The 57671-nt window shown below is 64.7% G+C and carries 53 protein-coding genes (2 of these 53 cut by a window edge); 30 read left to right on the top strand and 23 right to left on the bottom strand.

The annotated features are described in order from the left end of the window. Nucleotides 1-91: the 5' end (the start) of an iron-containing redox enzyme family protein gene (locus tag RY1_RS21020; protein ID WP_072805968.1), read on the bottom strand. The gene continues 905 nt to the left of window position 1, outside the view; only the first 91 of its 996 coding nucleotides appear in the window; its start codon is at nt 89-91; its stop codon lies beyond the left edge, outside the window. A 38-nt stretch (nt 92-129) separates the two neighbouring features. Continuing rightward, a complete protein-coding gene (locus RY1_RS21015) occupies nt 130-624 on the bottom strand; it encodes a MarR family transcriptional regulator (RefSeq protein WP_072805967.1) in 495 nt (164 codons plus the stop codon). A 188-nt stretch (nt 625-812) separates the two neighbouring features. On the opposite strand from RY1_RS21015, the gene RY1_RS21010 reads away from it, so the two are divergent. Both RY1_RS21010 and RY1_RS21005 read left to right on the top strand, forming a co-directional pair. After that, nucleotides 813-2792 carry an MMPL family transporter gene (locus tag RY1_RS21010; RefSeq protein WP_174565440.1) on the top strand — a complete coding sequence of 660 codons (1980 nt, stop codon included), beginning with the start codon at nt 813-815 and terminating at the stop codon, nt 2790-2792. Then, the gene (locus RY1_RS21005) at nt 2789-3409 is read left to right on the top strand and encodes a lipocalin family protein (RefSeq protein WP_072805966.1); all 621 of its coding nucleotides are present in this window, start codon (nt 2789-2791) and stop codon (nt 3407-3409) included. The genes RY1_RS21010 and RY1_RS21005 overlap by 4 nt, the downstream gene beginning before the upstream one ends. 38 nt (nt 3410-3447) lie before the next feature. On the opposite strand, the gene RY1_RS21000 is transcribed toward RY1_RS21005, so the two are convergent. After that, nucleotides 3448-3948, bottom strand: a complete 501-nt coding sequence (locus tag RY1_RS21000) for a MarR family winged helix-turn-helix transcriptional regulator (RefSeq protein WP_072805965.1) — start codon at nt 3946-3948, stop codon at nt 3448-3450. 55 nt (nt 3949-4003) lie between these two features. Between RY1_RS21000 and RY1_RS20995 the strand changes: the two genes are divergently transcribed. Beyond that, nucleotides 4004-5377, top strand: coding sequence for an FUSC family protein (locus RY1_RS20995; RefSeq protein WP_072805964.1), 1374 nt, complete (start codon nt 4004-4006; stop codon nt 5375-5377). A gap of 23 nt (nt 5378-5400) precedes the next feature. Here the strand turns inward: RY1_RS20995 and RY1_RS20990 are convergent, their stop codons facing one another. Next, a complete protein-coding gene (locus RY1_RS20990; protein WP_072805963.1) occupies nt 5401-6246 on the bottom strand; it encodes an SDR family oxidoreductase in 846 nt (281 codons plus the stop codon). Nucleotides 6247-6357: 111 nt separating this feature from the next. Here RY1_RS20990 and RY1_RS20985 point away from each other — a divergent pair, with 111 nt between their 5' ends. From RY1_RS20985 to RY1_RS20970, 4 genes are read left to right on the top strand one after another with little or no spacing between them, the layout of a single operon-like run. After that, nucleotides 6358-6735 (top strand): winged helix-turn-helix transcriptional regulator, encoded by a 378-nt coding sequence (locus RY1_RS20985; protein WP_072805962.1) that lies wholly within the window; start codon nt 6358-6360, stop codon nt 6733-6735. A gap of 41 nt (nt 6736-6776) precedes the next feature. Further along, nucleotides 6777-8792 carry a neutral/alkaline non-lysosomal ceramidase N-terminal domain-containing protein gene (locus tag RY1_RS20980; protein ID WP_281249995.1) on the top strand — a complete coding sequence of 672 codons (2016 nt, stop codon included), beginning with the start codon at nt 6777-6779 and terminating at the stop codon, nt 8790-8792. Beyond that, nucleotides 8782-9450 carry a DUF1275 family protein gene (locus RY1_RS20975; RefSeq protein WP_072805961.1) on the top strand — a complete coding sequence of 223 codons (669 nt, stop codon included), beginning with the start codon at nt 8782-8784 and terminating at the stop codon, nt 9448-9450. Before RY1_RS20980 ends, RY1_RS20975 begins: the two co-directional genes overlap by 11 nt. A 58-nt stretch (nt 9451-9508) precedes the next feature. Then, nucleotides 9509-10453: an ABC transporter substrate-binding protein gene (locus tag RY1_RS20970; RefSeq protein ID WP_245819816.1), complete on the top strand. Its 945-nt coding sequence runs from the start codon at nt 9509-9511 to the stop codon at nt 10451-10453. A 1-nt stretch (nt 10454) separates the two neighbouring features. Here the strand turns inward: RY1_RS20970 and RY1_RS20965 are convergent, their stop codons facing one another. The 3 genes from RY1_RS20965 to RY1_RS20955 are packed head-to-tail and all read right to left on the bottom strand — an operon-like array spanning nt 10455 to nt 13627. Continuing rightward, entirely contained in the window at nt 10455-11045 is a 591-nt protein-coding gene (locus tag RY1_RS20965) for a TetR/AcrR family transcriptional regulator (protein ID WP_245819815.1), read from the bottom strand. Beyond that, on the bottom strand, nt 11008-12510 hold the full coding sequence (locus tag RY1_RS20960) for an MFS transporter (RefSeq protein WP_245819814.1): 1503 nt from the start codon (nt 12508-12510) through the stop codon (nt 11008-11010). The genes RY1_RS20965 and RY1_RS20960 overlap by 38 nt, the downstream gene beginning before the upstream one ends. Beyond that, nucleotides 12497-13627 carry an AbrB family transcriptional regulator gene (locus tag RY1_RS20955; RefSeq protein ID WP_072805958.1) on the bottom strand — a complete coding sequence of 377 codons (1131 nt, stop codon included), beginning with the start codon at nt 13625-13627 and terminating at the stop codon, nt 12497-12499. The genes RY1_RS20960 and RY1_RS20955 overlap by 14 nt, the downstream gene beginning before the upstream one ends. A gap of 97 nt (nt 13628-13724) precedes the next feature. On the opposite strand from RY1_RS20955, the gene RY1_RS20950 reads away from it, so the two are divergent. Next, nucleotides 13725-14186, top strand: coding sequence for a MarR family winged helix-turn-helix transcriptional regulator (locus RY1_RS20950; protein WP_072805957.1), 462 nt, complete (start codon nt 13725-13727; stop codon nt 14184-14186). Between the two features lie 156 nt (nt 14187-14342). Here RY1_RS20950 and RY1_RS20945 read toward each other — a convergent pair whose 3' ends face one another. From RY1_RS20945 to RY1_RS20935, 3 genes are all read right to left on the bottom strand, one after another. Beyond that, the gene (locus tag RY1_RS20945) at nt 14343-15341 is read right to left on the bottom strand and encodes a hemolysin family protein (protein ID WP_072805956.1); all 999 of its coding nucleotides are present in this window, start codon (nt 15339-15341) and stop codon (nt 14343-14345) included. Then, nucleotides 15338-16750, bottom strand: coding sequence for a hemolysin family protein (locus RY1_RS20940; protein ID WP_072805955.1), 1413 nt, complete (start codon nt 16748-16750; stop codon nt 15338-15340). The genes RY1_RS20945 and RY1_RS20940 overlap by 4 nt, the downstream gene beginning before the upstream one ends. A gap of 130 nt (nt 16751-16880) precedes the next feature. Next, complete coding sequence (locus RY1_RS20935) at nt 16881-17294, bottom strand: universal stress protein (RefSeq protein WP_072805954.1); 414 nt, start codon at nt 17292-17294, stop codon at nt 16881-16883. A 111-nt stretch (nt 17295-17405) separates the two neighbouring features. Between RY1_RS20935 and RY1_RS20930 the strand changes: the two genes are divergently transcribed. Genes RY1_RS20930 through RY1_RS20920 form a run of 3 tightly spaced genes read left to right on the top strand, consistent with a single transcriptional unit; the run spans nt 17406 to nt 20436 of the window. After that, the gene (locus RY1_RS20930; protein ID WP_072805953.1) at nt 17406-18413 is read left to right on the top strand and encodes a Bug family tripartite tricarboxylate transporter substrate binding protein; all 1008 of its coding nucleotides are present in this window, start codon (nt 17406-17408) and stop codon (nt 18411-18413) included. Continuing rightward, a complete protein-coding gene (locus RY1_RS20925) occupies nt 18410-18931 on the top strand; it encodes a tripartite tricarboxylate transporter TctB family protein (protein WP_072805952.1) in 522 nt (173 codons plus the stop codon). The genes RY1_RS20930 and RY1_RS20925 overlap by 4 nt, the downstream gene beginning before the upstream one ends. Continuing rightward, on the top strand, nt 18931-20436 hold the full coding sequence (locus tag RY1_RS20920) for a tripartite tricarboxylate transporter permease (RefSeq protein ID WP_072805951.1): 1506 nt from the start codon (nt 18931-18933) through the stop codon (nt 20434-20436). Before RY1_RS20925 ends, RY1_RS20920 begins: the two co-directional genes overlap by 1 nt. A gap of 41 nt (nt 20437-20477) precedes the next feature. On the opposite strand, the gene RY1_RS20915 is transcribed toward RY1_RS20920, so the two are convergent. Beyond that, entirely contained in the window at nt 20478-22655 is a 2178-nt protein-coding gene (locus RY1_RS20915) for a glutamine synthetase III family protein (RefSeq protein WP_072805950.1), read from the bottom strand. Nucleotides 22656-22845: 190 nt separating this feature from the next. Between RY1_RS20915 and RY1_RS20910 the strand changes: the two genes are divergently transcribed. From RY1_RS20910 to RY1_RS20890, 5 genes are all read left to right on the top strand, one after another. Next, nucleotides 22846-24027: an ROK family transcriptional regulator gene (locus RY1_RS20910; RefSeq protein ID WP_072806012.1), complete on the top strand. Its 1182-nt coding sequence runs from the start codon at nt 22846-22848 to the stop codon at nt 24025-24027. Between the two features lie 304 nt (nt 24028-24331). Next, nucleotides 24332-25402: an ABC transporter substrate-binding protein gene (locus RY1_RS20905; protein WP_072806011.1), complete on the top strand. Its 1071-nt coding sequence runs from the start codon at nt 24332-24334 to the stop codon at nt 25400-25402. 2 nt (nt 25403-25404) lie between these two features. Next, nucleotides 25405-26307: an ABC transporter permease gene (locus tag RY1_RS30715; RefSeq protein WP_072805949.1), complete on the top strand. Its 903-nt coding sequence runs from the start codon at nt 25405-25407 to the stop codon at nt 26305-26307. Then, nucleotides 26283-27017 carry an ABC transporter ATP-binding protein gene (locus tag RY1_RS20895; RefSeq protein WP_072805948.1) on the top strand — a complete coding sequence of 245 codons (735 nt, stop codon included), beginning with the start codon at nt 26283-26285 and terminating at the stop codon, nt 27015-27017. The genes RY1_RS30715 and RY1_RS20895 overlap by 25 nt, the downstream gene beginning before the upstream one ends. Then, nucleotides 27014-28351, top strand: coding sequence for an LLM class flavin-dependent oxidoreductase (locus tag RY1_RS20890; RefSeq protein WP_072805947.1), 1338 nt, complete (start codon nt 27014-27016; stop codon nt 28349-28351). The genes RY1_RS20895 and RY1_RS20890 overlap by 4 nt, the downstream gene beginning before the upstream one ends. A 19-nt stretch (nt 28352-28370) precedes the next feature. Here RY1_RS20890 and RY1_RS20885 read toward each other — a convergent pair whose 3' ends face one another. Beyond that, a complete protein-coding gene (locus tag RY1_RS20885; protein ID WP_072805946.1) occupies nt 28371-29297 on the bottom strand; it encodes a dihydrodipicolinate synthase family protein in 927 nt (308 codons plus the stop codon). A gap of 2 nt (nt 29298-29299) precedes the next feature. After that, nucleotides 29300-30466 carry a mandelate racemase/muconate lactonizing enzyme family protein gene (locus RY1_RS20880; RefSeq protein WP_072805945.1) on the bottom strand — a complete coding sequence of 389 codons (1167 nt, stop codon included), beginning with the start codon at nt 30464-30466 and terminating at the stop codon, nt 29300-29302. Between the two features lie 112 nt (nt 30467-30578). On the opposite strand from RY1_RS20880, the gene RY1_RS20875 reads away from it, so the two are divergent. The 10 genes from RY1_RS20875 to RY1_RS20830 all read left to right on the top strand — a co-directional run bounded on the left by RY1_RS20875 (nt 30579) and on the right by RY1_RS20830 (nt 38418). Further along, complete coding sequence (locus tag RY1_RS20875; protein WP_072805944.1) at nt 30579-31379, top strand: IclR family transcriptional regulator; 801 nt, start codon at nt 30579-30581, stop codon at nt 31377-31379. A gap of 252 nt (nt 31380-31631) precedes the next feature. After that, a complete protein-coding gene (locus RY1_RS20870) occupies nt 31632-32975 on the top strand; it encodes an MFS transporter (protein WP_072806010.1) in 1344 nt (447 codons plus the stop codon). Between the two features lie 31 nt (nt 32976-33006). Continuing rightward, entirely contained in the window at nt 33007-33714 is a 708-nt protein-coding gene (locus RY1_RS20865; protein ID WP_084727639.1) for a bifunctional 4-hydroxy-2-oxoglutarate aldolase/2-dehydro-3-deoxy-phosphogluconate aldolase, read from the top strand. Continuing rightward, nucleotides 33711-34673 (top strand): sugar kinase, encoded by a 963-nt coding sequence (locus RY1_RS20860; protein WP_072805943.1) that lies wholly within the window; start codon nt 33711-33713, stop codon nt 34671-34673. Before RY1_RS20865 ends, RY1_RS20860 begins: the two co-directional genes overlap by 4 nt. A 43-nt stretch (nt 34674-34716) precedes the next feature. Next, nucleotides 34717-35541, top strand: coding sequence for a fumarylacetoacetate hydrolase family protein (locus RY1_RS20855; protein WP_072805942.1), 825 nt, complete (start codon nt 34717-34719; stop codon nt 35539-35541). Between the two features lie 238 nt (nt 35542-35779). After that, the gene (locus RY1_RS20850) at nt 35780-36937 is read left to right on the top strand and encodes an alkane 1-monooxygenase (RefSeq protein ID WP_245819826.1); all 1158 of its coding nucleotides are present in this window, start codon (nt 35780-35782) and stop codon (nt 36935-36937) included. Beyond that, nucleotides 36937-37107 (top strand): rubredoxin, encoded by a 171-nt coding sequence (locus RY1_RS20845; protein WP_072805940.1) that lies wholly within the window; start codon nt 36937-36939, stop codon nt 37105-37107. The genes RY1_RS20850 and RY1_RS20845 overlap by 1 nt, the downstream gene beginning before the upstream one ends. A 2-nt stretch (nt 37108-37109) precedes the next feature. Next, a complete protein-coding gene (locus RY1_RS20840) occupies nt 37110-37295 on the top strand; it encodes a rubredoxin (RefSeq protein WP_072805939.1) in 186 nt (61 codons plus the stop codon). After that, complete coding sequence (locus tag RY1_RS20835; RefSeq protein ID WP_072805938.1) at nt 37292-37939, top strand: TetR/AcrR family transcriptional regulator; 648 nt, start codon at nt 37292-37294, stop codon at nt 37937-37939. The genes RY1_RS20840 and RY1_RS20835 overlap by 4 nt, the downstream gene beginning before the upstream one ends. Before the next feature lie 53 nt (nt 37940-37992). Beyond that, on the top strand, nt 37993-38418 hold the full coding sequence (locus tag RY1_RS20830) for a GNAT family N-acetyltransferase (protein WP_084727657.1): 426 nt from the start codon (nt 37993-37995) through the stop codon (nt 38416-38418). Between the two features lie 14 nt (nt 38419-38432). Here the strand turns inward: RY1_RS20830 and RY1_RS20825 are convergent, their stop codons facing one another. The 3 genes from RY1_RS20825 to RY1_RS20815 form a co-directional block, all read right to left on the bottom strand. Further along, nucleotides 38433-40574: a thiamine pyrophosphate-dependent enzyme gene (locus RY1_RS20825; protein WP_072805937.1), complete on the bottom strand. Its 2142-nt coding sequence runs from the start codon at nt 40572-40574 to the stop codon at nt 38433-38435. A 49-nt stretch (nt 40575-40623) separates the two neighbouring features. Next, nucleotides 40624-42186 (bottom strand): MFS transporter, encoded by a 1563-nt coding sequence (locus RY1_RS20820; RefSeq protein WP_072805936.1) that lies wholly within the window; start codon nt 42184-42186, stop codon nt 40624-40626. Between the two features lie 83 nt (nt 42187-42269). Further along, nucleotides 42270-42851: a TetR/AcrR family transcriptional regulator gene (locus RY1_RS20815; protein ID WP_245819812.1), complete on the bottom strand. Its 582-nt coding sequence runs from the start codon at nt 42849-42851 to the stop codon at nt 42270-42272. A 170-nt stretch (nt 42852-43021) separates the two neighbouring features. Between RY1_RS20815 and RY1_RS20810 the strand changes: the two genes are divergently transcribed. Continuing rightward, nucleotides 43022-44731, top strand: a complete 1710-nt coding sequence (locus tag RY1_RS20810) for a nitroreductase family deazaflavin-dependent oxidoreductase (RefSeq protein WP_072805934.1) — start codon at nt 43022-43024, stop codon at nt 44729-44731. Here RY1_RS20810 and RY1_RS20805 read toward each other — a convergent pair. Beyond that, complete coding sequence (locus tag RY1_RS20805) at nt 44688-45536, bottom strand: NmrA/HSCARG family protein (protein WP_072806007.1); 849 nt, start codon at nt 45534-45536, stop codon at nt 44688-44690. The two genes, RY1_RS20810 and RY1_RS20805, sit on opposite strands and share 44 nt — an antisense overlap. A 114-nt stretch (nt 45537-45650) precedes the next feature. Here RY1_RS20805 and RY1_RS20800 point away from each other — a divergent pair, with 114 nt between their 5' ends. Further along, nucleotides 45651-46529 carry an alpha/beta hydrolase gene (locus RY1_RS20800; protein ID WP_072805933.1) on the top strand — a complete coding sequence of 293 codons (879 nt, stop codon included), beginning with the start codon at nt 45651-45653 and terminating at the stop codon, nt 46527-46529. Here the strand turns inward: RY1_RS20800 and RY1_RS20795 are convergent. Then, a complete protein-coding gene (locus RY1_RS20795; RefSeq protein WP_072805932.1) occupies nt 46483-49299 on the bottom strand; it encodes an AAA family ATPase in 2817 nt (938 codons plus the stop codon). The genes RY1_RS20800 and RY1_RS20795 overlap by 47 nt on opposite strands. 169 nt (nt 49300-49468) lie before the next feature. On the opposite strand from RY1_RS20795, the gene RY1_RS20790 reads away from it, so the two are divergent. Then, entirely contained in the window at nt 49469-50446 is a 978-nt protein-coding gene (locus tag RY1_RS20790) for an alpha/beta hydrolase (protein ID WP_245819811.1), read from the top strand. A 109-nt stretch (nt 50447-50555) separates the two neighbouring features. Continuing rightward, nucleotides 50556-52949, top strand: coding sequence for an HNH endonuclease signature motif containing protein (locus RY1_RS30710; RefSeq protein WP_245819809.1), 2394 nt, complete (start codon nt 50556-50558; stop codon nt 52947-52949). 48 nt (nt 52950-52997) lie between these two features. On the opposite strand, the gene RY1_RS20780 is transcribed toward RY1_RS30710, so the two are convergent. The 5 genes in view from RY1_RS20780 to RY1_RS20760 are tightly spaced (at most 7 nt apart) and all read right to left on the bottom strand, a layout consistent with a single transcriptional unit that may run on beyond the window. Next, nucleotides 52998-53822, bottom strand: coding sequence for an HpcH/HpaI aldolase/citrate lyase family protein (locus RY1_RS20780; protein ID WP_072805931.1), 825 nt, complete (start codon nt 53820-53822; stop codon nt 52998-53000). Beyond that, the gene (locus tag RY1_RS20775) at nt 53822-54301 is read right to left on the bottom strand and encodes a MaoC family dehydratase (RefSeq protein WP_371829492.1); all 480 of its coding nucleotides are present in this window, start codon (nt 54299-54301) and stop codon (nt 53822-53824) included. Before RY1_RS20775 ends, RY1_RS20780 begins: the two co-directional genes overlap by 1 nt. Further along, nucleotides 54298-55464 carry an acyl-CoA dehydrogenase family protein gene (locus RY1_RS20770; protein WP_072805930.1) on the bottom strand — a complete coding sequence of 389 codons (1167 nt, stop codon included), beginning with the start codon at nt 55462-55464 and terminating at the stop codon, nt 54298-54300. Before RY1_RS20770 ends, RY1_RS20775 begins: the two co-directional genes overlap by 4 nt. Further along, complete coding sequence (locus tag RY1_RS20765) at nt 55461-57620, bottom strand: acetyl/propionyl/methylcrotonyl-CoA carboxylase subunit alpha (protein WP_072805929.1); 2160 nt, start codon at nt 57618-57620, stop codon at nt 55461-55463. The genes RY1_RS20770 and RY1_RS20765 overlap by 4 nt, the downstream gene beginning before the upstream one ends. A 7-nt stretch (nt 57621-57627) precedes the next feature. Beyond that, on the bottom strand, nt 57628-57671 hold the final stretch of the coding sequence (locus RY1_RS20760) for a carboxyl transferase domain-containing protein (RefSeq protein ID WP_072805928.1). Its footprint extends 1534 nt past the window's final position; only the last 44 of its 1578 coding nucleotides appear in the window; its start codon lies beyond the right edge, outside the window; it ends in the stop codon at nt 57628-57630.

Genomic DNA, 57671 nt, shown 5'->3' with positions numbered 1-57671 from the left:
TCACCGCGGCAGATACTGGCCCGCAGGAGGCGGGAAGCCTGCCGGGCCTTCCCGAATCGACCGATTCGGCAACGGAGGCTGAGGAAGTCATGGCAGGCAGTTACCCGCGCGCCGAGCCTTCGAAACCGGTCAGTCGCTGCGCGCGTTCTTCTTCAGCTGCGGAAGGAGCTCGCTGTGATGAGCACGCATCGCGTCGATCAGCACCGAGAACACACGATGTGCCGCAGCAAGATCCGAGTCGGGGACCGCGGACAACGCAGAATGCGTACGCGCCCCGAGCGGCCCGAAGAACCCACGCGCGACCTCCATGCCGTGCGTGTCGTATCGCAGAATCACCTTGCGACGATCGCGCTCGTCCTTCTCACGCCTGATGTGACCCGACTCGATCATGCGCTCGACGAGATACGTCATCGCCGCCGACGTGAGACCGAGCTGTGTTCCGAGTTCGCCCGCGGTCAGGGGCGTACCGTCGACGTCGGCGACCATGATGAGCAACAGAGCTCTGAAATCGTTACGCCTGAGCTCGTGCAGAGAGCCGAACGCGCGACCGATCTCCTCGGAGACGGCCGAAAGCGCACGGACATCCGAGGAGATGTGGGATTCGAGCTCGTTGCGGTCGGGCACGGAGGACCTTTCATCGTGGGGCCGCGTCAGACTATCGCGACTCCCCTCCGACAGTTCTCTCAGTTGCTTAAACATTAAGTTGATGAGATTGTTTGTGCGTGAACTTCTGGTCCCGATTCGCCCGAATTGTCAGCTCTCGCCGCTCGTGGGCTCTGTCGCTCGCCGTGATCATCGCCTCGTTCGGCTTCATGGCCCTCGTCGGAGAGAACGAGTCAGCAGGTCAAGCCCCTTCGTCGGTACCGACCGAGGCGGACTCGGCGCAGGTCACCGAACTACTGACACAGTTCCCCGGCTCCGACACCGCACCGGTCATCCTCGTGGTCAGCAGGGACGACGGAGACGCACTGACCCCGGTGGACCTCGCCGCAGGTCAGCAGTCCCTGGATCGACTGTCCGATGCCGGGACCCCGCTCGTCCCGGCTCCCGACGGCCAGGCCGCCCTCGGAATCGTCCAGGTCGAGAAGTCACTGTCCGGTTTCTCGCTGAACGACACCGTCACCACGCTTCGTGCCGCGGCCGTCGACGGCCTACCCGACGGACTGACGGCCCAACTCACCGGCGGACCCGCCTTCGGCGCGGACATCGCCGACTCGTTCTCGGGCGCCAATGTCACGCTGCTCGCGGTCACCGCCCTCGTCGTCGCGATCCTGCTCATCATCACGTATCGGTCCCCGATTCTGTGGCTGGTGCCGCTCGTCGTCATCGGCCTCGGCGATCGCGTCGCCACCTCGGTCGGTACGGCGCTGGCCGAACTGACGGGACTGTCGTTCGACGGTTCGACGTCGGGCATCACCAGCGTCCTCGTGTTCGGCGCAGGCACCAACTACGCCCTGCTTCTGATCTCTCGCTACCGCGAGGAGCTGCGGCAGGACTCCGACCATCGCAGCGCACTCGAACGTGCCGTGCGGCACGCAGGCCCCGCCATTCTCGCGAGCAACGCGACGGTGGTACTGGCATTGCTGACGCTGCTGCTCGCCATTCTGCCCAGCACGCGCAGTCTCGGTGCTCTCGCCGCCGCCGGACTCGTGGTCGCAGCGTTGTTCGTCCTCGTCGTACTACCGCCCTTGCTCGCGCTGTGCGGCCCGAAGTTGTTCTGGCCGTTCGTTCCACGCCCCAGCGACGCGGACACCGCAACATCCGGCGTCTGGCACTCCGTGGCTGCCGCGGTCGCCCGGCATCCAGCCCGGACGGCGTCGATAACGATCGCCGCATTGATCGCCTGTGCCGCAGCACTTCTCGGTACCGGGATCGGCCTGTCTCAGACCGAGCAGTTCCGCGTCGCCGCCGAGTCGGTGGAAGGATTCGAGACGTTGTCCGAGCACTTTCCGGCCGGGATCGCCGACCCGACGACCGTCGTCGCGCCGACAGCGTCCGCCGCCGATGTCGAGGCTGCACTGGATTCGGCAGCGGGCGTCGGCTCGTTCACCAGGGAATCCGACTCGGGTACCGGCCTGACGCAGTGGTCGGTGGTCACCGACTCCGCGCCTGCGTCCGACGGCGCTTTCACCGCAGTCGAATCCATGCGCGCCGGCCTCGGCGACATCCAAGGCGCGCTCGTCGGCGGCAGCGACGCGCAGGCGCTCGACATCTCCGACGCGGCCGCCCGCGACCGACTCGTCGTCGTCCCGGCGATTCTGGTCGTCGTACTCGCGGTGTTGATGGTTCTGCTGCGCGCGCTGGTCGCCCCACTGGTACTCGTGGGCACGACCGTCCTCAGCGCACTCGCCGCGCTCGGCGTCGGGAGCTGGGTCAGCCTGCACGTCTTCGGGTTTCCCGCGCTCGATGACAACGTTCCGCTCTACGCCTTCCTGTTCCTCGTCGCTCTCGGCGTCGACTACACGATCTTTCTCGTGACTCGCACCAAGGAGGAGACCCCGGCGCACGGCACGCGCAGCGCCGTCGTCCGTGCCGTCGGCGCGACGGGCGGGGTCATCACCAGCGCAGGAATCGTGCTCGCCGCGGTATTCTGCGTGTTGGGCATCCTGCCACTGATCACGTTGACGCAGCTCGGAATCATTGTCGGCCTTGGCATTCTGCTCGACACGTTCGTCGTCCGTACGCTGGTGGTTCCAGCCCTGTTCACCCTCGTCGGCCCGGGGATATGGTGGCCGAACCGTTTCGATTCCAGCAGTTCCGAAGTGACGGAACAGAAGGAGAGTGTGGCATGAAGATTCGTTCGACAATCACAGGAACACTCGTTGCCGCAGCATGTTCGATGATGCTCGGCGCAGGGCTCGCCCAGGCGGCACCGGCGCCGTCGGGATCGGCGGGATGGGAACCGCTCGCACCGATTCCATCGCTCGACGTCGAGCGGTATCTCGGAACATGGAACCAGATCGCCGCGGTCCCGCAACCGTTCAACCTCGAGTGCGCCCGCGATACCCAGGCCAACTATCAGTTGATCGATCCGGCGAACATTCGCGTCGAGAACACGTGCACCACCTGGACCGGCGAGACCAACCGCATCGTCGGCAACGCGCGAGTCAACGACACCGTGACCAATGCTCAACTGCACGTGAGCTTTCCGGGCGTTCCCACCCAGGAGAATCCGGAGGGACCGACCAATTACATCGTCGCGTACATCGCCGACGACTACTCGTGGGCACTCGTGGGAGATCCACTGCGGACGTCGGGCTTCATCCTGTCGAGGTCCCCGGAAGTGAGCCCGGAGAGGTTCCGCGAGATCCGGGCCGTCGTGGAGTCGAAGGGGTACAACTCGGCATTCATCCTGACTTCCCCCACGCCGGGCGGCGCGACGGATATCAGGCCACTCGCCGCGGTCTGATCGACTACACGGTGTAACCAACTACACGGTGTAACCAACTACTCGACGTTGAGTGCGACTTTTCGGAGCAGACCGGACAGTGTGCGCAGTTCGTCGGGGTCCAGGCCGTCGAGCAGTTCCCGGTCGCGTTCGAGCCGGACCGGGAACACTCGGTCGACGAGTTCTCGGCCCGTGTCGGTCAGCTCGAGCAGAACCACTCGGGCATCTCGTTCGAATCGCAGGCGCTCGATCAGACCCTCTTTCACGAGCCGCTCGGAGATCTTGGTCGTCGATGCGCCACTGAGCAGTGTCACCGACGTCACCTCGCTGGCGCGAAGTGCTCGACCCGCTCGTCGCAGCGCGCTGAGCACATCGAACTCGGCACGCGAGACCCCCATCGGGACGAGCGTCGCGTCGAGCAGGTGGTTCGCTTTCGACGAGATTCGCACGATGCGGGCCAGCACCTCTATCGGCGAGGTATCGACGTCGGGGAACGTCGCGGACCACTCACGCCGTACCTTGTCGACGAAGTCCCCACCCGAGTGCTGCGCCGGAATCATGACCGCAACCCTACGACTTCTACATTTAGTTTACTAGTGAAACATATGTAAACTAGTGCCGGTGACCGCAACGATCGACCGACTCCACCACTCACGCTCCGCACTCGCCCACGCCGTATCGGGCCGGACATGGCGTCAGGCGTTCACACTCGGGCGCTCGGATTCGAGTGTGGCTCCTGCCGTCCGAGTCGGCATCGTCGTCGCCGTCGTTCTGATCGGCGGAGGACTACTCGGCCGTGCGGATCTCGCAGGCTTCGCCGCACTCGGCGCACTCTGTTCGACCTTCGCCCGGTACGAGCCGTATCCGCGTCGCGCCGGCAAACTCGCGATGGTCGGCGGCCTGACCGTGGTGTACGCGACACTCGGCGCGGTACTCGGCACGGTGACGACGTCGTCGGCGATCCATATCCTCGCGATAGCCGTCGCCGCCGGGATCGGCGCTCTGATACTCGCTGCCTTTGCGATCACCGGCCCCGGCGCGGTCATTCTGATCTTCGCCGCGAGCGCCGCAGTTGCCTTCGCGCACTCGGCCCCGGACGTGCTGACCGTCTTCACCACGGTGACGATAGGAGCCGTCATCGGGTGGACGCTGTCGATGCTGCCCGCGTTGCTGCACCCCGTCGGGCCATCCCAACTCGCGGTTGCCCGCGCTCTCGCCGCCGTCGACACCCGGCAGCAGGCGCCTGCGCGAGCGGCGATCGAGCGAGCCCGAACCGTCATCGCGCTGGGCGGGCGCCGACCGAGCGCGCACAGCCTCGGTCTCGTGACGCTTCTCGACGACGCAGAAGCGCTGCTCGACGCCTGGGCCGAGGGCAAGGACCCGTCGCACGCGCAGGACGTGTTGACGCATGAACGCGCACTTCGAAAGATGCGTAGGTACGACGCCTTGCCGGTGCGGGCGAGGGAACTGCACGCTCGGCCGAGGAACTTTCTCGCGGACGGGCTCGCACAGCTGACCTCGCGGTCACTGGTGGTGAATGCGGTGCGCATCGCCGCGGCCGCGGCTCTTGCCGCGTGGTGCGCCACCGCGGTCGGATTCGAGCACCCATTGTGGGCGACGATGGGCGCGATGGCTGCGATGCAGGGACTGGCGTTTCACTCCACCGTTCAACGCGGTATCCAACGTCTGTTGGGCAATGTCGGCGGCGCGGTGATCGCGGCGGGACTTCTGGCGGCGTCTCTCGGTTACTGGGAGACCGTCGCGGCGATCGTGGTGCTGCAGATCGCCGCCGAGCTGCTCGTGATGACGAACTACGGCTTGACCTCGCTGGCCGTCACCCCGATGGCATTGCTGCTCACCGGCCTGGCCGGCCACCTCGATCCTGCTGTTGCGCTCAGCCGAGTCGCCGACACCCTGATCGGAGTCGTGATCGGAATTGTCGTCGCAGCAGTGACGATCGAGGCGGCCGACCGCCTACATATGCGCTGACCTGAATCAACGCTCACCTTGATCTAACGCAGCACCTCGGCGGCGGGAGTGGACTTCCGCCCGATCAGCTTCTGGAGGTCACCCGAGTCGGTGTCGAGCTCACCGCGGGAGATGCCTGCATCGGCACTGGCGAGCATGTCGGCAACGAATTCCGGCAGACCCGCGCCCAGCAGGATCTGCTTGTACTCCGCGGGCGGTACGTCCGTGTACTCGACGGGCTTACCGGTGACCTGGGCGATGACGGCGGCGACGTCGCTGTAGGTGAGGTGCTCGTCACCACCGAGCTCGTAGATCTTTCCGCCATGGCCCTCGGTCACGAGTACCTCGACGGCCGCAGCCGCGAAATCGACGCGCGACGCCGCCGCGATCGCACCGCTACCACCTGCGCCGAGGAGCGTCCCGCTCTCGACTGCCTGCGGCACCGAGCTCTGGTAGTTCTCCCAGTACCACCCGTTACGCAGCAGCACTGCGGCCACCGGGGACTCGGTCAGCCTCACCTCGGTCGCGAGATGCTCGGCGGCCAGGCTCACTCCCGAGGTGTCGGCCTTCAGAATGCTCGTGTACGCGATGAGGGACACACCCGCAGCCTCGGCCGCCTCGATGACGTTGGAGTGCTGGGCGACCCGCTGCCCCAGGTCGGACCCGGACACGAGGAGCAGTTTGTCCACGCCGGCGAGCGCCGTCGTCAGCGCAGCTGTATCCGTGTAGTTCGCCACCCGAACCTGCACACCGCGATCCGCCAAGGAGCGAGCCTTCTCCGCATCGCGAACGATGGCGACAACGTCGTTCGCCGCGACTCCCCGGGCTAGAAGTCCGTCGACGACGAGTGCGCCGAGGTGTCCGGTTGCGCCGGTAACTGCTGTGGTCATGCCAACTCCTAAGTTGTGACTTCAAGTTCTCCACCACTATGCACTTACTATTCGTACAGTGCAACTCCTTCGATAAGCGCTGACTGATCTGCATGCGCTATTGTCGAGGTCATGAGTGAAGTGGATGATGCTTCCCTGGCGGCCGACGTCTTCGAGCGACATTGCTCGTCGCGCGAAGCGCTGCAGCATGCAACCAGCAGATGGGGAATTCTCGCCCTCGCAGCCCTCACCGAAGGCGACTACCGATTCAACGCATTGCGACGACGCATCGACGGCGTCAGCGAGCGCATGTTGTCGCAGACTCTGCAGACTCTCGAACGCGACGGAATGGTGATCCGTACCGTGCTGGAAGCCATCCCACCCAAGGTCGAGTACAGCCTCTCCCCGCTGGGCCGCGAGGTCGCCGAGCGACTGACCGGGCTGATCGAACTCGTGGAATCCACTCTTCCTGTCGTCATCGATGCCCGAAAGAGGTACGACGCGCACTGATCTCGCTGTACGGCAAGCCTCGCGCTGTTACCGTCCTGTCGGTGTCAGGAATCCGCAGAAGAACCTTCCTCGCCGCGTCCGGTGTGACAGCGCTCGGCACGCTTGCCGTCCGGCCAGGTAATGCCGTCGCCGCGCCGACAGGTCTCGAGGTCGGCCGCGGCATCGGCGACATGACCGGCGAGCCTCTCGGCGCAGGGATGAACGGTTATGCCGTCCTCGAACAGTCCTCGGCCGGACTCCATCTGCGACAGCGCGCCCGCGCATTCGTGTTCGTCGACACCGCGTCGCAGCAGCACCTCGCGCACGTCACGTGCGAGGTCGGGTTGATGTTCGATTCCATCTTCGAAGAGGTGCTACGACGCCTCGGTGCCCGGTACGGCGAGACCTACCACCGCGGCAACGTGCTCCTGTCCGCGACGCACACCCACGCAGCCCCCGGTGGTACCGATGGTCACCTGCTGGTCGACATCACCACCCTCGGCTTCCGCCCCGTCACCTTCGAATCGAACGTCGCGGGCATCGTCGACGCGATCGTGCGGGCACACGACGACGTCCGACCCGGCGTGCTCACCATCACGACCGGGACACTCGACGACGCGGGTGTCAATCGTTCGGAGCGGGCGTTCAACCGTGACCCCGACGGCGCGCAGTTCCCCGGCAAGATCGATCCACGTTCGGTCAACCTCCAGCTCGCACGCGGAGGCGAGCTCGTCGGGGTGATCAATTGGTTTGCCACACACGGCACTTCGATGAAGGCGACGAATCTCCTCGTCAGTACCGACAACAAGGGCTACGCGGCCTGGCACTGGGAGCGTGCAGTCGCCGGAGTGGACTACCGGAACCCCAGCTTCGTTGCCGCCTTCAGCCAGAGCACACCCGGTGATGTCACCCCGAATCTCGACAAGCAGCCGGGTACCGGCCCGACGGCCGACGAGTTCGAGAACACCCGCATCATCGGACTGCGCCAATTCGACACTGCGCGAGCCCAAACGGAGACACCGGGAACGACCCTCGACGCGGGGATGGACGTGCGCTGGCTGTATGCGGACTTCTTCGGATACACCGTTCGCCCCGAATTCACCGGAGACGGCCTGACCCACACCACCGCTCCCGCGGCACTCGGCGCTGCGTTCGCCGCATCGAGTCAGGAGGACGGCGGTGGCCTGCCCGCGCTCGGGCTGGAAGAAGGAGAGCGCGGCGGCAATCCTGCTCTCGCAGCATTGAGCTCGGTGATCATGCCCGCCTGGCTGCGCGACGCCCATGCTCCGAAGGACATCCTGCTGCCGGTCGGCTTGATCCCTGGCATCGTGCAGCAGATCTTGCCGTTCCACCTCGCTCGGATCGGGGCCTTCCACTTGTTCACCTGCCCGTTCGAACCGACGGTGGTCGCAGGCGCGCGCCTGCGGACGGCACTGGCGGACACCCTCGGGATCGACCGCGAACTCGTCGTAGTCCAGGGTTACACGAACGGATACGGCCACTACCTCACCACGCCGGAGGAGTACGACAACCAGGATTACGAGGGCGGTGCAACAGCTTTCGGGCGGTGGCAGCTCCCCGCGACCATTCAGATCGCCGTGGAACTGGCGTCGGCGATGCGGGACGGTCTTCCCGCCGCGAGCGGGACGGCCGAGCGCGATCTCACCGGGTCCATTCCGGTTGCGCCGACCGGCAATCCGTTCGTCGACATTCCTACCCCCGGCCGAGCATTCGGCGATGTTTTGATCCAGCCTTCCCCGAGCTATGGCGTCGGGCAGCAGGTGTCGGCGCGGTTCGCCGGTGCCAACCCCAATTCGAATCTGCGACGCGACGACACCTACCTGGCGATCGAACGCGCCGACGGCGCGAGCTGGGTACGTGAGTACGACGACGGCGACTGGTACACCAAGATCCTGTTCGACAACACCGGACCCATCACGGACACCACTGTCGTATGGGATATTCCGCCGGCACAGCAGCCCGGCAGATACCGCATCGTCTACTTCGGTGATGCGCGGTCACCCGACGGTCGGCTGACTCCGTTCACCGGTACGACCGCCGAGTTCGATGTCGTCTGAGCGCCGCGCCATCGGATTGATGGCCGCTTTGACCTTCACGACCGGAATCGCCGACGCGGTCGGCTTTCTCGGCTTGGATCGCATCTTCGTCGGCAACATGACCGGAAACGTCATCGTCCTCGGCATGGGCGTCGCAGGCGGGGACGGTCTGCCCGTACTCGGCCCGGTCGTCGCACTGGTGGCGTTCACGTGCGGTGCAGCAGCCGCGGGATTCACTCTTCGCAGCTGGTCAGGGCGGTGGAATACGCGCACGACGGCGCTGCTCGCAGCGGGCGGTCTTGTCCTCACAGCGGCCGCCGCCGCACTGCTGCTCCTGGACACCGACAATCGGGCGGTGCAGATCGCGATCGCCGCGGCGTCCGCGCTGGCGATGGGCGAACAAGCTGCCGTGGCACGCGCGGTCGCGGTACGCGATATGACCACCGTCGTCGTGACGTCGACCTTGACGTCGTTCGCAAGCGAATCGCTGACGAGCCCGAACGCCGGATCCTGGGTGGCCCGCATCGCCAACCGTCGCGTGGGCGCCATCGCCGCCATCTTTCTCGGCGCACTCGTCGGGGCGGTGCTGTTGCTCGTGCATCCGGGTCTCGCCCTGCTGGCCGCGGCAGCAGTGACGCTTGCCGTCGCCGCCGCCGGGCATCGCTCCATGCGACATTGAACACGTCGACGCACCTGGGCAGTGCGCAAAGTAAAGAGATTGTATAGTTTCTTCCCCTGTGAGCAATGTTCTGATCAAGAGATCGATTGTCGCGGTTGTGACGATGACAGCCCTGGCGGGGTGTAGCGCGGCGACGACCGACGACGCACCGAAGGCCACCGAGACTCGAACCGTCGAGCACCTCTACGGGAGCACCGAAATCCCGGTCGACCCACAGAGAGTGGTGGTTCTCGATGCCGGAAACGTGCTCGAGTCGGTCCTCGCACTCGATGTCACTCCCGTCGCCACCGTCGTCCCCAAGACCACCGGGACCTGGCCGGACTTCATTGCCGAGAAGCTGCCCGACGACGTCACCAGCGTCGGCATGTCCGAGGCCGACGTCGATCTGGAGCAGGTCATCAAGGCCGATCCGGACCTGATCATCGTCACCAGCGAAGACGAGTCGCAGCGCGAGTTCTACGACAACGTCCGCGGGATCGCTCCCACCGTGGCCGTGGGCGACGTCGCCAACGAGTGGAAGCAGACACTCACGATCCTGGGCGACCACCTCGGCAAGCAGGACCGCGCAACACAGTTGCTCGCCGACTACGACGCGCGCGTCGCGGACGTGCAGGCGCAGCTGGGCCCGAACCCGGGAACCGCCAGCGTGATTCGCGTGCGAGCAGACAAGTTGAACTACATGGGACAGGAAGGCGCGTTCATCTGGACGACGTTGCGCGAGGTCGGTTTCCGCGCTCCCCCGACGCAGAGCATCGGCACAGCCGAGGATTCGTTCTTCGAGGTCAGCATGGAACAGACGAACCTGCTGGACGCAGATCGCATCTTCGTCGTCACCGACGGGGCGGCTGCCGAGCCGGGCCAGTTCCTCGACACCGTGCGCACCAACCCGCTCTTCGGTTTGCTGCAGGGCGACATCGAGTATCTACCGTCGAATGCGTACTTGTTCGGCAGCATCATGAAGGCCGACAAGATGCTCGATCTCCTGGAGTCAGGAACCCAGTAGTTCAGGAACCCAGTAGTGTCCTGAGCATCGCCCCGGTCAACCTGACCACCTCGTCCGGATCTGCATCCGACAACGCTTCGAGTGTTCCAGCAGACCGGGCCAGTGCGATGCCCGACAGGGCGGCGACCGCGAGTTGGGCCCTCAGCCTCGGTGATTCGAGATCGGCGTCGGACAGTCTCCGCTCCAGCCCCTCGGTCATGCGCTTGTCGACGCGCGCCGACGCGGCAGCCTGGACCGCGTCGTCGTCGTGCTTGCCGACGACTGCCTGCAACACCGGGCCAGGACCGAGACCGGCCACCCGGCGCAGCGTGTCCTCGATACGGCCGGGGTCGAGGATGTCCGGCAACTCAGGACCGGTGTCGTCGGTCGGCAGCGTCGCGAGATACAGCGCCGCCTTGTTGCCGAAGTATCGGGCGATCAGCGCGGGGTCGGCGCCTGCACGCTCGCCGATCTCGCGGATGGTGGTGCGTTCGAAACCACGCTCGCCGAACAGTTCCGCGGCGGCGTCGAGGAGATCCTGGCGCGTGCGGCTCGAGTTACGGGTGCGCGCCCCGCTACCTGGCATCGTTGGATTCTGCTCGGTTTCTGCCACGGTCGATATCGTAGGCAAAACTGCCCGTTGCGGCAGATTCGACGCTCTCCTCGACCAGCTCGCGCGATGCCCGGCGCCGCACCAACGGCAGCCCGAGGGCCAGCAGTCCGGTCGCGACCCACAGCACGATTCCCGTGAGTGCTGCCGCCGAGTAGCCACTGTCGGCCGGGAACGTCGCGCCCGGAAGTGTGTGCGCTGCGAGGATCGTCGCGCTCAACGCACTACCGACGGCACCGCCGACGGTGCGCAACACCTGATTGACCCCGAGTGCACTGCCCGCTTCGTCTGCAGGCACTGCATTGACGATGAACGCAGGCATGGCCGCGAAGGTGAAGCCGACACCGAGGCCCGCCACACCCATCAACACGAAGACCACCCACAGCTCGGAGCGACCGAAGGCGAGCAACACGAGCGCGACGACGAATGCCGCTGCGCCGAGCGGCATGACGAGGTTCTGGGCCACGTACCTGCCTGCCGCGGGCAGGAGCTTGTTGGCGAGGACGCTGGCGAGCGAGAACGGGACGAGCACCAGACCTGCCACCATCGCCGAGCCGCCGAGTCCGTATCCGGTGTCGGTCGGTGTCTGTACGAATCTGATGACGGACGAGGACAACACGAACATGCCGACTCCCGCCAACAGACCGGTGACGTCCGCGGTCAGCACCGACCTGTTGCGCAGCAGTCTCAGCTGCACGAGCGGGTGTTCGCACCGCAGCTCGTGCCGAACCCACAGTGCGAGGACGACCACGCTCGCCACCAGACAGGCGATCGTCGGCACCGAGGTCCATCCCCATGAACCGCCCATGCTGAGAGCGAGCAACAGCGATGCGAGCCCGGCCCCGAGCGTCACGGCGCCGAGCACGTCGAGCGGATTGCGCGCCAGGTGACCGCTGCTCGGCACGACCACGATCGAGGCGAGCAGAACGGCTGCCGACGCGACCGCGGCCACGAGGAAGCAGGCGTGGAAACCCCAGTAGTTGGCGATGACGCCGGTGAGCGGATATCCGAGACCGATACCTGCCACCGCGGTCACCGACAGCGCGGCCACGCAGGACCGCGCACGCTCGGCGCTCAAATGGTCCCGCGCTATCGCCATCGCCAACGGCATGAGGCCGAGCCCGATCCCCTGGAACGCTCGTCCGACGATCAGCATCGCGAAATTGCCGGGCAGTGCCGCCATCACACATCCGGCCAGCACGATCGCGAGCGCGCCGATGACGACGGGTCGACGCCACGGCCCGTCCCCCAGCCGTCCGATCACCGGAACCGTGACGGCCCCGGCGAGCATCGCGATGGTCAGTGACCACTGGGCACTGGAGAAAGAGACATCGTAGGTCTGCGCGACCGTGGGGATCAGCGGTGCACCGACGCTGCTGACCACTGCGACGATGGTGCAGACCGACACCAGCACGGGTACCAGCGCGCGACTCGACTGAACCTGCACGGTGTCATCAGTCGATGTCATCGGCTGATGATATGCCATGCCGTACGCGTCGGTCGACCGATACCTGCTCACGCTCGGATCTGCGCTCGGCGCGAGAGCGCAGGGCGACGAACGCCTTGGCGCCGAACGGTGCCGCGAACAACATGATGACCAGACGCACCACCTGGACAGCGGCGACGAACGTGACATTGGCACCACTCGAGGCCGAGACCGCGAGGACTGCCGACAACCCACCGGGCGTCGTCGCGAGATATCCCTCCAGAAGCGAGATCCCGGTGGCGTAGGACAGCAGGAGTCCGAGCAGGGCACACAGAACTCCGACGAGGACGATCAGCCCGACCGCCCAGGGGAACACTCGCCCGACGGCTCGCACACTGTCTTCGGTGAATGCGAGACCCGCCTGCCATCCGATGAGAACGAAGGCGATCGGAAGCAGCACCGTCGGTGCCGAGACCGAGGCGTTCCATCCGGACAGCTCGAACGCCATCGACACCGCGAGCGGTCCGAGCGTCGCCGGTGCGGGCAGTCGCATCAGACGCGCCGCGCCGATTCCGACGCCGATGCAGCCCGCGACGACGAGAAAATCCAGGTACCACTGACTTTCACCCGAGCGTGCCTGCGCGACGCCGCCGCTGCCTGCCCCGAAGACCACCGTCGCCACCAACGGCATCGTGACGATGATCAACCCGACTCGTAGATATTGAATGACGGCCACCATGCGTTCGTCGCCGCCGAGCTCCCGTGTCACTGCCACGAGACCCTGTGCGCCGCCCGCGATCATCGACAGCGCGCCGGTCAGCGTATCGACGTCCCGGTGCACGGCCAGCAGAAGTCCCGCGGCCACACTGACCACGAGTGTCGCGGCGCAGACCCCGAGTGCGGGCAACCAGCTCGAGCCGAGCGCCGACAACGTCTCGGTATCGACCATCAGACCGATGCTGACGGCCAGAATCCCTTGCGCGAGCATGCCCGCCGGCTTGGGAACGCGGCTCGGGCCGATGCCGCGGACGGCGAAGCCCGCGGCGACCACCAGCGAAGCGAACAATGCCGCCGCCGACAGGCCGAGAGCCGCGAGAGCGGCCCACACCACGATGGTTGCTGCCAGAAGAGCTACCCATCGGAGCATGGTTTTTCGCATACACTAAGGCTACTCTTATCAATCTGTCGGTCAAACCGGGCAATCCCGACTTCGACGCTACAGTTGTGCGTACTAATTTTTAACGGGGAGGAACGATATGAGCGCAACCGAGCTACGGGAGGCGATGCTCGCGTTGACCAGAAGACTGCGCAGGCAGCGTCCGCAGCATTACCTGACGCCGAGCCAGATGCAGATCCTCGGCGACGTCGAACGCTCCGGCGGATCGAGTGCACCGGTGGACCTCGCGGCTCTGCAAGGCGTGCGGATCCAATCGCTCACGAGCAACCTGAACACGCTCGAAGCCGAGGACCTGGTCACCCGATCCCCCGACGTCAACGACCGGCGACGACTGCTCATCCGCATCACGGACAAGGGGACATCACTCGTCGCCGCCGATCGGTTACAGCGAGATCGGTGGCTCGCCGACGCGATGAGCTCCGAACTCACCCCACTCGAATGCGACGTGCTGCATCTGGCAGCGCCCATACTGTGGAAGTTGGCCAGGACGCCGGAATCCACCGATGCTGTTGACCTTTCCGACCGTTCTGGTGGAACATGAGGTGCATTTCACCCCCGTCAGCGGCCGTACACGGTCGCGCCCGCGAACAGGAGTCGGTTTCCCGATGATGTCCTACCTGCTGTACGACCTTCTTCTTCCACAGGTCGGTCACGACATTGCCGCCTACTGGGCCACACTGCTCGTCATCGGTCCCGTCTAGACGGCGATGGGCAGGAGTCGCGTCAGAACATCCGACAGCGTCACCACACCGACCGTGCGGTCTCCGTCGACGACGACCGCCAGGTGACTGCTCGTCTCTCGCATGGACGCCAGGGCCACGTACACGGGAGTGTCCGACGCCAACGTGAACACCGGGCGAGTGACCTCGGCGAGATCGACATTCCCGTTCAACGTGTCACGCACGTGCACGACGCCGCTGACGATCTCACCGTCGCTGACGAGGATGCGCAGATGCCCCGACGCGAGTGATGCGGCGCGGACGTCGTCCATGCTCGACGACGCCGGAACCGAGGTCGGCAGGCCTGGCGTGCGGATCAAGTCGCCCACCACCAGGTTCTGCAGCTCGAGTGCTACCGAGATCTGTACCGAGTAACTCGCATCGAGCGCCCCGACGTTGACGGAGTGCTCCACGAGCTGGCGCAGGTCGTCCGGGTTCTGCCCCGACGCGACCTGATCGGCCGGTTCGACGCCCACTTTCCGCAGGCACCAGTTGGCCATTCCGTTGAGCGCGACGAGGATCGGCCGCGTCAACCACATGAAACCGCGCATCGGAATCGCGAGCATCGTCGCAGACTTCTCCGGATGCGCGATCGCCCAGGACTTGGGCGCCATCTCGCCGACCACGAGGTGCAGGAACGTGACGATGATCAGCGCGAGCACGAAGCCCGCCACATCGGCCACCCAGTACGGGACGCCCCACGACTCGAAGGCGGGCGTCAGCCAATGATGCACCGCCGGTTTGGTGGTCGCGCCGAGCGCGAGGGTGCACAACGTGATGCCGAGCTGCGAGCCCGCCAGCAGAACTGTGAGCTCGCTCGAGCTGCGTAGCGCCGCGCGGGCGGATCTGCTCGTGGCAGCGGCATCTTCGAGTCGGTGTCGTTTTGCCGCCAACAACGCGAACTCGACCGCGACGAAGAATGCACTGGCCGCGATGAGACCGACGGTGACGGCCAGGACGATCCAGGGATTGCTCATCGGTGATTGTCCGTTTCTCGCTCGTCTGCGGCGTCGCGCTCGGACGCACCGTGCGCGCGGACACCGAGTTCGAGTCGAACCAGGGATGGAACGTAGTTGTCGATCTCGAGCACGTCGAGCATCACGAATCTCTCGGGCACCTCGTCGTCGTCGTTCACCAGATCGGCCGAATCCGCCGGAAGTGCGACCTCGATGCTCGTGCCGACACTAGGCAGTGAACCGTGATGGGCGATGACAAGACCTGCGATGGTCTCGTAGTCACCGGCGGGCAGATCGTGGTCGATCGACCGTTCCACCTCGTCGATGTGGACCTCCCCGCCCATGGTCCAGGTTCCGTCCTCGGCAACGACGGGAGTGGGATCGACGACGCCGCGGTCGTGCTCGTCGGTGATCTCGCCGACGAGTTCCTCCGAGAGGTCCTCGATCGTGATGACGCCGGTCATTCCGCCGTATTCGTCTATCACACAGGCGAGTTGATTCTTCGAGGAGCGAAGCTCGCCGACGGCGTCGGGCAGAGTCTGGGTCTCGGGAAGTATCAATGCGGGACGGACGAACTCACGAATCTCGGCATCCGGACGGTCCGTGATCGCAAGAATGTCCAGCAGATGCACCACTCCGACGATCCCGTCGTCGTCGTCCAAGACCGGATAGCGTGAATGCTCTTGCCCCATCAGCGAACTGACGCTCGCCAAGGTATCGCTCGCGCGCACCGTTGCAGTACGGGACCGCGGAATCATCGCGTGCTCGACCGTGCGGGTCGGAAAGTCGAGAATACGATCGAGCAGGTCGGACAGCTCGTCGGGCAGATCCCCCGAATCCTTGGATTCGGCCACGATATGTTCGAGGTCACGCGGTGTCGCCGAATGCTCGACGTCGTGCACCGGCTCGATCTTCAGCGCTTTGAGCAGCAGATTCGAGGCGTGATCGAAAATGGTGATGAGCCAACCGAACAGTTTGAGGTAGATGGTGGTCGACAACGACAACCAGCGGGCGACGGGTTCGGGACGCGCGATGGCGAAGTTCTTGGGGAACAACTCACCGAACAACATCTGCACGAAGGTGGAGAACAGCAACGCCAGCACGGCACCGACGCCGACACCGACTGCGGTGGGAACTCCCACTCCGCCGAGAATGGTGCCGAGCGACTGTCCGATCAGTGGTTCGGCCACGTAACCGACGAGCAGACCGGTCACGGTGATACCGAGCTGTGCACCGGACAGCATGAAGGACGTGCGCTTGGTGACCTGCAGAGTACGCCGGGCACCTGCGTCGCCGGCTTCGGCGCGAGCCTTCAGCCGGGAGCGGTCCACGGTCATGTATGCGAATTCCTGAGCCACGAAATAGCCGGTGACCACAGTGATCAGGAAGACGACGAGGAAGCCGAGCAAGAGGGTGAGAATCACGCTCATTCGCCGGACACCGCCTCGCACGTAGTTTTCGTAGTGCGGGGAGCCGTGTCCGGCCCGGGTTTATCGCTGTCCATGAATCCTCTGCTTGTGGGTGGGGCTGACGTCCTCGACGATACCGAGATGTCCGATTCTAGCGGGTCGCCGATTCCTGGGGAGCTTTCACCACCAGAACCGGAACAGCACTGTCCAACAGAACACGTTGCACGGTGCTCCCCATCAAGAACTTGCCGACCGCGGATCGACGCTTCGATCCGATCACCAGCAGGCTCGCGCCGACGTCCGCGACGAGATCGACGATGGCGCCTGCGGGATCTCCCGCGTCCGGTTCGACTCGAATCGAGAACGAGGCGTCGGCCAGTCCACGGCCGGACAGAATCTGCTGTGTCGCGGAAGTCGTTGCCGCACGGTCTTCTTCGGACACCGACGCCTCGGGCACAACCAACAGGACGGTGAGCCCGAGGCCTCGTAGTTCCGCCTCCTCGACAGCCCGGACGAGTGCCTCACGGCCTTCCGGTGACTCACTTACTACAACAGCTACCGACATACTGGCTCCGATCGGGACGATCTTCGTGAATTGGACTAATGGGACAGAGCCTATCTACTCTCGTGGTGTGACACATCACACCAGAGGTCGAACGCGCGCGGAGCCTGCGCAGTGACCAGGAAATCGCACACCGGGAAATCGCCCACACTGTCCACGGCGCTGTTGGCTGTTGCCGTCGCGGCGGCCGTGACAGTGGCCGGTCTCGACGCGAGCCGGAGCGGAAGCGGTTCCGATGCTCGCGCGAAGCTGACGATGATCGCCCCCGCGGCCGCAGGCGGCGGCTGGGACCTCGTCGCACGCGAGGCACAACAGGCACTGCGAAGCGACGGCATCGTCAACAATGCACAGGTCGTCAACGTGCCGGGCGCGGGCGGAACCATCGGATTGAGCCAACTCGAAAGCCTCGCAGGGCAATCGACGACGGTCATGGTGACCGGAACCGTGATGCTCGGCGGCATCGCCATCAACGATTCCGCGACCACCCTTGCCGACACCGTGCCGATCGCGAAGTTCGCCGAGGACTTCGAGGTGTTCGTCGTTCCCAAGGACTCCCCCTACGAGAACGTGGAGGACATGATCGCGGCGTGGCGGGCGAACCCGGGCGGGTTGCCCATCGGCGGCGGATCGCTCGGCGGTATCGACCACATCGTCGCGGGCCAACTCGCCCAGGAGGCAGGCATCGATCCCGCGGCCATCAATTACATCGCCTACTCGGGCGGTGGTGAGGTGCTCACGTCGCTGCTCTCCAACACGGTCGGCGTCGCGGTCAGCGGGTACAACGACTTCCGCGATCAGATCGAGGCAGGCAACGTGCGTGCACTCGCCGTCGCGGCGCCCGAACCCGTCGACGGCATCGACGTCCCCACCTTCGTCGAACTCGGTTACGACGTGGACCTGGTGAACTGGCGCGGCATCGTCGCACCTCCCGGCATCTCCGACGAGGACAGGGACACACTCATCGCGATCGCGACCGAAATGCAGGACACCGAACAGTGGGCGACCGCCGTCGAGCGGAACCGCTGGAAGGTGGCATTCCAGACCGGGGACGAGTTCGGTGAGTTCCTGGACGTCGAGCAGACCCGCATCACCGACATACTCCGAGAGTTGGGACTGGTATGAGTACCGATACCTCGGTCAGCAGGACGTTCTGGACTGGCCGCAGCGGCCTCGTCGTTCCCGCGCTTCTCGTCGCGCTCGGCGTGTTCCTGGTATACGGAACGGTCACCATGGACGTACCTGCGACCGCGACGTCACCTGGGCCACAAGTTTTTCCGTCCATCGTCGCCGGCGGCTGCTTCGTCGTTGCACTGCTCGTCGCCGTGCAGCTCGTGCTCCGACCCGACGTCGTGGATCGAGGGGTCGACGACGCCGGTGAACCGATGACCGGCACGGTGAGCAACTGGCGCACCCTCGGCATCACGGTCGGTGCCGTCGCACTGTTCATCGCTCTGCTCGACCCACTCGGTTGGGTTCTCGCAGGCGCCCTGCTGTTCTGGGGTGTCTCGGTCGGATTGGGTTCGCGGCGTTACGTGTTCGACGGTGCCATTGCCCTGCTGATGTCCTCGGCGGTACAGATCGCGTTCTCCGCCGGTCTCGGTCTCACGCTGCCCGGTGGGCTGCTCGCGGCGGTCTTCTGATGGACTCGCTGAACAACCTCGTCGACGGGTTCGGTACTGCGCTGACGCCGATGAACCTGGTCTGGGTTCTCGTCGGCGCCATCCTCGGTACCGCGGTCGGGGTGCTACCCGGTCTCGGTTCCGCCATGGCCGTCGCTCTGCTTCTTCCGGTCACCTTCACGCTCGACCCGACTGCCGCGCTGATCATGTTCGCGGGTGTCTACTTCGGTGGGCTGTTCGGTGATTCGATCGCGGGCATCCTGATGAACACCCCGGGAAACAGCACTGCGATCGCAGGAACATTCGAGGGCCACCGGATGGCCAAGAACGGCCGGGCTCCGCAAGCACTGGCGACGTCGGCCATCGGCGCCTTCATCGGCGGCATCGTCGCGACGACGTTGGTCGTGTTCTTCGCACCGACATTGGCCTCGCTCGCAACGAACTTCGGTCCGGCCGAGTACTTCGCCCTCGCGGTCTTCGCGTTCATCGCGACCTCCGCGGTGGTGTCGGACTCGGCGCTCAAGGGTCTGACCGCGCTGCTGATCGGCCTGACGCTCGCCGTCATCGGCATCGACGGTCCATCCGGCGCATCACGGTTCACCTTCGACGTCCCGGCGATGTTCGACGGCATCCACATCGTCGTCATCACCGTGGCGATGCTCGCACTCGGCGAGGTCATCCACGTCGCATCGAGGATCGGACGGCCGGAGGACAACTCGCTCATCGTCTCCGAGGGACGCCCGTTCCTGAGCCGCACCGAGTTCCGCGAGGCACTACCGGCGTGGCTGCGCGGCACCGCGTTCGGTGTGCCGTTCGGCGTCATCCCGGCGGGCGGTGCCGAAGTACCGAGCTTCCTGGCATACGGCGCCGAGCGCAGGCTCGACCGTCGCAGCAAGAACCCGATGTTCGGCAAGGGTGCGATCAAGGGCGTCGCCGGACCCGAGGCTGCCGGTAACGCCACTGCAGGAACCGCGATGGGAGCGTTGCTCGCCCTCGGCCTGCCCACGTCGGCCACGGCGGCCATCCTTCTTGCCGCCTTCCAGCAGTACGGGATGCAGCCGGGACCGTTGCTGTTCGAACGCAGCGGAGACATCGTCTGGGCGTTGCTCGCCAGCCTGTTCGTCGCGATGATCGTGCTGCTGATCCTCAATCTTCCGTTCGCACCGCTGTGGGCGAAGCTGCTGAAGATCCCCAAGAACTATCTCTACGCGGGCATCTCGGTGTTCGCAGCCCTGGGCGTCTACGCCACGAGCGCATCGATCGTCGACCTGATGTTCATGCTCGGACTCGGCATTCTCGGATTCATGATGCGGCGCTACGGCATTCCACTCGCGCCGGTCTTGATCGCCGTCATCCTCGGTCCGTTGGCCGAGGATTCACTACGACGCGCACTGGCCGTCAGCGAAGGCGACCCATCCATACTCGTCGGCAGCACGATCACGATCGTGTTGTACTCGCTGATCACCCTCGCCATCGTCTTCACGATCGTCAGCAAGATACGCGCGCGGTCGAAGGTGGACTTCTAGCAGGACGGCGCGGCCGAGATGTACGGCCGCGCCGGGGCCTGTCAGAGGATGTAGAGCATTTCCTGGTACGTCGGGAGCGGCCAGAGGTCGTCGGCGACCATGCCCTCGAGGACGTCGGACGCCGAACGAACCGCGGCCATCGCGGGCAACAACGCGTCCTTGGCGTGCGTGGCCTCGTCGAGAGCCTCGCCGCCCGGATCGCTCTCGAGTGCAGCCTTGAGCGCCGCCAAGGCGGACTTCAGCGCTGCCAGCGGTTCGGACACCGCCTGCAGTTCCGACATGTCCGCATCGACACCCGCTGCCTTGAGCGCCGCGACATTCTGCGCCAACTCCGTCTGGTACCGAACCGCGGCCGGGAGGATGGAGGTCTGCCCCATCTCCAGCGTCAACCTGGCCTCGACGAAGACCGTCAGCGCGTACTGCTCGAGTCCGATCTCGTAGCGGGAGTGCATCTCTCGGTGGTTGAAGACCTTGTACTTCTCGAACAGTTCCATCGAGGACTCGGTGATGAGCTCAGGCAGCGCGTCGAGCGTGGTACGCAGGTTCGGAAGGCCTCGTGACTCGGCCTCGATCTGCCAGTTGTCGGAGTACCCGTCGCCGTTGAACACCACAGCACCGTGCTCGGTGATGATCTCGGTCAGCAGATTCTGCACGGCCGTATCGAAATCGGTGCCGTCGGCGACGGCGGTCTCGAGGCTCGTGGCCATGTAGTCGAGCGCCTCGGCCATGATGGTGTTGATCGTGACCATCGGTCCGTTGACGGTCTGCATCGAACCGGGGGCGCGGAACTCGAAGCGGTTGCCGGTGAAGGCGAATGGAGAGGTTCGGTTACGGTCGCCCGGGTCGGTCGGCAGCACCGGAAGGGTGTCGGCGCCGATCATCATGGTGCCCTTGCCCTTCGAGGACGTCGCCGCGCCCTTGGCGATCTGATCGAACACATCGGCCAGCTGATCGCCGAGGAAGATCGAGATGATCGCAGGTGGAGCTTCGTTGGCACCGAGGCGGTGATCGTTGGTCGCCGACGCCACCGATGCGCGCAGCAGGCCGCCGTATTTGTGGACCGCGCGAATGACGGCGGCACAGAAGACGAGGAACTGCGCGTTGTCGTGTGGATTGTCGCCCGGCACCAACAACGACCCTAGCTCGGAGTTACCGAGCGAGAAGTTGACGTGCTTGCCGGATCCGTTGACGCCGTCGAACGGTTTCTCGTGAAACAGACATTCCATGCCGTGCTTCTTGGCGATCGTCTTGAACGTCGTCATCAGCAGCTGCTGGTGGTCGGCCGCGATGTTGCCACGCTCGAACATCGGCGCGATCTCGAACTGCCCTGGCGCGACCTCGTTGTGCCGGGTCTTCGCCGGAATGCCCAGCTTGAACAGCTCGCGCTCGGTGTCCATCATGAACCCGAGCACACGCTCGGGGATCGCACCGAAGTAGTGGTCGTCGAACTCCTGGCCCTTCGGGGGCTTCGAGCCGAACAGCGTTCGTCCGGCGTTGAGCAGATCGGGGCGAGCGAGGAAGAAGTGCCGGTCGACGAGGAAGTACTCCTGCTCCGGGCCGCAGAACGAGACGATATTCTCGATGTTCTCGTGTCCGAAGAGCTTCAGTATCCGCTCGGCGTGCCCGCCCATCGCCTGCTGCGAGCGCAGTAGCGGTGTCTTGTGATCGAGCGCCTCACCGGTCATCGACACGAACACCGTCGGGATGCACAGCGTGTTGCCGTTCGGGTTCTCGAGCACGTACGCCGGGCTCGTGACGTCCCAGCCCGTGTAGCCGCGCGCCTCGAACGTGTTGCGCAGGCCGCCGTTGGGGAAGCTCGACGCGTCGGGCTCGCCCTGGATGAGCGTCTTGCCTGCGAATTCGGCGAGCGCGCTGCCGTCACCGACGGGGTCGAAGAAGCTGTCGTGCTTCTCGGCGGTCAGACCGGTGAGCGGGTAGAAGACGTGCGCGTAGTGCGTCGCACCCTTCTCGAGCGCCCAGTCCTTCATCGCCGACGCCACCGCGTCGGCGACCAGGGGATCGAGCTTCTTGCCCTTCTCGATGGTCGCGATCACCGACTTGTAGACCGACTTCGGCAGGCGCTTCTGCATGACGACCTTGCTGAACACGTTCTCCCCGAAGATCTCGCCTGGCTTCTCGCCGCCCGAGTAGCTGACCGCGGGGGGCACATAGGCCTCGACGTCCTTGATCGCCTGCAGACGAACGGCATTTCCACTCATACGCTTCTACCCCTCGGCCTCGGGCTCCACTGCTTGTTCGCGGAGCCAACCAACGAACTGTACGAACGCGGTGTGCCGGTCATGTTTCGTGACGGTATCGAGCACGTGGCGAATCGGCCCGGTGCCGGACATCCGATCACGCGGATCGTTTATCTTCTCTTCACAGTCGGCGCGGCCTAACGTGATCCCGATGACGACGATCAGAGCTGGCGGCAGCCCTGCGACAGTCCTGCGCACGGTGCTCGATCACGGACCGATCGCCCGAAGCACCATCGCGCGTCTGACCGGGCTTTCTCCCGCCACGGTCACCACGACGAGCAACAGGTTGATCGACCGAGGGCTCCTGCGGGAGAGACCCACCGTCGTCGCCGTCGGGTCTCGTCGGATGGGTCGGCCGCACGTGCCGATCGACATCGCGGACGAGCCGATGGTGTGCGGCATTCATCTGTCCCTCACCCACATCACCGTCTCACTCGTCGATCTTCGCGGTCGAGTGATCGCGACCGATCGACACGCGCATCGCGGGCAGCCGCCCAACACGGTCCTCGACGTCGCGGTGGAGCTCATGACCGAGTTGACCGCCGACCGCGCCTCGCGGGTGCTGGGCATCGGATTCGCGGTCGGCGGCTGGGTCGACCCCGACCGCGGCATCGTCGTCGAACATCCGCTCACGTGTTGGAACGGCGTCGCGGTGCGTGAGCTGCTCGAGCATCGCACCGGGTTCGACGTCCACGTCGACTCGCACGTGCGTGCCCTCGTCGACGCCGAATGCCTGTTCGGTGAACCGCGTGCTCGACGCAGCGTCGTGCAACTGTTCGTCGGCAACGTCATCGATGCAGCCTTCGCCACCGACGGTCTGGTGCACGCAGGCCCCGGTTCCGCGGCCGGCGCGGTAGCGCACATGCCGATCGAGCACAGCACCGAACACTGTTCGTGCGGACGTACCGGATGCTTCCAGGCCACACTCTCCGAGCGCGTGCTCGTGCGCGACGCGGTTCGCCGAGGAATCATCGAGGTCCCCGATTTCGGTGTATTGCTCGCCGCTGCCGAATCGGGAAACCCTTCCGCCACACAGCTTCTCGTGGACAGGTCGTATCGTGTCGGCCTGGTGTCGGGAAGTCTGCTCGACATCCTCAATCCCGAGGTGTTCATAGTCTGCGATCCCGGAATGCACGTGCTGCCGGAGTGCCTGGACGCGGTGCGTGCGGGTGTGGCCGAGTCGTCCTACGGCCGTCGCGACGTCGTCGACAGCGTGCTGCCGAGCAGCTTTCACGGGCGACTGCTGCCTGTTGCAGGCGGCGCCTCGATGTTGGGAAAGCTGTACCGGGACCCACTCGAACAGCTCACCGGGCAGCTCGCCCCGGCCCTGTGACACCTCGCCCGGTCTCTGGGGCACGTCAGTTCACCTGCGCGGACTTAATTCGATAGGACGCAATGTTGACCGATCCTCGAACCGACCGACACAATGAATCGGTGACCACCACACAGACCACGTCGGCCGCCGGATCGCACCGCGTGGCCGAGTTCTGTTGTCGTACTGTCTGACTGACACAGGTTCGTCACCTCACTTTCGATTCGCGCGACAGCCGAACATCGGTTCGACTCGGGCACCTTCCCGGTTCGACGATTGTTTCGGCGGTGACGTCGCGCTCGGATACCACCCGAAGGAAACTCTCGTGCCTCTCTCCACCCTCACCACGGCCACCGTCGACAGACGTCTGCTACTCAAGGGCTTGTTCGGTGGTGTCGCCGCACTGGGTCTCGCGGCATGTGCAGGCACCGCGAACTCAGGGCCTGCACTGTCCGACGACGCGACACTTCCGACCGACTTCCCACCCGACACCGCATTGAAGATCGCGGCCTACCAAGGATCGTTGACCCTGGCACTGGAGCTGTCCGGACTGCGAAACGAACTGAAATTCCAGGTACCCGAATGGCCGAACATCGGCGCGGGACCCGACATCATCAATGCCTTCCGCGCCGACTCGCTCGACGTCGGTAACAACGCGGGCCTACCCCCGATCCAGGCCGAGTACCAGGGGCTGGACGCACGGATCGTTGCGGTCCAGCTGACCCGAACCCCCAACTACGCCTTCGCGACCAAGCCCGGTTCCGACATCTCCACCGTCGCGGACTTCGCCGGAAAGAAGCTGGCGTTCTCCCAGGGCCAGGCGCAGGGCACGGTTCTGCTTCGGGCGCTGGAGGAAGCCGGGATCGACCAGTCGGATGTCACGTTGACCAATCTGACGAGCAATCAGTTCCTGACGGCTCTGCAGTCCGGGCAGGTGGACATCGCGGTGCTCGGAAACTCGCAGGTACCGAAGTACCTCGAGCAGTACGCCGCCGACGGCGCGAAGGTGATCACCACGGACGTGGTGGATCTGCTCAGCATACTGTGGGCACCGACCACGGTGCTCGAAAATGCCGACAAGGCAGCAGCTTTGGCGTCGTACATCCCTATCTGGGCGCGCGCCAACATCTGGATCTGGGAGAACCCGGATACCTGGGCAGAGAAGTTCTACGTCGGTACGCAGAATCTCACACCGAACGACGCGCGGGCGGTCATCGATCTCGCCAATCGTCCCATCTACCCGACCACCTGGGACGAGGCGATCGACTGGCAGCAGAAGAACATCGACCTGCTGTCCTCGGCGGGGTTCGTGGACTCGTTCGACGCCGAGACCCTGTTCGACCGCCGTTTCGAGCACATCCTCGATGACAAGATCCCCACCGAATATCGGAGCTGATCATGACCACTGTTTCCGTGCGCCCGGAGCGCACCGACACCGCACACACCGCAGAGACCACCGGCACCGCAGAGACCACGGGCACCGCAGAGACCGGCAGCAACACCCGGGTATCGACCACCCGACGTCGAAAGCGGTTGGTACCGAGAAAGTCTCCGCGATGGGCCCCGGTTGCCGGTCCGATACTCATCGTCGCGATCTGGAGCATCGCGTCCGCCTACGAATTGGTGGACACACGCTTGCTGCCCGCACCGTGGACTATCGCGAGTACCTTCGTCGACCTGTGGACAACGGGAACACTGAAGGGCGACATCGTCACCTCGCTGCAACGCGCAGCGATCGGCTTCGCCCTCGGGCTCGCCTTCGCCCTGGTGCTCGCACTACTCGCGGGTTTGACCAGAATCGGTGACACCCTGATCGACGGCACCGTTCAGATCAAGCGCGCGATCCCCACACTCGGCCTGATTCCACTGCTCATTCTGTGGCTCGGAATCGGTGAGGGCTTCAAGATCGTCATCATCGCGCTGAGCGTGTTCGTTCCCATCTACATCAATCTCGTTGCCGCACTGCAAGGCATCGACCACCGCTACGTCGAACTCGCGCAGGTACTACGACTGTCCCGGGCACAGTTCATTCGGCAGGTCGTCTTTCCCGGTGCGCTTCCCGGGTTCTTCGTCGGCCTACGTCTGGCCGTGAACATCTCATGGCTCTCCCTCGTGGTCCTCGAACAGATCAATGCCACGAGCGGTCTCGGTTACCTGATGTTCCAGGCACAGAACTACGGCCAGATGGACGTCATCGTCGTCGGGCTCGTCATCTACGGCGTCTTCGGATTCATCACCGACGCCGTCATCCGCATCGTCGAAAGGAAGGCACTGTCGTGGCGCCGAGGACTGAACAGTTAGGGCTGCGGATCACCGGACTGGTCCGTGAATTCGGCCGGCGGACCGTACTGAACGGACTCGACATCGAGATCCCGAGTGGCCAATTCGTGGCACTGCTCGGCCGAAGCGGCTCCGGCAAGAGCACCTTGCTGCGCGCGGTCGCCGAACTGGACGACGACGTCGCAGGCTCGGGATCGATCGTGCGCCCCGAGCGAATCTCGATGGTGTTCCAGGACTCTCGACTGCTGCCGTGGAAACGCGTTCTCGACAACGTGTTGCTCGGCGCAGGAGGCAAGGACGTTCGCGCGCGCGGACTCGACGCGCTCGCCGAGGTCGGGCTCGCCGGTCGGGAACGCGCATGGCCGTCGGAGCTGTCCGGCGGTGAGGCACAACGTGCGGCACTTGCACGTTCGCTCGTATGGGATCCACAGCTGTTGCTCGCGGACGAGCCGTTCGGCGCGCTCGATGCACTCACCCGCATTCGCATGCACAAACTCGTGCGAGAACTGTGCGAACGCCACCGCCCGACGGTTCTGCTCGTCACCCACGACGTCGACGAAGCCGTGGCACTCGCGGACCGTGTGCTCGTTCTCGACGAGGGCAAGATCGGACTCGACCTCGCCATCGAACTCGACCGCCCACGCGATCACAAGAACCCACTGTTCGGCACCTACCGCGATCAACTACTCGCAGCTCTCGGTGTCGTCGACTCGATCGAGGTATCCGCATGACGAAACAGCTGCACCTGAATGCTTTTCTGATGTCCACCGGGCACCACGAAGCATCGTGGCGCCTGCCCGAGAGCGATCCCGGTGCCAGCTCCAGCCTCGCCCACTACGTCGGTTTGACGCAGACGGCCGAGCGTGGCCTGTTCGACTCGATCTTCTTCGCCGACGGCCCCGTTCTGCATGCGGAGGTCGGACGTCGCCCGTCCGGCGGCTTCGAACCTCTCACGCTCCTCTCGGCGCTGTCGGTGGTGACGAACAGGATCGGATTGATCGCCACGGCCTCCACGACCTACAACAGCCCGTACAACCTGGCGCGGCGATTCTCCTCGATCGACCACCTCAGCGGCGGGCGCGCCGGCTGGAACATCGTCACCACAGCGGGCGGGGATGCTGCGCGCAACTTCGGCCTGAGCGACCAGCCCGCACACTCCGAACGCTACCGCCGGGCCCGCGAGTTCGTCGAGGTCACCCAGAAGCTCTGGGACAGTTGGGAAGACGACGTGGAGATCGCCGACAAACCGTCGGGAGTCTGGGGTGACGATTCGAAGATTCATCCCCCACACCACCGCGGGGAGTTCTACTCGGTCGACGGCGCACTCAACATCGCCCGCAGTCCGCAGGGCTATCCGCTTCTGGTGCAGGCAGGATCATCGGCGGACGGACGCGCCTTCGCGGCGCAGTATGCCGAAGCGATCTTCACCGCACAGCAAAACCTCGCCGACGCGCAGGAGTTCTACTCCGACATCAAAACGCGCACAGCATCGTTCGGACGTGACCCCGACGGCATCAAGGTCCTCCCTGGCATCGTCCCGGTCATCGGTAGCACCGAAGCCGAGGCCAAGGCGAAGGACGCCGAACTCGAGAGCTACATCGTCCACGAGTTCGCGCACCGGCAGTTGGCGGAGCTACTGAAGATCCCGATCACCGAATTGCCGCTGGAGGAACCACTTCCCGCCGAACTGCTCCCCGAGGATGCCATCGAGGGCGCGAAGAGCCGCTACACGTTGATCGTCGATCTGGCCCGCCGCGAGAACCTGACCGTCCGGCAGCTGATCGGTCGCCTCGGCGGCGGGCGTGGGCACCGCACTTTCACGGGCACACCCGAGCAGGTCGCCGACGCCATCGAGTCGTGGTTCCACAGCGGGGCAGCGGACGGATTCAACATCATGCCGCCGATCCTGCCGTCGGGACTCGAGATCTTCGTCGACCACGTAGTGCCGATCCTGCAGGCCAGAGGCCTGTTTCGGACGGAGTACACCGCCGATACCCTGCGCGGACACTACGGTCTCGCCCGTCCCGAGAACAGGAACGTCGGCCTGCTGTCGAAGTCCGGCTGATCCCTGATCGCCTCGGTTTCTACGAGAAGACTCGGTGTCCCACGCGAACCTGGGGTAGCGCCAGATCGCCGAGCACCTCACCGAGAGCTCTCTCGGTGACGGAATCGAGGGTGCGCGCGGGCAGCCGCACGGCAGCCGAGGCGATGATTCCACGGCGCAGCAGCACTTCCTTGTGTACCGCCCAGGCCATTCCTGGTCGGACACCGAGGTGGATGAGGGGCAGCAATCGGTTGAAGGCTGCGCGCGCGTCGTCTCGCCTGCCGGCTGCGAGGCTGTCGAGGATGGGACGGAGAACGTCGGAGAATTCGCAGGCGGGCATGGTGCCGACCGCACCGTTGTCGTATTCCTCGATGAGTGATTGTGCGTTGAGGCCACCGAGGACAACGAGGTCTCCGTTATTACTGTCTCTGTCCTTGCTGATGGCTGCGATCTTCGGCGGTGTAGGCGGCGACTCCACCTTGATCGAGGTGACGCCGCTGATCTGGGCGAGCTGACTGATCGCACTGACGTCGAGCGTGACCCCGGTCACGCCTACAGCGTCTTGGACCATGACCGGGACCCCCGCTCCGTCCGCGACATCGCCGTAGAACTCGAGAACCTGCGCTGGGCTGGGTTTCGTCGGGCACGGCGGCAGGACCATGACCTGATCGGCGCTACCGTCGGCTGCGGCCCGGGCTTGTTCGAGGGCGGTGACGGTACTTCCGCCGCTGACACCGGCGATGATGGGGATGTTCGCGCCGCCGACATCGCGTACCTCACGCAGGATCGAGGCACGTTCGGTGGCGGTCAATGCGAAGCCCTCGCTGGCCATTCCGAATACAGCCACGCCGTCGACGCCACTGGCGAGCTGGAACTCGACCAGCGAACGCAACGACGGTAGGTCCAGTTCGCCTGAGTCTGTGAACGGTGTGGCCAGGATGGGAATGAGGCCGGTCGGGGTGTGCATGATCAGTTCTCCTTGGCGAGGGCGGTGATGTGACTGGCATCGATGTCGATGCCCAGTCCAGGGCCGGTGGGCAATTCGAATCCGGTGGGTCCGGCAGTAAGAGGAGTACGCAGGATGCTCTGCGCCACCGGAATGGTGTCGGGCTGATACTCGAAGAACGGGGTGTCCTGACTCACGGCCGAGACGTGGATACCCGCGGCCAGAGCGATACCGAGGCCGACGGAATGATGAAACGCAACGGGAACGTGCGCAGCGGAGGCGACTTCGGCGATAGCCATGGCCTCGGTGATGCCGGTGCGGGCCACGTCGGGTTGTGCGAGCCGGAGTGCACGACGCTCGAACCATTCCGCGAATTCGAAACGATGTCGCAGTGCTTCACCGACCGCGACCGGAGTGACGATTCGGGTGGTGAGCTCGTGATGTCCGGCGATGTCCTCGGGCGCAAGGGGGGCCTCGAAGAAGAGGGATTTGCGGCGGTCGAGTTCCTGTCCGAGCTCGATCGCCTCGCTGATCCGGTAGGCCCAGTGCGCGTCGACCGCGATGTCGAGCGAGGGAGCGGCGGCGGCGACCGCGTCGTACGTCGCAAGGTCGGTGTCGATTCCCTTGCCCAAGGCGAGCTTGACGGTCGTGGCTCCACGCCGGGCCCAGTCCGCGGCAAGCGCAGCGCGCTCGTCGTCGGTCGAACGGGCGAGACCGGAGATGTAGGCCGGGATCGTGGTGCGAACGGCTCCGCCCAGAAGCTGGGCGACGGACAGGCCGGTGAGTTTTCCGTGAAGATCCCACAGCGCGATATCCACTGCGGCCAGCGCGTCTGCTTGGTGGCCGCCGAGGTGGCCGCGCTCGCGCATCAGGTCGCGGAGTCCGAACCACAGCGGCCGAGCACCGTTCAATGTCCGTCCACGCAGCCATCCGGCGAGCATGGTGTCGATCACCGCCGCCGACACTTCCGGTCCGACCGGTGCGAGCGCCTCTCCCCAACCAGTAGTGCCGTCGTCCGCCGTGATCTTCACCAGCATGGTTTCGTATCGGCCGGAGTACAGACTTCGCCAGGGCTCTCGAACGAGATAACCGCTGTTGCTGCTCAGTTCACTGCCGTCTTCCATGCGGCCGAGGTAAGCCTGTTCACCGGAAAGCTTCAGTACATATGTAGTGACGTCGGCGATACGCATCGGGAAAGTTCCTCCAGGATTGTTTTCTGAGGTTGCAGAGTTTCACTGGTTTCGGTTGGGCCAGTTTTGCATGCCCCTTGCAATATGTGCAACAGCTGCGCATAATTGGGAAATGGCTTCCGAGACTGGTAATCAAAGTGTCGAGCGCGCTGCCGCCGTACTCAATGCGTTCAGCTTGGGCAGGCCTACGCTCAGGGTCTCCGACGTGGCTACCCGTGTGGGACTTGGCGTCTCGACAACCTCTCGGCTGCTGGCCACGCTCGAAACGGCTGGACTCGTCCGGCGTGATCCGGTCAGTCAGCTCTACGAGTTGGGTTCGCACGTCCTCACACTTGCGGGCGTTGCACTCAACAACGATCCGATCTATCGTCAGGCACGCCCGGCCGCCCAGCAGTTGGCATGGGAACTCGGTCTCGGCGTCAATGTGTCGGTTCGACGAGGCGCAGAACTGTTCTACCTTCTCAATGTCGAGGGACAGTTGGCTCAGAAGTCGTATTCACTGATGGGGCAACGTAACCCACTACACTCCACCGCCATGGGCAAAAGCTTGCTGCTCGGGACCACCGCGGCGGAGCGAGCAGAACTACTCGGTGAGAATCCACTGGAATCGTTCACCACACGCACGATCACCACACATGAGGCGCTCGAGGTAGCACTGGCAGATGTTGCCGTGCGCGGATTCTCCACCGAGGTCGAGGAACTGGCCCTCGGCCGGGCGTGCATCGCCGCTCCCATCAGAGACCACACCGGCGAGGTGATTGCGGCAATCTCGCTGTCGGGCGCACTGTCCACGATCGCCCTCGACGAACGCGAGGCGACACTGGGACGAATGATCGTCGAAGCCGCCGATTCTATCGGGGTCGGACTGGGGTATCTAGGGCCGGTCCACACCCCATCTCGCATCGTGACCTGACCTACCTCTCGAAGACTTACCACACTCGAACACTCTGCTGCAGAACGATTTACATCGAATCCGGGCTCGGTACCGGCGGCGACACCTCCCCCGTCGCCGCCGGTACCGAGACCGCGCCGGACGCTGCGTCCCGCCACGTACTTTCTCTCACCGATCTTTCTCGCACTGAGAGATCTGATCGACGAGCAACGCGGGATGATCCCCGCTCGCCGAATCGTCATCCACCTATTCTCGACAGACAATGAGGTCGAAATGTCAGAACATTCTGCCGTCACCGAAACGGACGATCTCGGTGACAGCGAGACTCGGTCCCACAGATCCTCGCCGCGCAAAGTACTCATCGGCGCAGGTGTCGGCCACTTCGTCGAGTGGTTCGATATGGGCATCTACGGCACCCTCTCGACGATCATCGCCGCAAATTTCTTCGCGGACGGTGATCCCACGGCCGCTCTGCTGGCGACTTTCGCGGTCTTCGCCTCCGGATTCGTGGTCCGCCCGCTCGGTGCGCTCTTCTTCGGTCCGCTGGCCGATCGTATTGGTAGACAACGTGTTCTGGCGATGATCGTCATCATCACCTCGTTGGCCACCTTCTCGATGGGTCTGATTCCCAATCATGCGTCGATCGGCATGTACGCACCCTTGCTGCTGGTGGTCGCACGTCTGGTCCAGGGCTTCGCGGCAGGCGGCGAGACATCGAGTGCGGTGACATTGCTGTTCGAGTACGCACCCAAGAATCGGCGCGGCTTCTATACGAGTTTCTCCAGTACCTTCAGCTTCGCGGCGTTCGTCTTCGGCTCCGGACTCGTGCTGGCACTGACGGCCGCACTCGGTGACGACGCCATGACCTCGTGGGGTTGGCGGCTACCGTTTCTCGTCGCGTTGCCGCTGGGAATCATCGGAATGTACCTGCGGCTCAGGCTGGAGGACACCCCGGAGTTCCGCAGACTGCAGGAGTCCGGAAATGTCGCCGAGACTCCGATGCGTGACAGTTTCCGTACCGGCGGCAAGGCGATGCTCGCGCTCGCAGGCCTCGTGGTGATCAAAGGCGTCGGGCACTGGATTCTGCAGACGTTCATGCCGAGCTACCTGCAAACGAGCATGCACTTCTCGAAGATTCAGTCCTTTGCCGTGACGACCGTCTGTCTGTCGGTGATCGCGGTCGGCGTGCTGGGCATGGGAATACTGTCCGACATCATCGGCCGTAAGCCACTCCTGATCGGCAGCACCGTCGGCTTCATCGTCCTCACCTGGCCTGCATTGTGGCTGATGTCGCTCGGCAGTTTCGCCTGGGCGATGGTGGCGATGGTCGGCCTGGGACTTCTGCTCGCTGCATACGACGGTGCGATCGCCGCAACAATGGCCGAACTGTTCCCACCCAGGATCCGTTCCGGCGGAATCGCCATCCCGTACAACATCGTCGTCTCGTTGTTCGGTGGTACCGCCCCCTATGTCGCGACCTGGCTCATCGCGGCGACGGGAAACAGATTGTCTCCGGCCTTCTACGTCATGTTCGCCGCTGCGATCACACTCGTCACCGTGCTCCGGTACGTCAGCGAAACCGTCGGTCCCCGGGCGACCGTGACAGTCGACCGATGACATCGGACACCCCTCGGCCAAGGAAGACATCATGACACACACCGACACCGACACCGACACCGGCACTGACACCGGCACTAAAAGCAACCCCGAACACGGTTGCGACCCAAGTGGTCTCACCGCTGCCCTGAAGCATCACGGCCTCGTCGCGATCCTGCGTTCGAGGACACCCGGCCCCCTCGTCGACGTACTTCGAGTACTTGCCGACGCAGGCGTTCGAATCATGGAGATCACCATCCCCACTCCGGGAAGTCTGCAGGCGGTACGGGAGGCAACAGACGAGTTCGGTTCGTCCATCCTCGTCGGCACCGGGACCGTACTGACCGAAGCCGAGGTACACCACACCGCGGCAGCAGGCGGACGATTCGTCGTGTCACCGAATGTCGACCCGACGGTGATCGGAGCAGCACGTGCCGCCCGGGTGGGGTCACTGCCCGGCGCGTACACCCCTACCGAGATCGTCGAAGCGTGGCGGCACAGGCCGTCCGCGGTCAAGGTATTCCCGGCTTCCGGTCTCGGCCCCGGCTACCTGGCCGACATCGCTGCACCACTGCCCGACATTCCCCTCGTCCCCACCGGAGGAATTCGTGTGGAAGATGTGGCGGCATACCGGAATTCCGGAGCCATCGCCGTGGGAGTCAGCTCTCCCCTGGTCGGCGACGCCCTCACCGGCGGCTCGCTGCACGAGTTGTATCAACGTGCAACCGAATTCGTCGCAGCAGCCCGGGGTGAACAGTGAGCGAACTGGTGACACTCGGAGAAGTGATGGCCTCGCTGACCAGTCGACAGATCGGACCGTTGAGATCTGCTCACACCCTTGGCCTTTCCGTTGCGGGAGCAGAATCCACCGTCGCGATCGGGGTCCGCAGACTGGGGCACACCGCTGCCTGGATCGGGCGAGTAGGTGACGACGAACTAGGTGCCCTGGTGGTCGGTCGCCTCCGAGCCGAAGGTATCGACGTCCATTCGGTGACCGATCCGAACGCTCCCACCGGGATGATGATCAAAGAACGTCGCGCCGCAGATATCCGCCGGGTCCACTACTACCGAACGGAATCGGCAGGATCCCACCTGCACCCAGACGATCTGCCCACCGAACTACTCGCCAACAGCCGGGTGTTGCACTGTACCGGCATCACACCCGCCCTCTCGCGTAGCGCAGCCGAGGCAGTCCGCGCTGCCATCGGCGTCGTCCGTGCCGCGGGCGGTACCGTCACCTTCGACGCCAATTACCGTGCGAGACTCTGGCCTCGCGACCAGGCCACCGAGGTATTGCGGGAACTCACGGCCTCGGCGGACATCGTTTTCGCCGGCGAGGACGAAGCCCAGATGATCGTCGGAACCGCGATCACCGGGACAGATGCCGAGAAGCGGGAGGAACTGGCAGCCGCACTGACCGAGCGCGGACCTGCCACCGCCGTCGTCACCTCCGGCGCCGCTGGAGCGGTGTCGGTCGGGCCTGCCGGGACGGTGTTCGTCGACTCGCTGCCGGTCACCGAAGTCGATCCCATCGGGGCGGGCGATTCGTTCGTCGCGGGCTACATCGCAGCGCTACTCGACGATGCAGACGAACGCACCCGAATGACCACCGCGGCCTCCGTGGCAGCGATGTCGGTTGCCACGCAGGGCGACTGGGAAGGATTGCCGAGTCCCGGCGAGCTTGCACTCCTGACCGCCACCGAAGCCGTCACCCGCTGACTCGCATGACGGCCACCGTACCGAAGAAGGACAAGACCAACCGATGAAACTGATAGGCATTGCGCACCCACAGAGCCGAACCACAACCGTCGGCCGGCTGGAGAACGACCGCGTGACCGAGATAGCCGACATGACGACGTTCTGGGATGACCCGATCGCGATGCTGGCAAGTATCGACTCGACGGGCCAGCGGGGAATACCACGTTCGGACATCATCGAAGTGCCCGCGGTTCCCGACCGGGCTCGAATCCTCTGCGTCGGAGGGAATTACGCCCCGGATGATCGAAGCACCTTCACACCACCGCACTCTCCCACCATTTTCGGTCGGTGGTCGTCATCGCTGAGCGTCGACGGGGTACCGGTCACGATTCCGGCACATGAACCCGGACTCGACTGGGAGGTGGAAGTCGCGGCCTACATCGCTGCCCCACTCAGCAACGCGGATCCGGACACCGCCCTTCGAGCCGTTCTCGGCTACTCCACCTTCAACGACATCACTGCCCGAAATGCCCAGAAGATCACGAGTCAATGGACACTGGGAAAGAACGTCGACAACAGCGGTCCACTCGGACCACTGGTCACCGCGGACGAAGTAGGGGACCTTCGGGACGGTCTCCGCGTCCAGACGCGAGTCAACGGCACCACCGTTCAGGACGCCAACACGTCGTCGCTGATCTTCGGCGTAGGAGAACTCCTGGCCTTCATCAGCAGAACCATGACCCTTCAGCCAGGAGACGTGCTCGTCACCGGAACACCTCATGGCGTCGGCTACGTCCGCCAACCACCATGGCTCCTCGTCGGCGGCGACGAGGTCGAGGTCGAAGTGGAACGACTCGGAACGCTCAGGACCCCCATCCGGGCATCCTGACCTGGGGACACACCACAACAAGTGCGTCAGATCACTGTGACGAGTACAAAAGAGCAATTTTGTCTAGACGGTTTACATTTTCGGTGTATTGTCATCCCTACAGTGACTCATACCACTACGCGACTTCCTGGAGTCCGTACGGTTCCGAGGAGGGATTTCAGTCGTGGCAACTCAGATCAGCCCACAGCCGAACACACCGGTCGACGAGTGGCATGACAAGAAGCGATACCTGTGGCTCATGGGTCTCATCCCGCCCACGGCCATATTTCTGGCGATCGGCCTGATCTGGGCGTTCAACCAGCTCGGGTGGACTGCGGTGTCCCCGGTCTGGTGGTGGATCGGGCCGATCCTCGTCTACGGACTACTTCCCGTCCTCGATCTGTTCTTCGGACCCGACGGCCAGAACCCACCGGACGAGGTGATGGAGCGCCTGGAGAACGACAAGTACTACCGCTACTGCACCTACGTCTACATTCCGTTCCAGTTGGCGAGCCTGATCATCGCCTGCTACCTGTGGACGGCCGACAACCTGAGTTGGCTCGGCATCGACGGCGGCCTCGGGCTGATATCGAAGATCGGGCTCGCGATCAGCATCGGCGTCATGGGAGGCGTCGGGATCAACACCGCGCACGAGATGGGCCACAAGAAGGACAGCCTCGAACGGTGGCTCTCCAAGGTCACTCTCGCACAGACCTTCTACGGGCATTTCTACATCGAACACAATCGCGGACACCACGTTCGCGTCGCCACACCCGAGGACCCGGCGAGCGCACGGTTCGGCGAAAGCTTCTGGCGATTCCTCCCCCGCAGTGTCTGGGGAAGCCTGAACTCGTCGTGGCGGCTCGAGAGGACCCGCATGGACCGATTGGGCAAGTCCACGTGGAACATTCGCAACGACGTCCTCAACGCATGGTTGATGTCCATCGTTCTGTTCGGCGTGTTGACCGCCGTCTTCGGAATTTCGATCGTCCCGTTCCTGATACTGCAGGCGGTGTACGGCTTCTCGCTCCTCGAGACCGTGAACTACCTCGAGCATTACGGTCTGCTGCGCGCGAAGACCGCGTCGGGACGGTACGAGCGGTGCGCGCCTGCGCACAGTTGGAACTCCGACCACATCGTGACCAACATATTCCTGTATCACCTTCAGCGGCACAGTGATCACCACGCCAATCCCACGCGCCGCTACCAGACGCTGCGCAGCATGGAGGGCGCACCGAACCTGCCGAGCGGCTACGCCAGCATGATCTCGCTCGCCTACTTCCCACCGATCTGGCGAAAGGTCATGGACCACAGGGTGCTCGAGCACTATCGGGGTGACATCACCGCCGTCAACATCCAACCGAGCAAGCGCGGCAAGATACTCGCTCGCTACGGCGTCGCAGATCAGGCGCAGTGATGGCGATATACGAATGCCCCGTGTGCAAGTACGACTACGACGAGGCGACGGGCGCGCCGCGCGAGGGGTTTCCGCCGGGTACCGCATGGAGCGACATCGCCGACGACTGGCCGTGCCCCGACTGCGGCGTCCGAGAGAAGATCGACTTCGAGCAGAAAGCAGGATCGTAGACATGTCCACCGATTTCAAGCTCTACCAGTGCATTCAATGCGGGTTCGAATACGACGAGGAGCAAGGCTGGCCGGAGGACGGCATCGAGCCTGGCACCCGATGGGACGATATCCCCGACGACTGGAGTTGCCCCGACTGCGGCGCCGCGAAAGCCGACTTCTTCATGGTCGAGATCAGCAGGCCATGACATTCTCGGCGGCAGATACACTGGCCGCTGTGACAACGCATCCGGTCAACCCGAGCCCGTACAAGAGCGCGGCGTCGAACCTGATGCGCACCACCATTCTCGACGGCCTGCACGATCTGCTGCTCGAGCGCACCTGGTCGACGGTCAACATGGCCGATGTCGCCAAGGCCGCTGGTATCAGCCGTCAGACGCTGTACAAGGAATTCGGTACCCGTAAGGGCCTAGCTCAAGGATATGCACTTCGGTTGACCGATTCCTTCGTCTCGGCCGTCGACGACGCCGTGTACGCCAACGAAGGTGACAGCCTCCGCACGCTGTATCTGGCGTTCACCGAGTTCTTCCAACGCAGTGCCTCGGATCCACTCGTGATGTCGATGCTGACCGACGACCCCCCGCCCGATCTGCTCAGGCTCGTCACCACCGAGAGCGGAATCCTGATCGAGCACGCGGCGTTCCGGCTCGCGCAGACCTTCGAACGGAGCTGGCTCCGAGCGTCGCCGCAGGGCGCCGACATCCTCGGCCGGGCCGTCGTACGCCTGGCATTGAGTTACGTCTCGATGCCGCCGTCCAACTCGGCAGATGTGGCCGCCGACATGGCGTCGCTGCTCACCCCGTTCGTCGAGACCATCCAGGGCACCGCGTGACGTCACCTCACGACCGCCCCTCATTGCACGACGCCTTGCTACACGACGCCCCCTTGTTGCGCCACGCCCCCTTCGCCGAGCTGAGCGGGCACGAGGTGTACTCGATCTGCAAACTCAGGGTCGACGTGTTCGTCGTCGAACAGAACTGCCCGTACCCGGAACTCGACGGTGCGGACGAGCACGCCTCGACCATCCATTTCTGGCACACCATCGACGGCCGGGTCGTCTCGACTCTCCGACTGCTGCGCACCGGAGCCGAAACCCGGATCGGGAGGGTGTGCACCGCCGTCGATGCACGGGGACGCGGGCTGAGTGCGCAGCTGATGCGGGCCGCGCTCGAACAGGCTGCAGGTGAGCCCGTGGTGATAGGTGCGCAGGTCCAGTTGGAGAAGTGGTACGGCGGTTTCGGATTCGTCAGGAGCGGGCCGGACTACGACGAGGACGGCATCGCGCACCTGCCCATGACACGCGCCGCGTGAGAGAACGGTCCTCCCTACGTCATCAGTTCGAGCGCCGCGTCCTCGATCGTGTTCTCGGACAACAGTACCTGCAGTGCTGCATCACCCAGCGGAACGAAGCTGTTCTCGCTGGCGACCCTGCGCATCCGCCCCGTGTAACCGGCGTCGACGAGAGCTGCGAGAACACCCTCGCCTACTCCGCCTGATCTTCGTGTCTCGTCGACGACCAGAACCCGCGAGGTCGCACTCGCATGAAAGACGATGTCCTCCACTGGCAATGGAGCCAACCATCGCAGATCGACGACCCGGACCCCGATGCCTCTCGCTTCGAGCCTCCGCGCGACTCGCAGACTCATGCGCACACCGTTCGCGAAGGTCACCAGCGTCAGGTCGGTGCCGTTGCCGTACACCCGAGCTCGGCCGATCTCCGCACGCTCGGCCCGGCCGCTGGACAGCCAGCCACCGTCGCCGTCCTCGTGGAGATCCCGAGTGTGGTACAGCGCAATGGGTTCCAGGAAGAGACACACGGCGCCGTGATGATCGGCGGCCGCCGCGCACGCGAGAAGCATGGGCGCTGCGTCGTCGGGATGCGCAGGTGATGCCACGACGATGCCGGGGATGTCCCGCACCGCGGCAACGGCATTGTCGTTGTGGAAATGCCCACCGAAACCTTTCTGATATCCGTAGCCCGCGATGCGGACGATCATCGGATTGCGGAACTGGCGGTGGGAGAAGAACTGCAGTGTCGACGCTTCACCGCGGATCTGGTCCGCCGCATTGTGCAGGTACGCAAGGTACTGGATCTCGGCGATCGGCAACAGACCGGACACTCCGGCACCTGCAGCCAATCCGAGGATCGACTGCTCGTCGAGGACGGTGTCGAACACCCGTGCCGAACCTGCCGAGGCCAGAAGACCGCGCGTGACGCCGTACACACCGCCTTTGCGTGCGACATCTTCACCGAACAGCACCGCCTGCGGATGGCAGTCCAGAATCTGATGCAGCGCACCGTTGATCGACTGCGCCAGAGTCGTACCCTCGGGTAGCTCGATGGCCTCCGAGGAGACATCTCTGACCGCATCGTCCAGCTCGGTCAGCGGCGTCATGACCGCGGCAGCAGAGGCCAGCTGCGGCAGGTCGGCGACGCTGCGGGCAACGGTCGTCACCTCGGTGCGCTTGGCCTCGTACAGCTCCACCACTTCGGCCGCCGTCAGCACTCCCGCGCCGATCAACAGCCGCGCGGTGCCGAGCACCGGATCGCGGGCATGATCGGCGATGATCTCCGCCGAGGACCGGTAGGAGGATTCGACGTCGGACCCCGCGTGTCCCATGAGCCGGACGGTGCCGATGTGGAGGAACGCCGGACGGCGGTGGCGTCGAACCCACGTCGCTGCCGCTGTGGACGCCTCCACCGTGGCAACCAGATCGCTACCGTCGGCGTGGAAGTACTCGAGTCCGGCGCGGCCGGAGAAGTTGGACGCGATCCATCCCGCGGGTGTACGCACGCTGATGCCGATGCCGTTGTCCTCGCACACGAACAGCAACGGCATCGGGACGCCCTGGTACGCGGAATGCACCGCGGTGTTGATGGCACCGAGAGCCGTCGAGTGGTTCGCCGACGCGTCACCGAAACTGCACACCGTCACCGCGTCCGCCTGCCACGGCGAGGGCACTGCAAGCTTGCGCGCGCGAGCGGTCGAGAACGCGACACCCACTGCGCGCGGCAGATGCGAGGCGATGGTCGACGTCTGCGGAATCACCGCCAGATCGGCCCGCCCGAACACCTTGTGCCTGCCGCCGGACATCGGCTCTTCCGTAGCGGCCACGAGCCCCGCCAGCACGTCTCGAATCGGATCGCTCCCGCCGCCCTGTCTGGCGCGCTCGAGGTAGAACGCACCGGAACGGTAGTGCAACAGAGCCGGATCGGTCGGCCGTAGTGCGCCCGCGAGAGCTGCGTTGCCCTCGTGACCGGACGATCCGATCGTGTAGTAGCCCCGGCCCGTCGATCGGAGCCATCGTGCGGCCAGGTCGAGGTGGCGGCTACCGAGTTGGGCGTCGAACAGTTCCAGCGCACGGGCGGGGGTCAGTTCCGACCCCAAGGACCGCGGCGTCACCTGCCGGCCGGTATCTTCCAGGCCGACGTGCTCCAAGAAGTATCCGTCGATCGCTTCGGCCATGCTTCGAGAATAAGCGGCCAGCACCGAGAATAAGCGGCTGACGCACGAGCTAGGGCTTTTTCCACGGCAGGAACACCGCGACGGCGAGTGCGCAGAGCAGCGCGGATCCCACGGTCACGTACGAGGCCAGCTGAAAGCCTTCGAGGCTCGCGGCTTTCATCGAGTACACCAGATCGGCTTTCTGCGCCGCGACGAGCGGATTGGTCGGCGCTTTGACGATCTCGATGACGCTGACGACCGTTTCCCTCGCGAACGCTTTCTGATACGGCTCCATGATCGAATCGGGAATCGCGTCGATCTTGGGCCCCACCTTCGCCGTGTAGATCGATGCGACGATCGATCCCAGCACTGCCACTCCCAGCGTCCCGCCCACTTCGCGGGTGGTGTCGTTGACGGCGCTTCCTGCGCCCGCCTCGTCGAGCGAGACCGAGGACATGATCGATTCGGTGGCGGGACCCTGCACGATCGCCAACCCGAGGCCCATCAGCACCATCGACACCAGAACCGGTCCGAGATACGGAGTTTCGACCTCGACCTGGCCGGCGATGAACATCCCGACGCTCATCACCGCGAGTCCGAACACGATCACGGCCGTCGTGCCGATTCGTTGGGCGATGATCGTCGCCAGCGGTGCGCCGACGGCGATCGACACCGCGAACGGCAACGAATGGATGCCGAACTGCAACGGGCTGAGCTCCATCACGCCCTGGAAGTACTGGGTGATCATGAAGAGGAACCCGAACATGCTGAAGTACCCGATCGCAATGGCCAGGGCAGGCAACGAGAACCGCCTGATCCGGAACAGCGCCATGTCGAGTACCGGGGACTCGGTGCGCAGCTCCCACCACACGAACGTGGCGAGGCTCGCGATGCCGATCACGTACGCGGCAACCGTGACGGTCGACAGCCAACCCTGATGCGGCGCTTCGATGATCGCCCACACGATCACGGTGATTCCGACGAGTGACAGTGCGATACCGAGCGGGTCGTACTTACCGACGTGCGATGCCTTGGACTCCGGTACCAGGAACAGCGCAGCGACCAGAACTGCACCGGCGACAGGGACATTGATCCAGAACACCGAGTGCCACGAGAAGTGTTCGAGCAGAAAGCCGCCCGCGGTGGGCCCGATGGCGATGGCAACACCGGCCATCGCCGTCCACGCCGCGATCGCCAGCGCGCGTTCCTTCGCGTCGGAGAAGATGTTGATGATCAGTGCCAGCGTTGCCGGAAACACTGCTGCAGCGCACACCCCCATCGCGGCGCGAGCGGCGACGACCTGACCGAGGTCGGCGGCGACGGCGCCTCCGATCGACATCACCGCAATGCCTGCCAGACCGGCGGCCATGACTTTTCTGCGGCCGTACCGGTCCCCCAGGTGCCCGAACGCGAGCAGGAGACCCGCGAACGTGAGCGTGTACGCGTCGACGACCCATTGCAGTCCGCTGATGCTCGAGCGCAACTGCAGACCCATGGACGGGAGTGCGACGTTGACGACGGTGTTGTCGAGCACGACCAGCAGCTCGGCTGCACAGATGACGGCAAGCGCGAGGTATCGCCTGCGGGCCGACATCGTCGGCCTTCGATGACGTGTGACGACCGATTGGGGCATGGGAGGTTCCCTTCGACTATGACGCTCTACATAGGTCAGTGAGTCGAAAGTTATCTGTAACTGTCCGTAATAGCAACAGCAGGCTAAGTCGAACCCTCGTCGAGAGCCGCGTGCAACCAGCTCAGAAGCTCGGTCTCGACACGGTCGAGCGCACGGGTGCTGCGCTGCGCCTTCGCAATGATCAACGCGCCCTCGAAGGACGCGATCGCCATGGTCGCGAGCCCACGCGAACGCTCCTGAGACAGCCCTCGCTGCCACAGCGACGCAGCGATCGTGTCCTCCCACGACGTGAAGGATTCACCCGCCGCCGCCAGAGCAGCCGGAGAGTTGACGCCTTCCAGCGCAGCAGGGGCGACCGGACATCCGGCGGTGTATCCGGTCGATTCGAGCTGATCACGGAACCCGCCGATGATTGCTCGCAGAGTCTCGGCAGGCCCGCCGTCGGCCAGGCCGGTCGAGATCATCGACCCCATCAGCGCGCCCGCCGTACGGGTCGCCTCCTCCACCAGCTGCGGCTTTCCCCGCGGGAAATGATGGTAGATGGACCCTCGCGGCGCACCCGCATGTTCTATGACGTCGGCGAGCGACGTCGCCTCGACACCGCGCTCACGAAACAGCATGGCCGCGCTGCGCAGCATGTCCTCGCGCGTCGTGCTTCTGCCCACCGGCGTTCCTCTCCGTCTTATCCCACCCATTGCCTTATCCCACCCATAGTCCGATCCGACCCATGTCCGATCCAGCGCATTGACGTTACCGTCGGTAACACTTACGATTCGGTTGCACTATGTTTCTCAGCATATCTTTGGATGGCCGAGCGCAGCATGAAGGAGCGCATATGGAGATTTCCGGTCCACTCGATCTCGCCTGTGGACAGGTGCTGCCCAACCGCGTGATGAAAGCCGCGTTGAGCGAGGGCCTGGCCGATGCCACGCACGGCCCCGACGCACGCCTCGAACGGCTCTATCGGCGCTGGGGCACGGGCGGATACGGATTGGTCGTGACGGGAAACGTCATGGTCGACCGCAATCATCTCGGCGAACCCGGCAACGTCGTCATCGAGGACGACCGTGACGTGCACGCTCTGACCCGATGGGCCGACGCCGCGCACACCGGCGGCTCCCCGGTGTGGATGCAGCTCAATCATCCTGGACGTCAGGCGAACCCACTCGCCACCCGAGTCAAGCCGGTCGGACCGTCCGCGATCGCCCCGAACATCCCCGGCATCCCCGCGCCGCGGGAGTTGACCGAGTACGACATCGCGGACATCGTCGAGCGATTCGCCCGTGCTGCGGTCGTCGCCGAGAACTCCGGGTTCGACGGTGTGCAGATCCACGGTGCTCACGGATATCTGGTCTCGCAATTCTTGTCGCCTGCCTCGAACAAACGAGGCGATCGATGGGGAGGCGACCTCGACGGACGAATGCGCTTCGTCCTCGAGGTGGTGCGGGCCATTCGAGCCGTCGTCACACCCCGATTCGCCGTCGGCATCAAATTGAACTCCGCGGACTTCCAGAAGGGCGGATTCGGTGAAGAAGAATCCCGGCTGGTCGTCGAGCGGCTCGCCGACGAGCAGCTGGATCTGTTCGAAATCAGTGGCGGCAGTTACGAATCCCCCGCGATGATGGGCAGGCCGAGCCAGGTCGCCGAGAGCACCAAGCGCCGCGAGGCCTATTTCCTGGACTACGCACGGGAAGTCCGACTCGCCGCCGGTGACGTACCCCTCGCCGTCACCGGCGGCTTCCGTACCCGCTCGGCGATGCGCGAGGCGATCGCATCCGGTGACTGCGACGTCATCGGCCTCGGTCGTCCCACCGCGGTGATTCCCGACGCGGCCCACGCCCTGATACGCGGCAACGCCGAGCGTCTCGACTCGCCCCGAATCACACTCGGCCTGCCGAAGAAGTACACGGCATTGAAATCGGTCGACGGCGCTCTGGACCTGCAGTGGCACACCGACCAACTGCATCTCGTCGGCGCGGGCAACGAACCGGATCCGCGTCGACCGCGGTGGCGCACTGCAGTCGGCATGTTGCAGCGCAACGGAATAGACGCGTTCCGCAGCCGGCGTGCAGGCTCGGGTGCGGACACCACGCTCCGGAAATTCCGCCGGGAACGCGCGGTGGGCCGCTACGTCGCCAACCCCCTGATGCGCGGCCTGACGGCGCTGGGCGTCCACGCACCGCTCATGACCGACATCGAAACCACCGGCCGCAAATCCGGACTCGTACGCCGAGTGCCGGTAACCGCATCGTTCGACGACACCGGCGCCTGGATCATCTCCCAACACGGGGTGCGGTCCGGTTGGGGCGCCAACATCGGCGACGAGCCTGCCGTCCGGCTACGCGTCGGAAGCCGGTGGCGTAGTGGTAGCGCCGTGTTCGTTCACGACGACGATGTCGTGGTCAGAGCCCGCTCGTTCGTCGACAACCCGGTGCTGGGCCGAGTCGTCGAATCGGCGTTCAAAGCCCTGGAGACGACACCGATCTCGGTGCGTGTCACGTTCACGGACGATGCTGCTGTGCCTCCGGGAAAACCCACTCACTGAAACTCTGCCACCCGACCTCTGGATAGTCGCTGCGCAGTTGGGTGATGTCGGCGTCGTACCCGGTCGAGGTCAGGAATCCGAACATCGCCGCCATGTCCTGCGAGGAGATCGAGTCCGCGCTGTACGAGTGTGCGGTGACCGGGGTTCCGAGGGCCGCGGCCAACTGCTCGGCCATGCGCCTCGGTGTCGGGTCGTCGGATGCCAGATCGATCCGACGGCCCACGAACGGAGTCGGATCGGCCAGCACGAGCGCGACGAACCGGCCGAGATCGCGTCGGGACAACTGCTGCAGTGGGGTGTCGAGCGGAATCGGCAGGTCCAATCGACCGCGACGGATGTCGTCGATCCCACCGAGAAGATTGTCGTAGAAGTACGTGGGCCCGACGATCGTGAATGGCACGCTCGACGCCCGAAGCACCGCTTCCGTACGAGCCTTGGTCTCGAAATGCGGAATGCCGGTGTTCTTGTCGGCATCGGCGACCGAGGAGAACACGACGTGCGGAACAGCCGCCGAGGTCATCGCGTCGACCAGCGCGGTGCCCTGAGCAACCTCGGCATCCGGACCGTCCTCGAACGGAGTGGTCATCGCGAACACTCCGGCGCACCCCTCGAACGCACGTGCCGTGGCGTCGCGGTCGGTGATGTCCGTCCACACGATCTCGGCTCCCCGCTGCTCGAGTGCATCGCTGCGGGCCGATCGTCGACGCACCAGCGCGCGGACCGGAAGTCCCTTCTCGAACAGGGCATCGACGACAGCGCCGCCTTGGCCACCGGTGGATCCGACTACTGCATAGGGCTTGCTCATACCTCCAGTCTGGCCGAGACCGGTCCCGTCGTCGTCAGTCGGCCGACTGATGTTCTCCGCGTGCCTTCGGCCCACACTGATACGGCACGGCACCACGATTTCTGGAGTTCACTCATGACCGCCGAGATAGTGCTCGAGCCCGCGGTGCGGGCGTTTCTGGATGCTCCACCCCCAGCTTTCGCAGACCCGGACACGCACGCAGATGTCGCCGACGACGCGCGGGTTGTTCTCGACTCCGTGGCGGTACGGATCGTCAGGCCCCGAGACGTGGGCGGCCCGTTACCGGTGGTGCTGTACCTGCACGGCGGCGGAGTGGGTGCACACACACCCGACCGGCTGGTCCGCGAACTCGCGGAGAGAACCGGGGCCGCGGTGCTGATTCCCGAGTGCTCCCCCGACGCCGCCTATCCGATTGCGCTCGAACAGGCATACGCGGCCGCGAAGTGGGTTGCCGACAGCGGCACCGAACACGGCCTCGATTCGACGCGTATGGCCGTGGCCGGCGACTCGATCGGCGGCAACTACGCGATCGCGCTGAGTCTGCTTGCGGTCGAACGCGGGGACTTCGCGCTGCAGCAGCTTGTCGCGATCTGCCCCGCGACGGATCCCTCGTGCGGGAGTGCCTCGCACCGGATGTTCGCGGAGGGCTTTCACCTGCGCCGACGCGACATGCTGACGTTCTGGGAACACTATGCCCCTGACGCGACCGACCTCGCAACGGTGTCGCCGCTGCGGGCGAGCGAGAACCAGCTCGCGGGATGTCCGCCGGCGCTCGTCATCACCGCCGAGGCCGACGTGCTGCGCGACGAAGGCGAGCAGTTCGCCGACCTGCTTCGCGCGGCGGGCGTTCCGACGACGGCGGTCCGGTACGAAGGCACCATCCACGGTTTCGTGACGCTCGACGCACTCGCCCACACCAATGCCGCGACAGCGGCCACGGCTCAGGCTAGTGCGGCGCTGAGATACGCGCTGGCGGAGGCGCAGACTCGATGACTCCCCGCAGTTCGTGACGCTTGCTCACACCGAGTTTCGGATACAGGTGGTAGAGATGCGATCCGATGGTTCGGGGCGACAGGTGCAGTTGCTCACCGATCTGCCGGTTCGTCAGTCCGTCCGCGGCGAGCGCGGCGATGTGCTGTTCCTGCGCGGTCAACGATCCCCATGCGTCGGAGTCCGCGATCGGCGACGTACCCCTGGATCCGCCTGCCGCGCGGAGTTCGGCGCGGGCGATGTCGGCGAACACTACCGATCCGACTCGCTCGAACGTCTCGAAGGCGGCAGCCAGCAGCGGCCGAGCATCCGCGGGCCTGCGGTTGCGACGCAGCCATTCGCCGTAGTGCAGCCTCGCCCGTGCGCGTTCGACGGGCCACTGCTCACCGGCCGGATCGAACACCGCCAACCGGTAGTGCCGCTCCGCCGACCGTGTGGTGTCGCTGACCAATGCAGCGGCGAGATGCCGGAGCAGCCGAATCCGAACGGGCGGAGCTGAACCTATCGCGCGCCCGATGGCGGTGACGGCACGTCTCGCCGCGACATGCTGACCGGATCTGGTGCCGGCCCATGCGAGATCGGCGATCGCCCGCACCGACACCAGGCGATGCACGGGCGTACCGTCGGCGTCGAACAACGTCGTCAGGCGGTCGTATCCGGACCCGAAATCTCCTCGCGCACAGGCGATGAACGCGAGCGTTCGATCGAGATCCACCGCGAGCGCCGGATTGCCCCGCGGCTCGAACAGGCTCCCAGCCCGCGCTGCATGCCCGTTCGCAGCATCGAAATTTCCCCGGTGCGCTTCGATGATCGCCCGGTTCGTCTCGACGATCGAGTCCACGAGAGTCATGCGGCCGACCGCGGCGACGTCGGACGCCGCATCGGCGGCAGCATCGACCTCGTCCCATCTCCCGGTGTCGATCAGCGCTCCGACGAGCGATGCCATCGGTATGGCGCCTGCCCCCACACTGCCTATCTCCTTCAACGATTCGATCCCGCTCGAGAACAGCGCTGCAGCGTCCGCACTGTTGTCGGTCAATGTCGCAGTGGTCCCCTCCGCGAACTCCCAGGAGATCTTCGCGTCGATGGACAGCGCCGGTGCGCGGCGGGGCCGACGTTCGGCCGAGGACGGACGCGCGGACCCCGCGATGTAATCGGAAATCATCCGCCGTACAGACGCTTTCGCAGCATCGGGCATCGGAGTCAGGAACTCGTCGTCGACGGCGCGCGGCTGCGGAATCAGATCCAGCATCTGCGCCAGCCTAGCGCGGGCGGATTCGCCGCCGCTGTAATGCGCTGCCCCCACCGCGGTCGCCAGCATCGCAAGCGGGAGACTGTCGTCCGCGGGCATCGACTCGACCAACGTCCGATACACGATGTCGAAGGACTCCTCGGGGCGCGCGATCTGTAACAGAATCGTCGCCGTGGGAAGAGCTGCGAGACTGCGAATCTCGGGATCGCTCGTGATGCGACGGACCGACGCCGCCAACGCGAGCCCCCACTGCGGATCACCGGCCATGTAGGCCGCATGTGCCGCTCGGGCATACCGCCGCGCAGCATCGAGCTCACCGGGTGAACTCTCCGCCGCCCGCTCCAACGCGCGAGCCACCTCGAAGTAACCGCCGCGCCGCTGAGACAACTCCGCCGCATTCTCGAGCTCCGCGGCAACGGACTCGTCCGGTCCGTCTGCCGCGGCCGCCCGGTGCCACGCACGACACGGCGGATCGAAAGACAGCGTACGCGCGAAATCGACATGCGCCGAACGCCGTTCATCGACAGTGCAATCCGAATACGCAGCCGCACGAGCCAACGGATGCACGAACTGGACACGACGACCATCGACCGTCACCAGCCCCGAACGCTCCGCCTCCGACCACACCGACAGATCGGCACCGAAACCCGCTGCAGCAGTGATCGTATCGACCGATTCGTACCCCGAACCCGACGCCGCGTACAACAACAACCTGCGAGGCTCGGCCGACAAAGCAGCCAGCCGAACCGAGAACAGCGACTGCACCCGGCGAATACGATCCACACCAGCGCCCACCAGCATCCCCGGACCCGATTTCGCCACCGCACGAGAGAACTCCACGATCGCCAGCGGATTACCCTCCGCCTGATGAATGATCTCGAGACGAGCCGCGTGCGACGACACAGCCGGTCCACGATCCATGAGCGCCGCAGCCTCCGCCGCAGACAAACTCGGAACCTCGACAGCCGGAACACCCGGATCCACACCGTCAGGGACACGGTGACCGCGAGCACTGCACAGGGTCGTCATAGGGCCGTTGACGCGGCGAAGCGCGTAGGTGACGATGTCGAGCGAGTCTCGATCCAACAGATGTGCGTCGTCGAGCAGCAGCACCAATGCCCGCTCCGACGCGAGCGTCTCCAGCACGTGCAGAACGGCATGCCGACACGCGAGGGTGTCGACGGCCGGCGAGGGTGCGACGCGGCCGAGAACCTCGTCGAGCGGGCGTCGTAACTGCGGCGGCAGGCTGTCGACGACGGAGAGAACGGGCCAGAGCAACTGCTGGAGTCCGGAGAAGATCTGGTGGGTCTCGGCATCGACGCCCGACGCCGACAGCACGCGCGCCCCGGCGTCGACGGCCTCGGTTCTGGCGTAACGAAGCAGCGTGCTCTTGCCGATGCCCGCTTCGCCGAGAAGCCACAGCATCCGCCGGTCGGCATCGGGACGACGCACCATCCCTGCCAGCACGCCCGCCAGTTCCTCGCGACCGACCAACTCCCCCGCACGGTTCCCGACTGCCATCGAACACCGCCTTGGTTGTAGCAACAATGGACTCTGTGTCCATTGTGACACCGAAGGACGCACTTGTGACGCCGAAGGACGCGCTCGTCGGTTCGACGTGGCGGCGGCTCGATCGACACTGCCCGTACTGTCCGTTTATTCTCGGGTGACGTTCGATGGAGGGAGTGCTGTGTCCTATCGATCCGAGCACTCCGCCGAGCGGCCGAGCGGCGTGGATGCTGCGACCTCGCAGCTACTGTCCGCTATGTCGGTACCTCCGCGTCTGCACCAGCTCGGACCAGTGGACGGCCGCATCGCGCTCGACGAGATGCAAGGCGCGACCACCGCAGTCGACGGCGTCGTCGAGTCGTTTCACACGCTCGCGCTCGGCCCGAGTGGGCTCCTCGGCTTTCGCGTGTTCCGGCCGACGCACGACGTGACAGAGATCCCAGCTGTGATGTACGTCCACGGCGGTCGGTGGGTGTTCGGCGACGGTGACACGCACTCGCGGCTGACCCAGACGATTGCACGTGACGCCGGAGTCGCCCTGTTCGTGCCCGAGTACTCGCGCGCTCCCGAAGCTCGGTATCCGGTGGCGCTCGAAGAATGCATCGCGCTACTACGGTCGATGTACAACTCGGCACGCGAGTGGAACATCGACGCCTCCCGACTCGGGATCGCCGGCGACTGCGCGGGCGCGACGCTGGCCACCGTCGTCGCGCAGTGCTGTCCGGAACTGCTCGGCGCGCAGGTGTTGTTCTATCCGCTGACCGATGCGATGAGGTCGAGCGCGTCCCACGAGAGCATCCATACCAACAACAGTGTGCTCGAATCCGACGACCTCGGGTGGTCGTGGGACTGCTACACCGACGTCGCCGCCACCGGCTGCGAGCCGACCGTGTCTCCGATCTACGCTTCACGTGTCACGCTCGCGGCACTGCCACCCACGTTGATCGTCTCGGCCGACGCCGATCCGGTTCGCGACGAAACCCGTTTGTACGCAAACAGACTCCGGGAAGCAGGAGTGTCGGTCACCGCGGTCCGCTACCTGGGGACGGTACACGATTTCGTCAGCCTCACCGCTCTGCGCCATACCGCACAGACCGGGGCTGCCTTGGAACAGGCATGTTCGTTCCTGCGGTCGCAGCTGCACGCGGCCCTCCCATGAAGGCGGCCCTCCCATGAAGATCGAGCCCCGTTCTCGCCGTTGAATACTCGGCCGAGCTCGCGTAAAACGGCCCTTGTGTTCGAACTGTTGTTCGATTACACTTGTGCCCATGGGGATGCCGGGGGGCACGACAGAAGAGATTCGCCGGGCTGCAGATGCAGCCGCGGCGGACTCGTTGGCAGTTCTGTCGGCCACCCGACGTGCCGAGAACAAGTCCGCCGCTGCAGTCGTCCACGCTGTCCATGATTTGACGGAGCTCCGGTTCGGCACCGAGCAAGACATTCATGAACTCGGCGTCGGCGAACCGGATCTGGGTTTCGCGCGGCGGGCTGTCGAATGCGAAGCTGCCGTATCACTTTCACTGTCTCGGACGGTGACGCGTGACATGGTCACCGTGGGAGCCCAGCTTGCGTGGCGGCTTCCCTCGATCGACTCTGCCTTCACAGCCGGCGACATCGACTATCCGCGGACACGTGCAATCGCCCTCACGTTGGAAAAGGCCAGCGACAAGACAGTTTCCGATCTGGAAGCCGATATACTGGCTGCCGCACTACGTTTGAATACCCGCAGCCTGCGAGAAAATATCTGGAAGGCCTGGTTCGCCTACGATCACGAGGAAGCCTCGGCCGCCCAAAAGGCTGCGGAATCGGAAGAGCGGTGCGCCGATGTCAGGCGCGGTGATGCCGGGACCGCCACTCTGATAGCCAAGATGTCGAGCCTCGAAGGCGCAGAATGCAATGCGGTTCTCGACGAGTTGACGGGGACCGTGTGCGCCAAGGATCCACGCACCAAGAAACAGCTCCGTGGCTTTGCACTCCTGGCGCTCGTGCATCGCGAAGAGTACGTCGCCTGCAGATGTGGACTCGACGAGTGCCCCGTCACGGGAATTGCCAACGAGCTACCCGACCGTAGAAAGCCGCTGATCCAGATTCTGATGGATGTCGAGACATTGCTGGGTCTGACGAACGAGCCCGCGACCCTCTCCGACGGCACCGTCTTGGATCCTACGATAGCTCGCCACATCGCAGCAGATGCGCAGTGGCAGATCATGCTCACCGACACGCTCGACGCCGCGCGCGCTCGACTCGGCACCGACGATGCCGGCGAGGATGACGCCGATGACGCCACCTCATCGACAGCAGCGTCATCGGATGGTCGATCGAAAACCACTGCGACCACTGCGAACAAGCAGGACAGCGAGAACGCACCGCACAGCACGCAGGCTGATGATGGCGGTCCCGAGAGCACAGGCAACATGAACGTGCCCTCCGATTCCGGCCCCAACGATGACCTGGATTCGTCCGACCTGCCCGACGAAGAAGATCTCCCTGACAGCAACGGTCCTGACAACGGGGGTCCAGACAGCGACCCTGATAACGGCGGCCCCGACAACGGGCGGCCTGACGACGGGGGTCCTGACAACGACGACCCCGGAGCCAGTAGTACCGGCGCCGGTCCGGGCGGAAGCACAGAACCACCCGACACCGATCCACCCGACACCGATCCACCGAGAATCGGTCTGCTGGGACGTCCACGCGCCCGAAAGTTCCTCCACCGGGGTCGCATACGGCCGGCAGCGCCTTTACCCCCAGCACCGTTACATCCAGCACCGTTAAGTCCAGCACCGTTACATCCAGCACCGACCGACGGACCGGCGGGAGGATCCACTCGTGTCTCCTCGCGGGGGGAGGAGTCTGCGCTGTCGGCTGCCATCGCGAGCTTCCTTGCCTCCGCTGCGGCCGATCCCTCGTTGACCCAAGGGGTCTATCCGGACGGTCATGGCGGATACACCACGCCGCCACCCGGAGCCTTGACCTACCGCCCGACTGCCGAATTGGTAGCTCTCACCCGTGCAACTCATTGCGCGTGCACTTTCCCTGGGTGCAGTGTGCCTGCAGCACGATGCGAGATCGACCACATCGTTCCGTTCGACCACAACAATCCCCAAGCAGGTGGATGGACGATCCTGTCGAATCTGCAACCGCTCTGCAAGTTTCATCACCAAGCCAAGACATCGAAGCTGTGGAAGGCCGCCAAACTTCACGGCGATTCGATCTACTGGGTATCCACGTCAGGCATTCACCGAATCACACCGTCGACGTACGGGACCGTGATGATTCCGGAGAAGTTCCGCCACACACGAGCCGGCGGCAAGAGTCCCTATGTGCCGTGGACAGCCGGACATTACATCGTCGACCTCGACGGGTACGAGGAGAAGCCGCAACCGGACAAACAGGGCCTGGAGCGGCGACCTTCCGACGCACTGTACGAACCGACCTGGTGGGAAATCAACATCGGTGAAAGCGATGGGAACTGGAATCGAATCGCGAACATCGCCAATCCTGTTGCCGACGGGACCATGCGCGTCCCCACACTCGGTGACATCGCACGCATGACCGATCCCCAGGACCGTGAAGACGCAGCGTTCATCCGCCGAAAGTTCTTCGAGCATCGCGCAGTCATCGCGGCTCGGCACCGGCACAACTACCGAGCGCCCTTCTGATCGCCGAGGTTTCATTGCTAAGCGTAGGAGAGCCAGCGTCACAGGGTTTCAGGGCCCCAGGTGCCTCGTTGCTGCGCGCTGCATTATCCGTTCCGCTTGACGTAACACCGGAGCGTCGACCATCTTTCCTTCGAAGGTGAAGACTCCCTTTCCCGACGCCGCGACATCGAGAACCCCTGTAGCCCAGTTGATCTCGTCGGCCGTCGGAGCGAAGGCATCGCGAATCACCTGCACCTGGCTCGGGTGGATCGCCACCTTGCCGTCGAACCCGACTGCGACGGCGTCGTCGGCCTCGGCGCGCAGCGTGTCGAGGTCACCGATGTCGAGAACCACCGAATCCAGCGCGAACAGTCCCCTGGCCTTGGCCGCCAACAGGGTCGAGGTTCGAACATGGGCGGCGACATCTCGATACCTCCCATCGGCGAAGCGGCTCGAGTTCCCACCCAGTGCGGCGACCAGGTCCTCGGCGCCCCACATCGTGCCCACGACGTTCGGAGCACGCACTATCTGCTGCACGTCTACGGCACCGAGCGGCGATTCGATCAACACGACGACGTCGTAGTCCGCGAGATCGTTCAGCTGGGAAGCACTTTCGGTCTTCGCGAGCATCACCCGCCGGTACCCGGTCTTCGACAGGGCCTGCAGATCGAGAGCGAAGTCCTCGGTCCCGTGCGCGTTCACTCTGACGACGGTGCGGTCGATGTCCAACGCCGACGCCACCAGCGATTCGCGCGCCGCCGGTTTGCCCGCCGCGGCAACTGCATCCTCCAGATCGATGATGGCAACATCGGCGGTCTCTGCGGCCTTGGCGTATCGCTCCGGCCGGTCGGCCGGGCAGAACAACCACGCAGGCCCCGGCGGAATCCATGCCATCAGTGCTCGACCTCGGTCGGTCGCATCTGCACGAGTGTCTTGCGAACCGCAACGGCCACGACGTCGCCGTGTTGGTTACGCCCCGTGTGCTCGAAGGTCACGACTCCCTCTCCTGGACGGCTTTTCGATTCTCTCTTGTCCACGATCGTCGTCTCGGCGTACAGGGTGTCGCCGTGGAACAGCGGCTTCGGAAACTTCACTTCCGAGAAGCCCAGATTGGCAACGATCGTGCCCTGGGTCAGCTGTGCCACCGACAGTCCGACGACCGTCGACAGGGTGAACATCGAATTGACCAGCCGCTCACCGAACGCCGTGCCGGCGCTGTAGGCCGCGTCGAGGTGCAACGCCTGAGTGTTCATGGTCTGCGTGGTGAAGAGCGTGTTGTCTGCCTCGGTGACCGTCCGCCCGGGACGATGCTCGTAGACCACACCGACTTCCATCTCCTCGAACCACAACCCGCGCTGCCGAATACGTGTCACAGTCCCAGACTCCGTCCGATGAGCATGAGCTGAACCTCCGTGGTGCCTTCACCGATCTCGAGGATCTTGCTGTCCCGGTAGTGCCGTGCGACGGTGTACTCGTTCATGAAGCCGTAACCACCGTGGATCTGCGTCGCATCACGTGCGTTGTCCATCGCGGCTTCCGAGGCGACCAGCTTGGCGATCGACGCTTCCTTCTTGAAGTTCTTGCCTGCCAACATCAGTGCGGCTGCGTCGTAATACGCGGTCCGCGCGGCGTGAGCACGGGCCTCCATCCGCGCGATCTTGAAGGAGATCGCCTGATTACGGCTGATCGGTGAACCGAACGCCTCACGATCCTTGGCGTACTTGATGCTTTCGTCGACGCATCCTTGGGCGACACCGACCGACAGCGCCGCGATCGCTATGCGACCCTCGTCGAGGATGTGCAGGAAGTTCGAATATCCGCGCCCCTCGGCGCCGAGGAGATTCTCCTGCGGCACCCGTACGTCGGTGAAGCTCAACGGATGTGTGTCCGACGCGTTCCAACCGACCTTGTCGTATGCCGGCTCGGCGACGAATCCGGGAGTATCGGTCGGAACCAGAATCGACGAGATCTGCTTCTTGCCGGTCGCCTCGTCCACGCCGGTCACCGCGGTCACCGTCACCAGGGCCGTGATGGAGGTCCCCGAGTTGGTGATGAACTGCTTGCTGCCGTTGATGATCCAGTCGTCGCCGTCGCGCTTGGCCGTCGTCTTCGTTCCACCCGCATCGCTACCGGCGCCGGGCTCGGTCAGACCGAACGCAGCGAGATTGGCACCGCTCGCGAGCCGCGGCAGCCACTCCTGCTTCTGCTCCTCGGTACCGAAGCGGAACACCGGCATCGCGCCGAGCGAGACGCCCGCCTCCAGCGTGATCGCGACGCTCTGGTCGACCTTGCCGAGTTCTTCGAGTGCCAGACACAGCGCGAAGTAGTCTCCGCCCATGCCGCCGTACTCCTCGGGGAACGGCAGGCCGAACAGTCCCATGTCGGCCATCCCGGAGACGACCTCGTACGGAAACGAGTGCTCGGCATCGTGTTTCGCCGACACCGGTGCGACGACGGTGCGCGCGAAGTCCGCGACGCTCTTCTTCAACTGCTCGTACTCGTCCGGAAGTGTTCCGGTGGACAGGTATTCGGTCATGCTTGGTTCTCCTCCGACTCGTTCCGACGTGACACTCGCGCCAACAGCTGATCCACTCGCACCTGATCTCCCACCGCGACGAGGAGTTCGACCGTGCCGTCGGTGGGCGCGGTCAGAGCGTGTTCCATCTTCATCGCCTCGACGACGACGAGGGTATCCCCGGTGTGCACCTCGGCCCCGTCGGCAACGCCGACCGCAATGACCGATCCCGGCATCGGACTCGTGATCTCCGCATCACCGGACTGCGCGTCACCCTCTCGCACACTGGCCTCCCGGACTTTCCTGACGGGCCAGGTTCCGTCCGTCCCGGAAATCCAGACGGTGCTGCCGAGCGCAGTGCCGCTCGTGTTGTGCGCGGTGTCTCTGCTGTGTGCGAACGCCCAACTCGTGCGTATATCGTCGATGACGACAGTGACGTCCGATCCAGCGAGAGATGCTGTCAGCGTGCGTGATTCACCGCCATCGACCGATACCACGGCCGCCCGGGGGCGTCCGGTGATTGCCACGTGCACAGTCCGGTCTCCGCTGCTCAGACGCACGACGGTGGGCGCATCGACACCGACACGCCAGCCCGTCGGCACGTCCCACGGATCGGCCCCCAGCATTTCCGACCCCCGCGTTCCAGATCCCAGCGCTCCAGATCCCAGCGTTCCAGACCCCCGCGTTCCAGATCCCAGCACTTCAGACCCCCGCGTTCCAGACCCCCGCGTTCCAGACCCCTCAGGCCCGGGCCATCCGGCGAGCCAGAGCTGAGCCGCGACGGCGACGAGCGCCTCGTCCGGGGCCGTGGATGCCACGAAATCCGGGGCGCGTCGATCGAGCAGGCCGGTATCGAGCCTGCCGGCCACGACATCGTTGTCCGCCAACAGGAATCGCGCGAACTCGATGTTGGTGACGACACCCTGCACCGCCGTACCTGCCAGGGCGCGGTCGAGCGTGCGGAGCGCTGCAGGTCGATCCTCGCCCCATGCGATCACCTTGGACAGCATCGGGTCGTAATCGCTTCCGACAACGGTTCCGACCGAAAGGCCGGAGTCGGTGCGGACGCCGTCACCGACCGGTTCCCGCAGTCCGACGACGTCACCACCGGTGGGGAGGAACCCGCGGCCAGGGTCCTCGGCGTACACGCGCGCCTCGATGGCGTGGCCCGTCAACGTGATCTCGTCCTGGCTGAACCCGAGCTTCTCCCCCGCCGCCACCCTGATCTGCCATTCGACGAGGTCGAGGCCGGTGACCATCTCGGTGACCGGATGCTCCACCTGCAGTCGAGTGTTCATCTCCATGAAGAAGAAGTCGTCGGGCGCGTTCGCCGAGACGATGAACTCCACAGTGCCTGCGCCGGTGTAGTCGACGCTGCGCGCGGTATTGCAGGCCGCCTCACCGATCCGGGCCCTGGCATCCGCGTCGAGAAGCGGCGACGGCGCCTCCTCGATGACTTTCTGGTGGCGTCGCTGCAGACTGCATTCACGCTCACCGAGATGTACGACGTTTCCGTGTTCGTCGGCCAGGATCTGCACCTCGATGTGTCGCGGCGTCAACACGAATCGTTCGAGGAACAGGGTGTCATCGCCGAACGACGACGACGCCTCCCGCCGCGCGCTCGTCAGTGCCGACGCCAGATCGGCGTGCTTCTCGACCAGGCGCATACCTTTGCCGCCGCCGCCTGCGGACGGCTTGACCAGGATCGGGTAGCCGATGTCGGCGGCCGCTTCGATCAGCTCCGCATCGGTCAGACCGGGGCGAGCGATTCCAGGGACGACGGGTACACCGAATGCGGACACGGCGTTCTTGGCCGTGATCTTGTCGCCCATCACTTCGATCGCCTTCACCGAAGGCCCGAGGAAGGCGATCCCGGCGGCGCTGCATGCTACGGCGAAATCTGCGTTCTCGGAAAGGAACCCGTAACCGGGGTGGATCGCCTGCGCGCCGGTTGCTGTCGCGGCGGCGATGACCTTGTCGACATCGAGGTAACTCGCCCGCGCCGATGCGGGCCCCACACGGACGGCGGTGTCGGCTTCCCGTACGTGCCGGGCGTCCGCATCGGCGTCACTGTAGACGGCGACGGAACGGATTCCCATGCGCCGCAGAGTGCGTATCACTCGTACCGCGATTTCGCCGCGGTTTGCGATCAGTACTGTGTCGATCTGTCCGGTCATGGCTCTGTCACATCCTGAAAACGCCGTAGGAGACCGGCTCGATCGGCGCGT

This window comes from Rhodococcus yunnanensis NBRC 103083, assembly GCF_001895005.1.
GTDB classification, from domain to species: Bacteria; Actinomycetota; Actinomycetes; order Mycobacteriales; family Mycobacteriaceae; genus Rhodococcoides; species Rhodococcoides yunnanense.
Note: the sequence above shows the minus strand (reverse complement) of the source record. Positions and strands in the feature narration are given on the sequence as shown.

Coding starts and splice junctions, on each gene's coding strand:
- RY1_RS20850 (WP_245819826.1), top strand. CDS start 35,780: ATGGGTCTCATCCCGCCCACGGCCATATTTCTGGCGATCGGCCTGATC.
- RY1_RS20945 (WP_072805956.1), bottom strand. CDS start 15,341: ATGAGCAATCCCTGGATCGTCCTGGCCGTCACCGTCGGTCTCATCGCG.
- RY1_RS20925 (WP_072805952.1), top strand. CDS start 18,410: ATGAGTACCGATACCTCGGTCAGCAGGACGTTCTGGACTGGCCGCAGC.
- RY1_RS20880 (WP_072805945.1), bottom strand. CDS start 30,466: ATGCGTATCGCCGACGTCACTACATATGTACTGAAGCTTTCCGGTGAA.
- RY1_RS20920 (WP_072805951.1), top strand. CDS start 18,931: ATGGACTCGCTGAACAACCTCGTCGACGGGTTCGGTACTGCGCTGACG.
- RY1_RS20770 (WP_072805930.1), bottom strand. CDS start 55,464: ATGACCGAATACCTGTCCACCGGAACACTTCCGGACGAGTACGAGCAG.
- RY1_RS20795 (WP_072805932.1), bottom strand. CDS start 49,299: ATGGCAGTCGGGAACCGTGCGGGGGAGTTGGTCGGTCGCGAGGAACTG.
- RY1_RS20800 (WP_072805933.1), top strand. CDS start 45,651: ATGACCGCCGAGATAGTGCTCGAGCCCGCGGTGCGGGCGTTTCTGGAT.
- RY1_RS21005 (WP_072805966.1), top strand. CDS start 2,789: ATGAAGATTCGTTCGACAATCACAGGAACACTCGTTGCCGCAGCATGT.
- RY1_RS21010 (WP_174565440.1), top strand. CDS start 813: ATGGCCCTCGTCGGAGAGAACGAGTCAGCAGGTCAAGCCCCTTCGTCG.
- RY1_RS20835 (WP_072805938.1), top strand. CDS start 37,292: ATGACATTCTCGGCGGCAGATACACTGGCCGCTGTGACAACGCATCCG.
- RY1_RS20840 (WP_072805939.1), top strand. CDS start 37,110: ATGTCCACCGATTTCAAGCTCTACCAGTGCATTCAATGCGGGTTCGAA.
- RY1_RS20950 (WP_072805957.1), top strand. CDS start 13,725: ATGAGCGCAACCGAGCTACGGGAGGCGATGCTCGCGTTGACCAGAAGA.
- RY1_RS20990 (WP_072805963.1), bottom strand. CDS start 6,246: ATGACCACAGCAGTTACCGGCGCAACCGGACACCTCGGCGCACTCGTC.
- RY1_RS20935 (WP_072805954.1), bottom strand. CDS start 17,294: ATGTCGGTAGCTGTTGTAGTAAGTGAGTCACCGGAAGGCCGTGAGGCA.
- RY1_RS21000 (WP_072805965.1), bottom strand. CDS start 3,948: ATGATTCCGGCGCAGCACTCGGGTGGGGACTTCGTCGACAAGGTACGG.
- RY1_RS30715 (WP_072805949.1), top strand. CDS start 25,405: ATGACCACTGTTTCCGTGCGCCCGGAGCGCACCGACACCGCACACACC.
- RY1_RS30710 (WP_245819809.1), top strand. CDS start 50,556: ATGGGGATGCCGGGGGGCACGACAGAAGAGATTCGCCGGGCTGCAGAT.
- RY1_RS20765 (WP_072805929.1), bottom strand. CDS start 57,620: ATGACCGGACAGATCGACACAGTACTGATCGCAAACCGCGGCGAAATC.
- RY1_RS20845 (WP_072805940.1), top strand. CDS start 36,937: ATGGCGATATACGAATGCCCCGTGTGCAAGTACGACTACGACGAGGCG.
- RY1_RS20885 (WP_072805946.1), bottom strand. CDS start 29,297: ATGCACACCCCGACCGGCCTCATTCCCATCCTGGCCACACCGTTCACA.
- RY1_RS20940 (WP_072805955.1), bottom strand. CDS start 16,750: ATGAGCGTGATTCTCACCCTCTTGCTCGGCTTCCTCGTCGTCTTCCTG.
- RY1_RS20955 (WP_072805958.1), bottom strand. CDS start 13,627: ATGCGAAAAACCATGCTCCGATGGGTAGCTCTTCTGGCAGCAACCATC.
- RY1_RS20870 (WP_072806010.1), top strand. CDS start 31,632: ATGTCAGAACATTCTGCCGTCACCGAAACGGACGATCTCGGTGACAGC.
- RY1_RS20865 (WP_084727639.1), top strand. CDS start 33,007: ATGACACACACCGACACCGACACCGACACCGGCACTGACACCGGCACT.
- RY1_RS20975 (WP_072805961.1), top strand. CDS start 8,782: ATGTCGTCTGAGCGCCGCGCCATCGGATTGATGGCCGCTTTGACCTTC.
- RY1_RS20985 (WP_072805962.1), top strand. CDS start 6,358: ATGAGTGAAGTGGATGATGCTTCCCTGGCGGCCGACGTCTTCGAGCGA.
- RY1_RS20890 (WP_072805947.1), top strand. CDS start 27,014: ATGACGAAACAGCTGCACCTGAATGCTTTTCTGATGTCCACCGGGCAC.
- RY1_RS20810 (WP_072805934.1), top strand. CDS start 43,022: ATGGAGATTTCCGGTCCACTCGATCTCGCCTGTGGACAGGTGCTGCCC.
- RY1_RS20780 (WP_072805931.1), bottom strand. CDS start 53,822: ATGGCATGGATTCCGCCGGGGCCTGCGTGGTTGTTCTGCCCGGCCGAC.
- RY1_RS20825 (WP_072805937.1), bottom strand. CDS start 40,574: ATGGCCGAAGCGATCGACGGATACTTCTTGGAGCACGTCGGCCTGGAA.
- RY1_RS20915 (WP_072805950.1), bottom strand. CDS start 22,655: ATGAGTGGAAATGCCGTTCGTCTGCAGGCGATCAAGGACGTCGAGGCC.
- RY1_RS20805 (WP_072806007.1), bottom strand. CDS start 45,536: ATGAGCAAGCCCTATGCAGTAGTCGGATCCACCGGTGGCCAAGGCGGC.
- RY1_RS20960 (WP_245819814.1), bottom strand. CDS start 12,510: ATGACATCGACTGATGACACCGTGCAGGTTCAGTCGAGTCGCGCGCTG.
- RY1_RS20875 (WP_072805944.1), top strand. CDS start 30,579: ATGGCTTCCGAGACTGGTAATCAAAGTGTCGAGCGCGCTGCCGCCGTA.
- RY1_RS20910 (WP_072806012.1), top strand. CDS start 22,846: ATGACGACGATCAGAGCTGGCGGCAGCCCTGCGACAGTCCTGCGCACG.
- RY1_RS20820 (WP_072805936.1), bottom strand. CDS start 42,186: ATGCCCCAATCGGTCGTCACACGTCATCGAAGGCCGACGATGTCGGCC.
- RY1_RS20855 (WP_072805942.1), top strand. CDS start 34,717: ATGAAACTGATAGGCATTGCGCACCCACAGAGCCGAACCACAACCGTC.